Source organism: Plantibacter flavus (genome assembly GCF_051487245.1).
In the GTDB taxonomy this organism is placed as follows: domain Bacteria; phylum Actinomycetota; class Actinomycetes; order Actinomycetales; family Microbacteriaceae; genus Plantibacter; species Plantibacter flavus_B.
The window spans coordinates 340,429-398,099 of the sequence record NZ_JAHVDH010000004.1; the positions used below are offsets into that span (position 1 = coordinate 340,429).

The following is a 57,671-nucleotide window of genomic DNA, read 5'->3' on the forward strand; positions in this document are numbered from 1 at the left end:
CACGCCCTGGCCACGCGCGATCGGGAAGATCACCGCTGCGTCGTCCGGCACGCGTGAGAAGTCGGGTGCATCGCGCCCGCCGTAGCCGTGCCCGTGGACGATCCCGACGCGGGCCGGCCCTCCGATCGGGAGCGCCAACCAACCGCGCAGTCGCAGACCGTTCGCGACAGCGTGTTCGACCACGAAGACCTCGTGCGCGCCCTGGCGACCGACCGGGGTGAGCACCGGCTCAGGTGCCACGGTCATCGCCTCCGCGTACCAACTGCGCCACCGCTCGGCGAAACCGTCGGGCGGCGGCACCGGTGGGACCGCGTGCAACGCCTCGAGGTCGTAGCCGTAGGTCGCGTCGCGCACCTCGCTGCCGAACCAGTCCAGATATCGTGCGTCAGGCATGTGGGGTGAGTCCTCGTCTCATCGTCTCGGGGTGCTGCTGCATGGCCGGGCGACGCGGTCGTGCCAGACTGGCAGCCGGGTCGAAGGAGGACGCTGTGCTCGGTGCGGAACGCAGATCGCAGATCATGTCGGAGGTGCGACGTCGCGGAGCGGCGAGCGTCACCGAGCTCGCGCTCAGCCTGGGCGTCAGCGACATGACCGTGCGGCGCGACATCGAGCAGCTCGCCACCGAGGGTCTCGTCGACCGGGTGCGCGGAGGAGCGACGACCCCGCGGCTGCCCGACCAGGCGGACCTCGGCTTCCCGAACCAGGCCCGACGCCTGCTCGCCGAGAAGCGCGCCATCGCACGCCGCGCCGCCGAGCTGGTCGAACCCGGCATGTCCATCGGGCTGTCCGGCGGCACCACGACGTGGGCACTCGCCCAGGAGCTGCGCGCGATCCCGGAACTCACGATCGTCACGAACTCGCTTCCGGTCGCCGATGTGTTCGCACGTCCCGACCGCGCGGACGAGCCGTACACGCAGACCGTCGTGCTCACGGGCGGCGTCCGTACGCCGTCCGACGCACTTGTCGGCCCGGTGGCCGTCCGCGCGATCGAGCACCTGCACTGCGACATCGTCTTCCTCGGCGTCCGCGGCATCGACGTCCAGGCAGGCCTCACCACGTCGAACCTGCTCGAAGCGGAGACCAACCGTGCGCTCGTGGGCGCCGGCCGGCACTCGGTGGTGCTCGCCGACCACAGCAAGTGGGGTGCGGTCGGACTCACCACGATCGTCGACCTCCGCGAAGTCGACCAGCTCGTCATCGACGATGGCATCACGGCCGAGGTCGAGGAGTCTCTGCGCGCACAGTTCGGCGAGGTGTGGGTCGCGCGAGTCGAGGACGGATCATTCGCCGCGGCCGGTGCCGACGACTGATCGGGCGCACGGTCGAGGTCGCGCGCGCCGACGGGCGACCCGACGACCGGCAGGGAGGTGTGTGTCATGCGGGGTCAGCGGGTGGTGCTGTCCCGCACGACGATCGTGGCCTCCACGACGACGTGACGCACGGGCGTGTCCGCTCCGGGAGGGGCCGCGATCTGTCGTTCCAGCTCGGTGAACGCCGCCCGCACGATGGCGTCGTAGTCGGGCGCGACTGAGCTGAGCGAGGGCGCCGAGAACTGCGCCGCGTGGACGTCGTCGATGCCGATCACCGCGACGTCGTGCGGCACGCTGCGACCCGCTTCGTGCAGCGCCGCGAGCACACCGAACGCGACCGAGTCGTTGGAGCAGACGACACCGTCGACCGCCACACCCTCCGCGAGGAACCGCCGCATCACTCGGCGACCCTCCTCCGGCGTGAAGGCGTCGACGTGCCCGATGAGTTCCGGAGCCTGCGAGCGCCCGAGACGGGCCACCACGTCGCGGTACCCGGCGTAGCGCTGGTCGGCCGCGTCGGAGGGGCGCTCGTCGCGCGGGCCGATGAACGCGATGCGCGAGCAGCCGACCGCAGCCAGATGCTCCGTCGCCGTGACGGCCGCCGCCCGGTTGTCGATGGAGATGTGCGTGAACGGGCTGACCTGGATGTGCTCGCCGAGCAGCACGAGTGGCCCCGGCGAGGTGCGCCTGGTCAGGTCGCCGACCGTCAGCGACCGAGGGATGTGGATCAGGCCGTCGGTCGGCGGCAGGCCGACGCCGTTGGCGATGTCGACCTCGCGCTCGTGATCGCCCTCCGTGTGCTGGATGAGGATCGACAGCCCGCGCTCGTCCGCACCCCGGACGAGGAGGGTGGTGAGCTCCGCGAAGTAGGGCTCGTCCAGGTTCGGCACCGCGAGCGCGACGATCCCGGTGCGCTCGCGTCGGAGCACAGGGGCTGAACGCTGCGAGCCCGAGGCGGCGTCTGACACGGTGAAGCTCCTCACTGATGGCCGGGTCGTTCCGGACCGGTCGGGACCCATCCGGCCCCTGCCGAGCACAACGCTATCTCGGGTCATGATCGTTCCCCACTGCTTGCGTCCGTTCCGTCGCCGCGGGCGCGGGTTCTGCCGCGATCGCCTCGATCTCGAACACCCTCGCGACGTCGGTCGCCGATGCGGACGGGTCCGTGATGAGTAACCGCACCTGGTCGGCGACGAGCCCGTCGATCTCGGCGACCACGCTACCGAGGCGGTTGTCGTCAAAGCGTCCGACCTCGATCCACCCGGTCGCCGTGTGCACCTCGATCGTGAAGTCGCGCAGCACCGATGCGACGTTGTCGCCGCCGGCGTAGCCGCTGTGCACGCGGACGGCGGACAGCTCCGTCGGGGCCTGCCAGGCGGCGGTGATGTTCGGCGCCGTGTCGCCGACCGCCGAGATCCACCGGCTCGCGTCGGTGCAGTCACCGTCGACGGCGAGCTCCCCGCCGGTGTCGGTGCGCAGCGTGGACGAGACGGTCACCGTGGCGCCCAGGGCGACGTTCGTGCCGCCGAGATCGCCGCGGAGTGCCGAGACGATGTCCTGCAGCGACGAACCGCCGGTCTCCGCCACTGATCCCCGTGGGATCGACGCGTGCCGCAGCACGCCCTGCGTCCGCTCGTGGAGCGGTGCGCTCAGGTACAACACGTCAGTGCCATCGGTCGTCGTCTCGGCGCGCAGCCGCTGCTGGCCACTCATCGGCTCGCCGACGGTGCGCGCGTCCCAACCCGAGCCGCCTGCGGCCCGTTCGAGTCGGACGACCTGGCTCCGGTTCTCGCCACAGACCTGCACGGCAACGACGGCGTAGACGCGGTCGACACCTCCGGCGCTCGTCACGTCGATCCCCGCAACGGTGGAGACGCCGGAACCGAGGGACGATGAGTCGATAAGGGACTCGTCCGTCCAAGCGTTGTTGCTCCAGCTCGCGTAGCGGACGTCGTAGGCGGTCTCGTCGGCCTCCACGAAGCGGTAGACGATGCCCGTGAGCTCGGTGCCGTCGAGCGCGAGCTTCGCTGTCTGCAGGGCTGGCGTGTAGCTGCCGATCGCCTCACCGGTACCGAACGGGCGCCAGACGACCGAACCCGGCGTGGTGGGGGTGACTGGTCCGGTGAGACTCGTCCCCGCGACGTCAGTGAGCGAACCGTCGGCCGGGTCGTAGACCGCGTAGGAACCGAGGTGCCGCGCCGGGTCCGCCGGGAAGGGGCCCCACTCCCACAGCACGTGAACCCGACCGTCGACGTCGACCTCGAGGTCGTCCGGATAGAAGGAGTAGCCGGTAGCCGCGGCGATCGTCGACGCCCGTTCCCAGACGCCGGCTGCGAGGTCGAAGTGGTAGAGCACGCCCTCGCGGCGTCCCTGCGCATCCGTTCCGACCCGAACGAGCACCCAGACATCGCCCTCGGGGCCGCGAGCGGTCACCGGGTACGTCATGGCGGCGTCGAGGTCGGGCATGGCGGCCGTCACATCGACGAGGGAGGTGACGTCACCCGGCGTCGAGGAGCGGAACGCGTTCCACTGCTCGTTGTGCATCGAGACGAAGGCGTGGATCGTGCCCGCGCCGTCGACGACGATCGACGGCTGGTTGTGTCCGTTGTCGTCGGCGAACGTGACACAGGCGGCACCGGCGCTGGCCCGCAGGCAGTCCTCGGTCCACGTCCCGTCGATCGCCCGCGAAGCGAGGTGCACCTCGTGTCGCGCCGTCGCGGCGGCCGGCGCGTTGAAGGCGAAGTACGAGACCCCGTCGACCACGTCCAGCGGACGCCACCACCCTGCCTGGTTCGACGTGTCGACCGGGTACGGGAGCGTCTCGACCGAATCCGTCACGCTCGTGGTCGGCACGGCGCTGATGGACGGTCCGGTCGTCGCGGCGGAAGCCGGTGCCGCGCTTCCGAGTGCGAGCACCCCGATGGCGCAGACCGCGAGCATGCGGGCGATGGACGTGTGACTGAACTGCATGGTTCCCCCTTGAACCGTCAGGATGCTTTGGTACTCACGAGCGGACGTGCACGGCGCCGACTCAGCCGACCAGCTTCTGGGCAGCCTCGCCCGCGGACTTCATCGCGTCCGCCGGCTTCTCCTGGCCGACGAGCACCGCCTGCATCTTCTCGGCGATCTTCGTCTCGATCTGCGAGTACTGGACGAACTTCCAGAACGGGTTCGTCGAGCTCGTCGCGGTGATGCGGTCGCTGAAGTTCGCGGCGAAAGTGTCGTTCTTCACCGCATCCGAGTTCAGCGCGTCCTCCGTCGCCGGCGGCAGTCCGCGGGCCGCGAAGTCCTCGAGTACCGTCTCGGGGTCGGAGGTGACCCACTGCGCGAAGTCGGCGGCGGTCCCGGAGGCCGCACCGTCGACCACGGCGAGCGCACCGCCCCACACGAGCGCACGAGGCGTGTCGCCCTGCTTCAGGACCGGACGCGACACCGGCTGCAGCTTGCTCGCGAAGTCGGGGTCGGGGGATTCACCGGTGACGGCACTGCGGCCCACGATCGCGTCGTCGTAGACGGCGGTGCGTCCCTGCGCGAAGAGCGAACGGGCGTCGAAGCGGTCGACGTCGGCGGCGATCAGGCCCTGGTCGTACAAGCTCTTGTACCAGGTGACGGCCTCGATGCTCGCGTCGTCGCCGATGGTGACGGTGTCGCCGTCGACGAGCGGGCTGCCGAAGGTCTGCATCCAGATGAGGATGTCCTTGAGCTGTGCCGCCTTCGTCGAGGCAGCGTACGGGATCATGCCGTTGCCGAGACCCTTGAGCTTCTTCAGCGACCCCTCGAAGTCGTCGATGGTCGTCGGGAACTCACCGACCCCCGCCTGATCGAGGATGGCCTGGTTGGCGACGAGACCGATCGCGCCGATCGTCCACGGCAGGCCGTACTGCACGCCGTCGAACTGCGCGGCCGTGAGACCGGACTTCGTGTAGCCCCGGCCCTCGGTGAGCCCTGAGACGTCCTGCAGCTTGCCGAGGCTCGCCAGCGAACCGAGCCACGCGACGTCGACGTGGGCGACGCCGGAGAACTGTCCGCCACGCACCTGCAGCATGAGCTGGTTGATGTACTCGTTGTACGGGAACGACACCTCGCCGACGGTGACCTTCGACTGCTTCTCGTACTTCTGGAGCAGGCTCTGAATCGCAGGCGCGGACGCCTTCTCGGTGAGCGACCAGCTCGCGAAGTCGAAGTCCGTCGGGGTGCCGCCTGCGGTCGCCTTCGGGATCGACCCGGCGCCTGGTGCCGCACCGGTCGGGGCGCAGCCGGCCAGCGTGGCCGCGGCGACGCCGATGCCGAGGAACTGCAGGGCGCGGCGACGGGTGATGATGGTCTGGGACGTGTTGGACAGGAAGGTGTTGGGGTTGGACATGGCTCCTCCTCGAGCGGGTTCCGGGGGTTGCGGGAGAGTGGCGAAGGTACGTGGAAGGTCTCGGCTGATCAGCCCTTGACCGCGCCGGCGGTGAGGCCGCCGACAAGATGTCGCTGCAGCGCCATGAATGCGATCGCGACGGGCAGGGACACGACGAGCGACGCGGCCATGAGTTCCGGCCAAGCAGTCGCAGCCTCCCCCACGAAGGTGTTCACGAGGCCCGGCGGCAGGGTCTGCTTGTCTGGGCCGGCGAGCGTCAGGGCGAACACGAAGTCGTTCCACCCGCGGACGAAGGCGAATAGACCGGCCGCCACGAGACCGGGCGCCGACAACGGCAGCACGATCGAGTGGATGATGCGGAGTCGGGATGCACCGTCGACGCGGGCCGCCTCGATGAGCTCGTCCGGGATCGTGTCGAAGAAGCCCTTCAGCATCCACACGCACAGCGGCAGGGTGAAGGTCGTGAACGACAGGATCAGCGCCGCATAGGTGTTGAGCAAGCCGTACGCGCTGAACACCGAGTACAGCGTGATCAGCAGCAGTGCCTGCGGGAACATCTGCGAGGCGAGCACGAAGTACATCAGCGAACGACGACCGCGGTACCGGAACTTCGAGAACGAGTACCCCATGTATGCGGAGACGATCACGGACAGCAGCGCCGTGATGACCGAGACGATGATGCTGTTCCGCAGGTACATGAACAGGTCGGGGTTCGAGGCGAGTGACGCGTACGCCTCGAAGCTGATCTCGGTCGGGAAGATCTTCGGCGGGTAGGAGAACACCTGGTCACGCGGGGTGAGCGAGGTGGCGAGCAGCCAGTAGACGGGCAGGAGGCCGAACCCGCCGCAGACGATGACGGCGATCCACGCGCTGACCCGGACGGAGCGACGCTCGGAACGGAACAGGGACGGCTTGCGACGCAGCGCGCTCGTGTCGGCGGGGACGGGTGGAACGGCCTCAGGGGTCGTCTTGGGTGCTGCGGGAGGGGCGGTCGTGACGCTCATTTCTGCTCCCCTTTCTCCGAGAAGCGGACGTAGACGACGACGAGCGCCATCAGGAGGATGAGCCACAACAGGCCGAGTGCACCGGCGTGGCCGAGGTCGAAGCCGCGGAAGGCGGTCTCGTAGACGGCCGTGGCGAACGTCTGCGTGCTACCGGCCGGACCACCGCCGGTGAGGACGTAGATGATGTCGAAGTGCTGGAAGTTCCAAATGAACTCCAGCAGCAGGACGAGGCCGATGATGCCCTTCAGCTGCGGCACGGTGATCGAGAAGAAGCGACGGATCGTGCCGGCGCCGTCCATCTCGGCGGCCTCGTGCAGCTCCTGCGGAACCGTCTGGAGGCCCGCGAGCAGCATCACCATGATCCAGGGGAACGACTGCCAGGTCTTGGCGACGATCACGGCGAACATCGCGGTCTGCGGCTGGGCGAGCCAGGCCTGCGCTTCAATCCCGAAGATACCGAGGATGGCGTTCATCACGCCGTAGTTCGCGTTGAAGATCCACATCCAGAGGAACGAGACGACGACCCCGGGCACCAGCCACGGGATGAGCATGAGGCCGCGCATGATCTTCGCGCCGCGGATGCGGGTGTTGAGCGCGAGGGCCAATGCGAACCCGAGCACGAACGGCGCGATCGTGGTGCCGAGCGTGAAGACCATGGTCTGGCCCAGCAGCTTGAAGAAGTCGCCCTGCAGGACGTCGATGATGTTCTGGAACCCGACGAACTCACGGCCGGGCACGACGAGGCTCTGCTTGAAGAACGCCGTGACCAGCGCCGTGATCAGCGGATACGCCACCACCGCGACGAGGAGTGCGAGGCCCGGCACCACCAGGATGAAGGCGAACATCCCATCAGGGAGACGTTTCGGTTTGTTTGAAAATGTTGATACGTGTGAAGTCGTCATACTCACATCCTTGTGAGGAGCTCCCCGCGGGCCGAGGTCGTCCTGGTGTTCGAAGTTGACAGATAGCCGCCAAGTGATTCCCAGCTTGCCGGACAATCTCCAGGGCCGTCAACGCGTGACGGTTACATTTGCATAACTGCATGATTGTTTCTGTGTGTTGCTGTCATTTTGTGCTGTTCAGATCTCGCTCGGTGCGCCGTTTTGGGCCCGGAGCAATCGTTCGCCCATATGTGCACGACCGAGCTGGGATAGTGGAGGGGTGACCTACGACCTGAGCGTTCCCGCCCGACGAGACATCAAGCAGATTTCTGCAGCCATCGAAGCGGCCGAGGACGGTTCGTCCGTCCAGGCCCGGCTGAGCCTGTCGCGCTACGGCACGTTCGACCTGATCGGGGCAGCACGTCGCTCGCAGATCGTGACCGGTCTCTTCGTCGCTGGCACCGCGCTCGACCAGAACGGCAAGCCGACGAAGCCACTGCAGGTGCTCGAGTCGGTCGCCGACCTCGACGCGGTCGACCCCGACGCCTCGGCGGTCAGCGCACAGCTCGCCGACCTCACCCACGGCGACCTCGTCACGACGCGCTTCACAGATCCGTCCTATGGCGACTTCGGCGTCACCGGCATCGCCGTGTGGTCGGTCGTGGGCGGCGCATTCCTCGTCGGTGGCTGGCTCATCGGTGCGGAGGGGTCACCGGCGCCGCGCCTCACCGAGCTGGTGCGACTCTCCCCCGTCGGCGAACACCCGTGGCCAGTGCCCGCGCAGATCACGGTCGTCGGCGAGGACATCGGCACCGACTAGTCCGAGCTGCCATCCGTTCGCCCATCTGCAGGGCGAACGGGCACTCATCCGCCCGAACACGGGCGACCGAAGCGACACGCCGGGGGGCGAGGCACGGTGAAGACGATCCGGGAGACGTCGGCGGTCGCGCTCATGGGCGTCCCGCTCGTCACCACGATCGTGAGTGCAGCAGTCCTGCTGCCAGCGGCACCCGCGGAGCTCGCGATCCACTTCGATCGCAGCGGCGTGGTCGACGGGACGGCACCGACATGGCTCCTGGTGGCGATCTCACTCGTCCTGTCGCTGGGCGCACTCGGGCTCGCGATCGTCGGTCTACGCCCGTCATGGCAGGTGAACCGTCGCGTGCAGCGCGGCTTCGCCAGCGGAGCCGCCGCTGTCGCGACAGCGCTGTGGATCTCCACGGCGACGCTCGCACAACCCGGAGCCGCCAGCACTGGACCGACAGCGCCGCCCATCATCCTCGCGGTCCTGGGTGCCATCCTCTGGGGTGTCCTCTGCCTCGTCGTCACCCCGCCATACGTCGCCCCCGATGAAGACGACCGCGGGCCGGCGTCATGATCGTCGGATGCTCGACATGTTGAAGTGAGGGGCCGGTTCGGCCGGAGCACGACGGGGGAACATGCACCACACGACGACGAGCGACAGTGAGTTGCTTCGCGCGGCGGCCGGCGACGACCAGGCGGCGTTCGCGGCGATCTTCGACCGCCACGCACCGGCGGTGGGGCGCTACGCCTGGGCCTTCGTCTCCTCGCTCGACGAGGTCCAGGAACTCGTCCAGGAGACGTTCATCACCGCCTGGAACAAGCGCACCGGCATCCGGGTGGTCGACACCTCCGTGCTGCCCTGGCTGCTCGTCACGTGCCGCAACCATGCGCTGAACCATCGACGACGACGAGCCAGGCACGGTGCCGACGAACTCCCCGACATCGCGACGTTGAGGCCCGATCACGACATCGCTCGCGAGCGCCTTGCGGTGGTGCTCGCCGAGATCGAGGCGTTGCCCGATCTCGATCGCCTCGTCTGCGAACTGTGTCTCATCGAAGGTCGCTCCTATCGCGAGGCCGCCACGCTGGTCGGCGCGTCGGTCGGGAGCGTGGCGAAACACGATTGGAGCGTGCGCGAGCACGACTGCGGAAGGCGGTGGCAGCTCATGACGAATGACGAAACGACCCAAGACGCCGAGTTCTCGGCCATGCTCCTGCGCGCGCGCAGCACGGTGCTCGCGGCAACCCATCCGCGACCGAAACGCCGTCGAGGCGTGATCATCGGGGCCATGGCCGTGCTGCTCGTCGGAGGCGCCACTGCAGCCGGCGTCGCGGTGGCCGGTAACTCGGGGCCGCAGACGTATGTGGGACCGACCGTCATCGATGTGCCGGCGCCTGATGAAGCCGCAAGCGCGCTCGTCGTCACCTTCAGCTGCGTCGACCCGGGCGCCTACAGCGTGAGTGTCGATGGGGCACCGAACGGGACGATGGTGGGGACGTGCCGCGAGGGTGCGCCGGGCGGTGAGCGCTTCGGCTTCCAGATCGCCGATATCGGAGCACTGACCGACGCCGCGCAGCGCATCGAGGTCGTCGTCCCGGACGGCGCGCGGTTCACGCTCGAGCACTGGTATCAGGTGCCGAAGGGACCGAGCGTCGCCCCTGCCCCGGTGACGCCGGACGATCTCACGACGGACCCCGACTCGTACCCGTCACCTGATCCGATGACTGAGGACGAGCTCCTCCGGATCGCAGCGGCATCGGACACGCAACTCGTGGAGTCCATGCAGGAGCGCTACAGCGACTTCGTCGTTCCCCAGGTGGAGCGGGAGCGATTCCTGCTCCAGCCGGAGTGGGCGACGGTGCTGGCGGATTGCCTCACCGACGCCGGCCACCCGACGACGGCGTCCTCCGACGATGGTCTGCGGAACGATCGCCCGACCGGCGTCTCCGAGAACCAGCCGTGGGACACCGCATTCACCGCCTGCTCGCTCCGGTTCCCGATGGATCCGCGCTACAGCGTGCCGTTCAACGACGAACAGCTCACGTACCTGTACACGTACCTCGTGACGGTCGCGACGCCTCGGATCGAAGCCCTTGGTGGCTCCGTCTCGACCCCGCCCAACCTGACGACGTTCATCGCCGACTACCGGACGGGTGCCGCCTGGAACCCCTTCTGGGACGTGAGTGGCTCGTTCGACCGCGACGCGATGCTCGACATCCGCCAGATCCCGGTGGGGTTCTACGGCGCCGACATCGCCGAGGAGGAACGGGCGTACCGCGAGCGCTGAACCGTGCACCCGTTCGCCCGAAGCTGGGCGAACGGGACGGGTTAGAGCGCGTCCACCGTGAAGAGTTGCGCCTGCTCCGGGAGCAGGAGTGGCACGGCGACACCGATCTCGGCGAGGGCACGGCCCGTGAGCACGATGGAGCCTGCGGCGATCCAGGCGGGCGGTGCGTCCTGGATGGTGCGCGGTTCCGCCCCCAGCGACAACGGCCGCACGACATAACTGCGGTCAACGTCGAGGCCGGGGATACGGAGCGGGGCCGGGATCGCCGTGAGTGGTGCGGCGAGCGCCACCTGTGCGACGAGCGCCGACGAGCGGTCGGCGGACACGACGCCGTGCGCGAGGATCGCCGGGTCGGACGGGTCCATCCGCACGAGCGTGCCCGTGTGCAGCAGGGGCCGCAGGCGCTTGTCGTGAGCGATCCAGTCGGCGATGAGTTCGAGTTCGGTCTCGCTCGCCTCGTTGAGGTTCCACTCGATCCCCGCGCTGCCGAAGAGCGCGGTCGCGAGCCGGAACGCGAGGTCCGAGGTCCGGTAGGTGGTGTGCGACTGCGCGGCCCCGAGGTGTCCGCCCAGGTACTCGGGCGGCACGACGAGCGAGGTGTACCGATGGATCGACTGCCGCTCCAGTGGGTCGTTGGTGTCGCTCGGCCACACCCGGTCGACGCGTTCGAGGATGCCCAGGTCGACGCGGCCGCCGCCGGAAGCGCACGATTCGATGTCGACGCCCGGATGCGCGGCCCGCACGGCGTCGAGCAGTCGATACAGCGCCTGCGTCTGCCGGTGGGCGGAACCGCCGAGCAGGTCTCGGTTGTGGTCCCACTTGAGGAAGGCGATGTCGTACTCGGTGAGCAGTGCGTCGAGGCAGCCCAGAATGTAGGCGAAGGCGTCGGGGTTGGAGAGGTCGAGGACGCGCTGGAACCGCCAGGTCGGTGCATCCACGTGACCGAGGATCCACTCGGGGTGCGTTCGCGCCAGCTCGGAGTCGGGGTTCACCATCTCGGGTTCCACCCACAGGCCGAAGTCCATCCCGGCGGCGGTCACCGCGTCGACGAGCGGCGAGAGTCCGCCGGCCCAGCGTTCGGGGTCGACGAACCAATCGCCGAGCGCGCGTCGGTCGTCGGTGCGACCGGTGAACCAACCGTCGTCGAGGACGAAGCGTTCGACGCCCACGCGACTCGCCTGCTCGACGAGACGGAGCAGGGTCGGGAGGTCGTGGTCGAAGTAGACGGCCTCCCAGGTGTTGAGGACGACGGGGCGCGGCCGGGTGATGGTGCTCCAGGAGCGGATCCACGGGTGCAAGCGGGCGGACACCCCGTCGAGGCCGGCGGCGGAGTACACGGCGACGGTCAACGGTGAGGCGTACGACTCCCCCGGTGCGAGGACCATTTCGCCGGGCGCGAGCAGTTCGGCGGAACCGGTGACCGCGGACCCGAGCGCCGAACGCTCCACCCAGACAGCCTTGTCACCACTCCACGCCAGGTGGGTCGCCCAGACCTCGCCGGAGCGGAACCCGAACCCTGGCGCGCCGACGGCGAGGAGGAAGGCGTCGTCATGACCGGGGCGACCGTGGCGGTGCTCGCGGGTCCAGGCGCCCTGGCCGAGACGGTGTCGTTGCGGTGTGCGTTCGTGCGTCCACAGCCCGGTGAAGTCGAGCACCTCCGCCGCACGGTCGGGGACGGGCAGGACAGTGCCCAGGGCGTCGACTGCGAGCAGCCCGGCCGCAGGCTCTGCGGCGTCTGCATCTGCGTCGTTCCGGACGACATGTCCGATGCGCAGCACACCCTGCGGCGTGAGCTCGATCGTGGAGACCACCGTGAGCTCCGCGTCGGCGTCGGCGACGGTGAGGACGAGCGTGTCGCGGTCGCGCTGCTGTGACACCAGACGCAGGGCGAGGAGGGTGAGCGAACCGAACGAGGCCGGGCGGTGCACCCCGATCCCCGGGCGCCCGCTCCACCCGTCGAACAGGGTGGGGAGCAGGCTGAGGCGAGGCGGTTCGTCGATGGATGACGGCGGGATCGCCGGCGTCAGCGCCTCGGCGAGCGAGGTGAGGGCGGGGGCGTCGAGGTCCCCGACGTCAGCACCCCAGTGCAGGATGGTGGGCACCTTCGTGCCGCGGGCGTCGACGATCAGGCTGACGCCCGCGGCACGAAGGTGGTGGATCACTGGTGACTACTCCTTGACGGGGATGGACTGCGCCTTGAGGGCGTCGATCGTCGCCGACTGACCCTTCGTGAGGGCGTCGAGCAGCGTGCCGTTGCCGGAGACCGCCGCCTTGAAGCCATCGGACACGTCGTTGTACGTCTGCGTCATCGTCGGACCCCAGGCGAAGTCCTCGGACACCTCGGAGGACGCCTCTGCGAACACATCGTAGATCGGCTGGCCACCGTAGAAGTCGACACCCTCCTTGAGCACGGGCAGCTCGAGGCCGGCCTTCGTCGCGGGGTAGATGTTCGCGGACGTGTTCAGCATGGTGAGCGCCTCTTCGGAGGTGTTCAGCCACAGTGCGAACTTCGCAGCCTCGTACGGGTGCTCGGAACCGGTGAAGACCGCCGTGGAGGAGCCGCCCCAGTTGCCCGCTGCGGAGTCGCCGGACTCCCACTGCGGAGCCTTCGCGACCGCCCACTTGCCGGCCGTGTCAGGCGCGCCGGAAGCGATGGAGTTCGCGCCCCAGACCGCGGAGTTCCACGTCCATGCTGCGCTGGAGTTGTAGGCGTTGTCCCACTCGGTCGTCCACGCCGGAACGGTCGAGACGAGGTCCTCGTCGATGAGGTCCTGCCAGTAGTCGGCCACCTTCTTGGACGCGGCATCGGTCAGGTCGACGGTCCAGTCGCTGCCGTCGTTCTTGAACCAGCTGCCGCCGGCCTGCCAGACGAACCCGGCGAACTGGTTGATGTCGCCCTGCGAGAAGTTGGTGATGTAGGCGCCGGTGGCACGCACCTTCTTGGCGGCCTCCTTGTACTCTGCCCACGTCGTCGGGATCGCGATGCCGTTCTGCTCGAACAGGTCGGCCCGGTAGAACATGGCCATCGGGCCGGAGTCCTGCGGCACGGCGTACACCGAGTCCGATTCACCGAGGGAGACCTGGCCCCAGGTCCAGTCCACGAAGTCGTCCTTCGCGGCCATGACGTCTTCACAGGCGCCGAGGTCCATGAGGCCGTTCTGCACGCGGAAGTTCGGCAGGGCGTCGTACTCGATCTGGCCGAGGTCGGGTGCGTTGCCGGCCTTCAGCTGGTTGAAGAAGTTCTGGTACGTGCCACTGTTGCCGTTCGGGCCGGTCTGCACGGCGACCTGGATGTCGGGGTTCGCCTTGTTCCAGACGTCGACGACCTCCTCGATGCCGGGGATCCAGGAGGTGAAGCTGAGGTCGACCTTGCCCTCTGCCGGGGCGCAGGAGGCAGCAGCACTGCCGCCCTCCGACCCGGTGGAGGAGCAGCCGCTCAGGACGACGGCCGACAGCACCGCTGCGGCGACCGCTGTTCTCTTGAGGTTCATTGCTGATCCGTTTCTGTGGATGGTGCGGGATGGGTGTTCGGGTGGTGCTGGTGTTTCGGGAGGTGCAGGTCGTTGGGACGGTTACTTGACCGCTCCGGCACCGAGGCCGGATCGCCAGAACCGCTGGAGGAGGAGGAAGGTGATGACGAGCGGGATGATCGACAGGAAGGCGCCGACGAGGACGTACAGGCGCAGCTCGGGGATCTGGTTCACCTGCGAGTTCCAGGAGTAGAGCCCGAGGGTGACCGGGAACAGCGCTTCGTCGCGCAGCATGATGAGCGGCAGGAAGAAGTTGTTCCAGATCGCGACGAACTGGAACAGGAACACCGTCACGAGCGCCGGGAACATGAGGCGTACCGAGATCGTGAAGAAGGTTCGGATCTCACCGGCGCCGTCGAGACGCGACGCCTCGAGCAGCTCCTCCGGCACACTCGACGCCGCGAAGATCCGCGTCAGGTACACGCCGAACGGGCTGACGAGCGACGGCAGGAAGACGGCCCAGAAGGTGTTCGTCAGGCCGACCTGGCTGAAGATGAGGAAGAGCGGCAGGGCGAGCGCGGTCGCCGGCACGAGCACTCCGCCGAGGACGACGTTGAAGATCGCGTCGCGGCCCGGGAACCGGTACTTCGCGAGCGCATACCCGCACATCGCGGCGATGAGCGTGCCGATGAGCGCACCGAGCCCGGCGTACAGCACCGAGTTCAGCATCCACTTCAGGTACACGCCGTCGCGGTAGGCGATGAGCTGGCCGACGTTCTCGAACAGGTTGAAGTCCGCGAACCACAGGGGCGCGGAGTTCGTGAACTGCGTGGGCGACTTCGTCGACGCGATGAACAGCCACCAGATCGGGATGAGGAAGTAGAGCGTGAAGACGAGCATCACGATGAGCGCGCCGGCACGGGAGAGGCGACTCTCCTTCGGGCCACGGCCGGTGGACAGGATGGCGGTCATTTGCCTTCCTTTCGCTGCGTGAACTTCAAGAACCCGAAGGAGAGGACGAAGGTCGCCAGGGCGAGCACGACCGAGAAGGCGGCTGCGAGGTTCACGTTCGGGATGGACGAGGTGGTGTACACCGTGAGGTTCGGCGTGAAGGTGCTGCTCACTGCCGAGCTGAACGAGCGGAACACCTGGGGTTCGGCGAGCAGCTGGAGCGTGCCGATGATGGAGAAGATCGCCGTGAGGACGATCGCGGGCATGACGAGGGGGATCTTGATCGCCCACGCGATCCGGAACTGACCGGCGCCGTCGAGTCGGGCCGCCTCGTAGATCTCCGTCGGGATGGAGAGCAGCGACGAGTAGATGATGAGCATGTTGTAGCCGACGAACACCCAAGTGACGACGTTCGCGATGGCCCAGAGCACGAGGTCCGCGGACAGGAAGTTCACGTTCTGTGTGATCGCGGTGAACGGCGACAGGTTGGGCGAGTACAGGAAGCCCCACATGATCGCTGCGATGACACCGGGCACCGCGTACGGGACGAAGAACGCGAGGCGGAAGAACCGCTTCCCTCGGAGCAGGGGCGAGTCGAGCAGGAGCGCGAAGATCAGCGCCAGGCCGAGCATGATCGGCACCTGCACGGCGCCGAAGGCGAGCACACGCCCGACGGACTGCCAGAAGGGCCCGTTCTGGAACACCTGCACGTACTGGGCGAAGCCGCCGAAGACCTCGCGGGCCTCGCCGAACGTGCCGTCGCGTTCGATGACGAGCAGCGACTGGTAGACCGCGTACCCGATCGGCACGAGGTAGAACAGGGCGAACAGGACGGCGAACGGGGCGATGAAGATGAAGATGGCCCGTTTGTGCTGCACCACCGCCTTCGCCAGGCGTGGTGCCGTTCCGCGGCGCAGGGGCCGCGGGGACGCCACCTTCGCCGTCTCGGTGTTGACGCTCATCGCGTGAGGTCCTCTCTGATCACGCGCACGGCACCGGCAGGCACACGTGCAATGGAGTCGACGGGTTCACCGGTGACGAGTTCGTATCCGGTCGCCGGCAGCTCGACGTCGTGCGTCGAGTGGTTGATGAGGAAGCGGTAGCTCCGGTCGGCGTCCGCGCGGCGGATGACCTCGAGGCCGGGTTCGCGCTCATCGCCCTGCGGCTGGGCACCGGCGGCGTGGGCAGCGTCACGGAGGACATCGTCGAGCGCGTCGGCGTCGAGGCTCGTCGCCAGGTACCACGCTGTGCCGCCGTGCTCGCCGACCCGGTTGCGGGTGATCGCCGGGCGTCCGACGGCTGGTCCGTCGGCGAAGGTGTCGACGACGTCTGCGCCGCGTGCGCGGGTGCGCTCCGACCATGCCGTGGCCGTCTTCCCGGAGGCGAGGGTGAGCACCTGGCCGGGGAGCACGGGTGCGAACTCCTCGACGTTGACGCCGAGCAGGTCGCGGAAGGCGCCGGGGTATCCGCCGGGTCGCACGCGGTCCTCCTCGTCGGCGATGCCACTGAAGAAGGTGATGACCGCATGGCCGCCTGCCGCCACGTAGTCACTGATGACGGCGGCTTCACGGTCGCGGACGAGATACAGGTTCGGCACGACGACGAGACGGTAGGCGGACAGGTCGGCGCCCGGGCGCACGATGTCGACGGTGTGGCCGAGACGACGCAGTGAGGCGTGCGCCGCGTGCACCTGCGCCAGGTGTTCGACCGAGTGCGACGGGCGACTCTCGCCGTCAGCGGCCCACCAGTTCTCCCAGGAGAACAGCAGGGCGACGTCGGCCTGGACCCGTGTGCCGATGATCTCGTCGAGTCGATCGAGGGTGCCGCCGAGCTCGACCACCTCGCGCCAGAGGTCCGTGTCGGTTCCGGCGTGCGGGAGGAGGGCGGAGTGGAACTTCTCCGATCCCTGCAGCGACGCACGCCACTGGAAGAAGCACACGGCCTCGGCGCCCTTGGCGACGTGGGTGAGCGAGTTGCGCGTCATCTCCCCGGGAGCCTTCGCGAGGTTCTGCGGCTGCCAGTTCACGGCACCGGTCGACTGCTCCATGAGCAGCCAGGCCCCACCGCCTGCGAGTCCGCGGGTCACGTCGCTCGCGAACGACAGCTCAGCGGTCGGGTCCGCCAGGCGGTTGTCGAGGTAGTGGTCGTTGGCGACGATGTCCATCTCCGGCGCCCACTGCCAGTAGTCGAGGTTCCTGATGTGCGCGGTGACCATGAAGTTGGTGGTGACGGGGACGGTGCTGTGTCGACGGAGCACCTCGAGTTCGGCACGGTAGTAGCCGAGCAGTTCGTCGGAGGAGAAACGCTGGAAGTCGATGACCTGGCTCGGGTTGCGGCTGGAGAGCGTGAGTCGCGGCGGCAGGATCTCGTCGAAGTCGCTGTACTGCTGGCTCCAGAAGGAGGTGCCCCAGGCGGTGTTGAGGCGATCGATCGTCGCGTAGCGGGCACGCAGCCAGCCTCGGAACGCCTCTGCGCTCTCGTCGTCGTAGCAGAGCGCATTGTGGCAGCCGAGCTCGTTCGAGACGTGCCAGAGGGCGACGGCCGGGTGCGAGCCGTAGCGGGCACCGACGCGCTCGACGAGCTCGAGCGCTGCGCGACGGAACACCGCGGACGACGGGCACCACGCCTGTCGTCCACCGGGGTAACGGGTGGTGCCGTCCTCGGTCTCCGGCAGGATCTCGGGGTGCTGGTGGGTGAGCCACGGCGGGGCTGACGCGGTTCCGGTGCCGAGGTTCACCCGGATGCCGGCCTCGTGCAGGAGGTCGAGGATCTCGTCGAGACCGCTGAAGTCGTATTCGCCCGGGCGCGGCTCGAGGTGCGACCAGCCGAAGATGTTGAGGGCGACGAAGTCCACTCCGGCTTCGCGCATGAGGGCGACGTCCTCGCGCCAGACGGCACGATCCCACTGCTCGGGGTTGTAGTCGCAGCCGTAGGCGATGCCGTCGTGGCTGAACGTGGGAGCGCTGCTCATCGAATCTTCTGCAATCTGTGGACGAGGTTCTGTGAACGTGCACAGATTGCAGAGCGACAACTCCACGTTGAGAGTCTGTGAACGTACACAGAGTATGGGCGAAGATCGGAATCTGTCAATCCGGACCACCCGGAATCAGGTTGCAAGCGGCGCTAGGGTGGAGCCGTGACCCCTCCGCCGACTCGACGCAGACGCGCGACCGTCCACGACGTCGCCGTCGAAGCCGGCGTGTCCCGTGGCACCGTCAGCCGTGTCGTCAACGGTGAGCGGTACGTGTCCGCCGAGGCCCGCGAAGCGATCGAGGCGGCCATCGAGAAGGTCGGCTACGTGCCGAACACCGCGGCCAGGAACCTCGTGATGCAGCGCACTCAGGCGGTGGGCTTCGTGGTCCACGAACCGCACAGCCTGTTCGTCGACGACCCCAACATCGGCAACATCCTCCTCGGTGCGAACGAGGCCCTGTCGCAGGCCGACCATCAGCTCGTGTGTCTCGTCGTCGACTCCGAGCGCGACACCGACCGCATCACCCGCTACCTCTCCGGCGGTTTCGTCGACGGCGTCATCATGGTCTCAGCACGCCAGAACGACCCGATCACCCGGGTCATCGAGCGGCTCGCGCTTCCCGCGACGTTCGTCGGTCATCCCCCGGACCTCCATGAGCTGCCGTTCGTCGGCATCGACAACCGTGCAGCATCCGCGTCCATCACCGGCGAGCTGATCGGCGCCGGCCGTCGACGGATCGGGATGATCGCAGCAGCCCTCGACCGCGACTCCGGCTCCGACCGTCTCGCGGGCTTCCGCGACGCCCTCGGTGCGGGGTTCGACGAGCAACTCGTGGTCGACGTGCCGTTGTACTCGTACCAGGACGGCTTCGAGGGGATGAGCGTGCTCCTCGGGCGCGATCCCGCGATCGACGGGGTGTTCGCCGCGTCGGACGCCGTCGCCGCAGGTGCCATCGAAGCGCTGCGGGCCGCCGGCCGTCGGGTGCCCGAAGACGTCTCGATCGTCGGATTCGACGATTCAGCCTGGGCGCTGCGCTGCCACCCAGCGCTCACGACGGTGCACCAGCCGGCAGCCGCCGTCGGTCGGCGGGCCGCGGAGGTGCTCCTCGCCCAGCTCCGGGGCGAGACCATCTCCCCGCCCGGGTCGTTCGTCCCGACGTCGATCGTGCGGCGCGGGAGCGTCTGACGCCGTCAGCGGTAGCAGCCCTCGTCGGAGATGAGGACCACGTACTCCTTGCCGCCTTCGGTGTACGCCTGCACCCCGAGGGCATCGTCGTAACTCTGGACGTCGATGTCGTCGGCCGATTCCGAGAGATCGAAGCTGACCCAGGTCGGGTCGTCGGCGCCCCCGACGTACACCGGCCATTCTTCGTCTGCGAAGAAGTCCGCGATCGTCTGCTCAGACGACTCGCTGGTACCCGGTGCGACCTCGAACGTCTTGATGGAGCGGGCGAAGTAGAGCTCGCCGCCATCCCACGCATCGAATGAGCATCGAATCTCCTCCCACTCGCCCTCCTCGCTGATGATCGTGTTGAACGGGATGAGCGAGGAGCCCTGGGTGAGCGTCGCGTTCGCGAGGGCACGAGCCTCCGCAGGCGAGGGCATCGAGTCGTCGTCTGCCAGTCCGCCGTCGAACAGGTCTTCGCCGGTCAGGCCCTGAGCGTTCAGCTCCTCCTCGACGGCCGCGGCGAACGGGCCTGCGCCGGCGCCGATCGTCACCGCGACGGGGAGGACGTAGCCGACGATCTGGAGGACGAACGCCGCGATGAGCAGGACGACGGCCCCCGCGCCGAGCTGCTGTCGCTTGTGCGTGGGAGCTGCGGACGGCGCGTTCTCGATCACAGTGGCTCGCTTCATCCGGACCGGGGACACGCGGCTGCTCCCCCGGAGCCGGCAGCCGCGTCGCACTTCGGGACGCGGTACGAGGGATCGTGCGGCGCCGAGGCACAGTGCATGATCTCAGAGATCTCCGCCCCGGGTCGTCAGCCGGCCCATCCGTGTCACAACCGGCCCACACGATTCGTCCAGCGGCGCACGCCTAGCGTTGGGGGATGCTCGGTTCCGGTCTCTCCCGCAGGCTGCGCGCCTCGATCGCTGCGGTCGTCGTCGCAGCCGCAGCCATCGGTCTGTCCGGATGCTCGCCGGAGCAGATCGAGCAGCGCTCCGACAACGCGTCGATCCAGGCGCAGCTCGACTATGTGCACGCGCACTGGAAGTCCTACAACGACGCCGAGTACGGTGCGCTGCCCGACTCCGACTGCGTCAACTTCGCAAGCCAGTCCCTCATCGCCCGCGGATGGCAGATGGACGACGACTGGTGGTTCGCCACGGACGCGGACGGCGACCCCGAGTACTCGGACGCGTGGGTGAGTTCGACGCTGTTCGAGCGTTACCTCCGGGCCCACCCCGAGCGGGCGACCGAACTCGCCACCGCCGACCTGAGCGAGTTGCAGCTCGGCGACATCGTCCAGTTCGACTGGGACGACTCCGGCGACGAGGACCACACGGGAATCGTCACCCGCATCGTCGGCGAGGGGGCGGACCGCGAAGTGTACTTCGCGGGGCATACGCTCGACTCGCACTACCGGTCGGTGACGAACGCGACCACGGTGAAGTACCCGGGTGCGCGCGTCACCTACTGGCATCTGGCGACGCCCACCTCCTGACGCCCGACCGGTGACTACAGGTGCGACGGACGACGGATCGCGATGTTCTTCGCTTCCTCGAAGGTGTCGACGTGCACCCATTCGGGCGGGCTGGGCGCGACGATCAGGACGTCGAACCCGGGTTCGCGGCCTTCAACGTAGGCGAGGCAGCAATCCGGCGTACCGGGCTCGTTGCCGTTCGAGATCCTCCACTGACGGGCACCGATGGGTACCACGTACGGAAGGTGGGGCTGGTGTCGTTCCACTGGTGACGATGAGTCGAGCGACACTGCTTGACGAGCGTGCTTCGTGACCATGTCGTCAGCCTACGAGCCGGAGGTTTTTCCCTCGTTGGCTTGATTTCCCAGGCGTGTGGTGGGTGAGGCGGCCGTCTCGACCAGTCGCCTCGACGCAGTCGCCTCGGCTGTGGTGAGTGGCCAGTACCTGGACGCGTGGTCGTTTCGCGGCGGGTGTGTGCGCTCGTCGGCGATCGACTGGTTGACCCGCCGGAGGTCGCTGAGAAACTCGTTGAAGCCGTCGCGTTGCTTCACCCAGACGCTCCGCCCCGTCGCAAGCCGGATCGCGACCGTCCGAGGCGCACCGGGCTGCCCGAGCATCGGGCCGGCCGACCACTTCGGTTCGGAGACGGACACGATCTCGGCGATCGGGATGACACGCTTGCGGAACGCCCGATGCTCGATGATCGAAGTGTCGACGACGTCGATGCGATGAGCTGCGCGGAACAGTTCGAGCCAGGCGATGCCGAGCATCAGCGCCAACATCGCAGCGGCGAACAGCACGACCCAGGGCTGCGTGAGCGCCACCTCCCGGAGGAGGAAGCCTTGGGCCGCCCCGAAAGCGATGATGAAGAGGACGGGATACCAGACGCCGTTGCTCGCTGCGGACTTCATGGACATTCAGACCACCGCGCTCGCGGCGATGAGACGTCGTGCTGAGACGAGTTCGTCATCGGTCATCTCGGTGAACTTCGACGAGACGTACTGATCGGTTCTCGGCTTTCCCCGTGCGTATCCCGAACGGATCGACGGCCGCTCGGCGAGCAGATGGGCAACGAGGTCGCCGAAGCCGTTGCTGGACCTCCCGTGGATGCCACGCTGGCCGCGGATGCGGATTCGGAACATCCCCCACTCCATCAGAGCCGGCCCGACTGACAGGACCTCGTCAAAACGCACCACGCGATGCGTGAACGCGGTGAACGCGATCAGGTGTTCATCAACCACGAGAATCCGGTACGTCGTCCAGAAGAGCACCACCCAGACGACGGCGAGGTAGATGAAGCCGAAGGAGATGAGGAAGGCTACGTTCGCCGCGAGGCGTTCGCTCGGTATGACGAGGAACGCGAACACGGGTGCCGCGATCAGCCCGAACACCTGGGCCATGAGTCCGAACGTCGGCACGTACTTCAACAGATCCCCCCGTTTCCAGATGCTCCTGCTCCGAGCGGATGTCAGAGCGTCACGGCACCGCAGCGCCTGCTAACCCGAGTATGGCGTGAAGACCCACACGCCTGCGGCATCCAGACGCACGCTCCCGTCGACCCAGACCTCGCAGTCCTCTGCGGTCGCGATGCCCGTCTCCCCCGTGGTGAGTCGATACTCCGCCAGGAAGTCGGCGCTCCCGCGTTTCGTCGTGGTCACCATGAAGCCGGATTCCTCCGAGTAGGAGTCGAAGGTGAACTCCGGCGCCTGGGTCAGCGCCCAGCTGACGGACGTCAGTTCGTCACCGGCGGAGTTGTCGATCGCGAACGAACACCCCGACGGCTCGTACGAGGTCGAAGCGATGCACGCATCGACGTACGCCGTGACGGCCGCGGAAGCCTGCTCGACGCCCAGACTCGTCAGCGTGGGATAGAGGAAGAGATTGCGCTTCGCTCCCCACGCGGCGTCGACTTCGGGCGCGACGAACTCGAAGGACCCGGTCGGCGAGTCGACCTGCAGCTCGTACGTGCCGGGCGCGATGAGGAACGTCGTGTCCTCCTCGATCGTGCCGAGCGAGGTTCCCGCGTACGACAGCTCGAGAGCGCCGAACCGGTCCGTCGCGACGGAGACGGTGGGCATCCCGCTCGGCGTCAACCGCCACGCGTTGAACCAGAGGAACACGTTCTCCCGCCTCGCCAGCTCGAGTTCCATCGTCTGGCGCTCGTCACGCTGCTCGTAGTCGACCGTCACGACGGCGCCGGAGTCGCGCACCTCGGTTCCTCGGATCCGATACCCCGTCGCCTGCTCGGATGCCAACGCGTACGACGTGTTCGTCAGGAGGTCCAGACGATACCCCTGCTCCTCGGCCGCCGCAGCCGTGCCGTCGAGTCGGGCCGCCTGCTCCACGTCTCCGTCCGCCAGTGACGCGAGGTAGGCGCGGACAGGTACCTCAGGTGTGACGAGTTGCGTCAGCGACCAGCTGGCGCCCACGATCCAGGCTCCGACGACCACGGCAGTCGCCGCGATCACGGACGTGACGATCCGGCCCGAGAGGCCCGGTCGGGCCGCGGGCTCGAGCTGAACCGACGGTTCTGCGGTCGGTTCGGATCCCGAGCGAGCGACGGGCGATGGCGAGTTCTCGGGCAACGGGCATCCTTGATCGTCCGGGACCGGTTTCGCAGGGGCCGCTCCCCCGGAGTCGACAGCCACCTCGCGCGTCGAGAGGGTGCGGGCGGAATCGCGCGCGTTCGAAGCAGCACTGCATCCTCCCAGAACCGCGGGCAGCATGGCGGTACCCCAGGTTCTGCGCACGATCGTGTCGGATCGCCCGGGATGTGCGGTGCTCCCGTGGCCGCCGCCACACGTATTCTGGAAACGGCATAGAACGGATGGGTGGCACGGATGGCCTTCACACGCATCAACGGAATCGACCTGTACACAGAGGTCGACGGTGCGGGTGAACCCGTCCTGTTCCTCCACGGCGGGTTCTGCTCACTCGAATCGCTCCGTTTCCTGTCCGACGCGGTCGTCGCCGATCACACGGTGCACGCCTTCGAGCGCCCCGGCCACGGTCGGTCCGCCGACATCGACGAGGCGTACAGCTACAGGCGCAGCCTCGCCGACACGGTCGCCTACCTCGACGCCCACGAGCTGGAGTCGGTGCACGTCGTCGGCTACAGCGACGGCGGCATCCTCGCGCTCATGCTCGCGCTCGAACACCCCGAGCGCGTCCGGTCGGTCGTCGCGATCAGCGCCAACCTCGACCCGTCGGCGTTCAGCACCGCCGAGGAGCACGGGCGACTGCTGCTCACACCCGCGAAGGCCACGACAGACGTCGGTGCAGGAGCGGCGGAGCGCCCCGACCTCGAACGCCAGCACTACGAGCGACTGTCACCGGACGGGCCCGAGCACGGCGACGTCGTCCTCGACAAACTGCTCCGCCTCTGGACGACCGAGCCGAACATCGAGCCGGCAGAGCTCGCCGTCATCGACGCCCCAGTGCTCATCATCGCCGGCGACCGAGACTCCATCCGACCCGACCACAGCCTCCTGATCGCAGCGTCGATCCCGGGTGCACAGCTCTGCATCGTTCCGGGTGCCACGCACGGACTGCTCGCCGAGCGGCCCGCGCTCCTCACCCTGGTGATCCGCGGTTTCCTGACCTGAGGACACGCTCATCCTCCGGTGTCACGTGCCTGGAGGGCGACGTGCAGGACACGTACGATGAGAGGGACGCCTCGATCGGCGTCGGGGGCGAGTGGGGAAGCAGGTGGCGACATGAGCGACACGTTCGCCCTCGTCAGGAGCGCGCTGGAGCGTGTCGACGGCGACGACCAGCTGGTCGAGCCGATCCTCCAGCTCATCCCTCTGAGCGGTGTCTCGATCGCCACACTCGGCAATGCACTCAGCGCCGAGACGATCGCGGCGAGTGACCGACGGATCGCCGTGATCGACGAACTGCAGTTCGACCTGACGGAAGGCCCGTGCTGGGACGCGGTGGGAACCGGGCGACCGGTCCTCGAGTCGGCGATCCAGAACGCCCGCCACGACGCCTGGCCGGCCTTCGCGGACGCCATCAAGAACCAGCAGGTCGGTGCGCTCTTCGCCTTCCCACTGCGAGTCGGACCGTTGCAGGTCGGAGCCGTGGAGCTCTACGACGTCCAGGAGCGGACGCTGAGCGCCCAGCTGGTCGACGAGATGATGCGCCTGACGAGGCCCCTCACCCGCTACGTGCTGCGACGGACGATCGAGCTCGCCGCACTCCCGGACCCCTCCGAGTTCAAGCCGCACGCGCGGCGACGCATCCATCAGGCCGCCGGCTTCGTGATCGCCCAGCTCGAACTCTCACCAGACGACGCCCACCTGTTCATCCAAGCGCAGGCCTACGCGCAGAACCGCCCCATGGCCGATGTCGCCGAGGACATCCTCGAGCGTCGCACCGGCTACGTCCTGCACGAGACGACCATCGAAGACCGACCATGAGCACCGGTCGCAGGAACGCCGAACTCCTCGAGGTGTTCGCGACGCTCGCAGACACCCTGGTCGACGACTACGACGTGTTCGAGCTCCTGCAGACGCTGGTCGAGTCGAGCGTCGAACTCCTCGACGTCGATGCCGCTGGAATCCTGCTCGCCGACGCCGGTGGGGAGCTCGAACTCGTCGCATCGACCAGCGAGGCCGGCCGTCTGGTCGAGGTCATCCAGCTGAGCGCCGAGGAAGGGCCCTGCGTCGACAGCTATCGTCTCGGTGTGCCCGTCGTCGTGCCGGACATCTCCGCAGAACTCTCGCGCTGGTCACGTTTCGGGAGGCTCGCGTCCAGCGAGGGCTTCAACTCCGTCTTCGCCGTCCCGCTGCGGCTGCGGAAGGTCACGATCGGAACGCTCAATCTCTTCCGCTCGAAGCCGTCCAGGCTCGACGACTACGAGACCCGAGCCGCTCAGGCGATGGCGGACGTCGCGACGATCGGTATCCTCCACGAGCGCACCGTCCGCGCGGGCGATGCGACCCGAGAGCAGCTCGAGCTCGCCCTGCAGTCGCGGGTCACCATCGAACAGGCGAAAGGCGTCATCGCCTTCATGGCCTCCGTCTCCGTGGAGGAGGCGTTCGATCGCCTCCGGAAGCACGCCAGAAGCACACGACGCCCGCTCGCCGACGTTGCACGAGACGTGGTCGAGCGGCGCCTCAGCTTCTGAAGGCGGTGACTCACGCGCGCCCTCACAGGGGAGGCTCGACGCCCAGCGACACGAAGTAGGCCGGGATCCCTTCGGGGAGCACGCGACCGTAGAACGGACTCACGTGTACCTCGTCGATCGCCGGCGGGTTGTTCATCGCCGTGTCCCAGGCGCGCAGGTCGGCGCCCATGAACGTCCGCAGCGTCGGATCGTCGTCCGAGACGTCGCCCGTGGTCGGGTCCGCGAGCATCTCCAAGCGGTCGGGGTGCACGTAGACGACGAACTCGATCCCGCGCCAGTCAGATCGCGCCCGCTCCAACAGCTGGCGCACCACTTCACGCGGCTGGTCTTCCATGGTTGAGCCTCCTCCCAACGCCGAACATCGGTGAGCGGGGTCCGGGCTCGACCCCATTCTGAACCAGAAGGCTCGATTCCGGGCGAAATATCACTCCACCGCCGTCTGGTCCGCCCTGATCCGAGCGAACGGGAGCGTCACTCGCGCGAACGGCGGAGCAGCCAGACGAAGTACGGCGCGCCGATCAGCGCGATCATGAGTCCAGCGGGGATCTGAGCGGGAGCGATCAGCGTCCGGCCGAGGGTGTCCGCGACGCAGACGAGGAGCGCGCCGAGCAGCATGGACACCGGGATGATGCGGTTGTGGCGAGCGCCGACGAGACCGCGCGCCAGGTGCGGTGCGACGAGACCGACGAACCCGACCGCGCCGATCGCGACCACACTGAGTGCCGCGAGGACGGCGGCGATGGCGAGGACACCGAGTCGCGTGCGCTCGAGCCGCACCCCGAGGATCCTCGGCGTGTCCTCATCGATCGCGAGGAGGTCGAGCTGGCGACGCATGCCGAACAGCAGCGGCACGGCGATGACGAGGGCGATCGCCACCGGAGCGACGTCAGGCAGTGTGCGTCCGTACGTGGTGCCCGACAGCCAGGTCAGGATCCGAGGAGTGTTCCACGGATCCGACCGCAGCAGCAGGAACGTCGTCACCGCACTCAGGCCGTAGCCGCAGCCGATCCCGATGAGGACGAAGCGATCGGGCAGGAGGCCCCCGCGCCAGGCGAGGAGCGCGATCAGACCGAAGGTCGCGAGACCCGTCACGATCGCCATGACGATGAGGAGCGGGCGTGCTCCACCGAGCATCGTGACGACGAGCACGGCACCGAGTCCCGCGCCGGCGGTGATGCCGAGGATGCCCGGCTCGGCGAGCGGGTTCCGCACCGTGCTCTGCACGACGCAGCCGGCGAGCGCGAGCGCGGCGCCCGCGAGGAGTGCCGCGAGGACGCGTGGAGTGCGATCGTCCAGTGCACGGCCGATGAGGTCGGGTGCCGTTCCGTTGAGCCACAGCGCGACGTCGCCCGTCTTCAGCCAGAGGCTTCCCGCGAGCAGACCGATGACCGCCGCGACCACCAGCAGCGCGACCGCGACCGCCATCACGACGACGAACCGTCGTCGTGTCCGCAGCCCGCCACGCGCCTGCGGCGGCTGCCGGATCGGGCCGGAGTCACGCAATCGCAGCGCGAGGATCACGATGACGACCGCACCGAGCACAGCCGTCGGGATGCCGGTGGGGATCGACGAGGCACCCTCGGCTCCGAGGATGGCTCGCAGGGTCGCGTCTGCCAGCAGGATCAGGAGTGCACCGAGCAGGCCCGACACCGGGATGAGGAAGATGTGCCGGTGCAGTACCGGCAGACGGCTCGCGAGCAGACGGGCGAGCACTGGCGCACCGAGCCCGACGAAGGCGATCGGACCGGCGAGGGTCACCGAGATGCTCGTGAGAACTACCGCGACGACCACGGCGACGACGCGGGTCGAGCGGATCGGGACGCCCAGCGAGAACGCGGTGTCGTCGCCGAGCCCGAGCACGTCGAGGCGGCGGGCCAGCAGGAGCGCCGCGGCGAGCGCGACGATGATGACGGGTGCTGCTCGCACGGAGGCGTCGAGGTTCAGCTGCGCGAGCGAACCGCTCCCCCAGGCGAACAGTCCCGTGGTGTTCTGCTTGAAGAGGATGAGCAGCATGGCTGTCGCGGCGTCGAGCGCCATCGCCGTCGCGGAGCCGGCGAGGATGAGGCGGGTCGTCCCCGAGCCGGCGGAACGGCCGGCGAGGCCGAGGACCAGTGCGGCCGAGAGGAGTCCACCGACGAACGCGACGCCGCCGGAGGCCCAGAGCGGGACGGACAGTCCGAAGGCGGCGACGGCGGTGAGCGCGAAGTACGCACCGGCCGTCACCGCGAGGGTGTCGGGCGAGGCGAGTGCGTTCCGCGAGATCGATTGGAGGAGCGCACCGGCGACACCGAGCGCGAATCCGACGGCCACTCCGGCGAGGAGGCGCGGGAGGCGGGAGCCCGCCAGCACATCACCGACCGGGACACCGCCCACGTTCTCCTGCGCGCCACCGGCGAGACGGAGCAGGTCGAGCACACCGACACCGGAGGTGCCCTGGGTCAGATGCCACAAGCCCACCACCGTGACGGCGACGAGCAGCACGGCCAGCACGGCCACGCCGCTCGCCCCACCACGGAGACCGACGTCAGGGGCACCCTGACGATCGGTCCCCGCGCGGGGTGTCACGATGCGGGTCGGCGTGCTCAACCCTGCTGGGTGATGATGTCGACGTACGCGTCGATCGCCTGCTGGTTGGAGAGCGGGCCACCGGCACCCCAGACGCCGGCCGGGAACGCGTGCGCGCGGCCCTCCTGCACGGCGGGCAGTGCGGTCCAGATCGGGCTCTTCTCGAACTCGGCGACGTAGCCGTCGGCTGCTTCATCGCTCGAGTAGAAGAGGTTCGCGGAGCCGACCGCGGTGAGTCCCTCGATGTCGGTCTGGCCGAGCCCGTACGCGGGGTCGACGCCTCCGCTGCCGTACGAGGCGTCGATCTCGTCGGTCCAGGCACCGGTCAGACCGAGCTCCTCACCGAGCGCGGTGAAGAGCGCCCCCTGGCCATAGGGGCGGATGACGACGTTGCCTCCCTCGATCCATCCGTCGAAGAAGAGGAAGTCGGTGGTGGGCAGGTCCACGGCCTGCACCGTCTCCTTGGCGCTCGCGAGGTGTGCGTCGAACTCGTCGAGCACCGCTGCTGCGCGGTCGCCACGGCCGGTCGCCTCCGCGATCATGGAGAAGACGTCCTTCATGTTGCCGATCGGGTCCGCGCCGTCGGCACCCACGGTGGCGAGCACGGGGACGCCGCGCTCCTCGAGCTGTGCAATGAGTTCGTCGTCGGCGCTGTACGCCTCGATGATGATGAGGTCGGGGTCCGTCGCGTAGAGGGCGTCCATGTCGGGCTCGCCACGGGTGCCGATGTCGACGACACCGTCGGGGATCGTCTCGGCGCTCACATAGGTGGCGTAGCCCGCGGCGTCGGACACGGCCACGGGCGTGACGCACAGGGTGAGCGCGTCCTCGATCTGCTGCCACTCGAGCACGGCAATACGCTCGGCCGGTTTGACCAGCTCGACCGTGCGACCGACGCCGTCGGTCATCGAGATCGCACCGGTGGCGGTGGTCGTCGTGTCGGCGGCACAGCTCTCGGAGGTCGCAGTGGCGACGTCGGCGGCGTCATCGACCGTGGTCGTGCCGCAGGCGGTGAGGGTGAGCGCGGCGACGGCGAGCGTCGCCGCTGCGGTCGCGAAGGAACGGGCGCGGATCATTGGTGGTCCTCTCGGGTGGGGGTGTGGAGCGCAGGCTCGGCCTCGCCGGGGGTGTCGGCGGTGCGCGCCGTGCGGTTCGCGTGACGACCGACGGGGTCGATTCGCAGGTGGTTGGTGCGTGGGTCGAGGGCGACCTCGACGGCGATCTCGTAGACCGCGGTGATGTTCTCGGCGGTGAGGACGTCGACCGGCCGACCGGACGCGTGGATGCGGCCCGCCGACAGGAGGAGCAGATGGTCCGCGACTCGGGCGGCATGGTCGAGGTCGTGCAACACGATGCCGACCGCCACGCCGTGCTCGTCGACGAGGTCACGGACCAGGTCGAGCGTCTCCACCTGGTAGCGGAGGTCGAGGTGGTTCGTCGGCTCGTCGAGGAGGACGACGCCGGTCTCCTGGGCGACGCAAGCCGCGAGCCACACGCGCTGCACTTCGCCGCCCGACAGCTCGCCGACCGGGCGCTGCGCCATGTCGTGGACACCGGTGGCTCGCAGTGCGCGGTCGATCGCCGTGCGGTCGGCGGCGCTCAGTCCGGCGAAGCCGCGCCGGTAGGGGTGGCGTCCGAACGCGACGACTTCGCGCACGGTCAGGCCCTGCGGTGCGGGACGGGACTGCGCGAACAGCGTGACCTCTTGCGCGAACTGTCGAGCGCTGAGGAGGGAGGCCGAGCGGGCGGCATCGCCGTCGGCGAGGGTCACCGTCCCCTCGTCCACCCGGTGCAGTCGTGCGAGGGCGCGCAGCAGCGTCGACTTCCCGCTCCCGTTCGGGCCCACGAGCGCCGTGACACGGCCGGGTTCGAGTGCGAGGGAGACGTCGTCGACGACGAGCGTCTTGCCGTAGCGGAGCACCAGGTGCTCACCGCTCATCGCGGGCTTCATGCTCATCCGTGACACCGAGCACCGCTCATCGGCAGGCGCTGGGTCGTGCGCACGTCGGAGCGTGCTGCGTACGTCTGGGGCATGGTGGGACCTGGATCGGCGTCGGCCTGGGAGGCGAGGGTGGTGGGTTGCAGCCTTCGCGGGTGATCCGGCGTCGCACAGGCGTCGCCGACGCACACCGAGGTGTCGGGTACGAAGTTAGGGCTGCCTTGCCTATCCCAGCATATGCGGCATGTGTCGACTACTGCAATCTCCATCGAGGCCCGTCCGGGCGGATACTGGAGGCCGCGACCGGCGATGAACGGTCCGGGTTGGAGGTGCACGATGGGCGTGAATGGAATCGGTGGACTGTTCTTCCGCAGCGCGGACCCCGAGGCACGGGCCACCTGGTATCGCGAGCATCTCGGTATCGGTTCGGGCGACGCGGGCGTCTGGGAGCAGGAGGCCGGAGCGACGCTCTTCGCGCCCTTCCCAGCCGACAGCGACTATTTTGCAGCCGATCAGCAGTTCATGCTCAACCTGCGCGTCTCGGACCTCGACGAGCTCGTCGCATCGCTCGAAGCAGCAGGAATCGTGGTCGAACGTCGCGCAGAGTGGGACGCCGAGGACTACGGTCGCTTCGCACGCATCCATGACCCCGAGGGCCTGCCCGTCGAGCTCTGGGAACCTCCGACCGCCGGGTAGCTCACCCCATGCATCCGGCATCGCCGGGAGGCCGCGTCGAATGCATCCACCGACGATTCGCTGCACGCGGCAAGATGGACTCGTGTTGAACAGACTGGGCCTCATCCGCATGTCGGGGCGCGATCCCCGCGAAGGTCATCGCGTCGCGAGCCCCCTGGAGCTGCTCTTCGACCTCGTGTTCGTGGTCGCGGTGTCCCAGGCGTCGCAGAACCTCCACCACGGCATCGTCGAGGGGCACGCGGTGGAGACCGCGGTCACCTACGCGATGGTCTTCTTCGCGATCTGGTGGGCATGGCTGAACTTCACCTGGTTCGCATCGGCCTTCGACACAGACGACTGGTTGTACCGACTGACCACCATCGTGCAGATGGGCGGCGTGCTCGTGCTCGCCGCCGGCGTGCACGACGCGATGGCGGAGGGCGACTGGGCAGTCGTCACGTTCGGCTACGTCATCATGCGCCTCGCGATGGTGGCGCAATGGGTTCGGCTCGCGATCTCCGACCCGGAACAGCGGGCGGTGGCGATCCGGTTCGCCACCGGCATCAGCATCGTGCAGCTGCTGTGGGTCGCACGGCTCGCGCTTCCGGCGGAGGGGCAGTTCTGGACCTTCTGGCCGGCGCTCCTCCTCGAGATCCTCGTCCCCGTGTGGGCCGAACGCGCCCACCACACCCCCTGGCACCCACACCACGTTGCTGAGCGCTACGGCCTCTTCACCCTCATCCTCCTCGGTGAGAGCCTGCTCGGGTCGGCGAACGCGATCATCGACGCGAACAACTCCGGCGAGCACATCGACGGCCTCGTCGGGCTCGCCGTCGCCGGGGTCGTCCTCGCCGCGGGCATGTGGTGGATGTACTTCAGCCGCGAGCAGACCGATCGCTTGGACTCGCTCCGGCACGGCTTCGTCTTCGGCTACGCGCACTACTTCGTCTTCGCCGGAGCAGGTGCGGTCTCAGCAGGGATCGAGGTCGAGCTCGACCTCCTCACCGAAGCCGGCGAGCATCTCACCGCGACGGAGGCCTCATTCGCGCTCACCGTCCCCGTCACCGTGTTCATGGTCGCGCTGTGGCTGGTGCTGCTTCGCGGCAAGATCACGACGACCGCGTCGGCCCTCTTCCTCGCGGCTGCGGCACTCGTCCTCGCATCAGCCGCACTGCCGATCGTGACCGTGGTCGGCACGGCCTCCGCTGTCGTCCTCGCCGTCGCCGTCCTGGAGGTGCAGCGCGTCCGCGACCGTGCGGCATGAGACGTCACCTCCCGTCGTGGAAACGACGAAGGCCCCCGATGACTCGGGGGCCTTCTTCACAACTGATCTTCATCAGCACTGGTGCGCGAGGCGGGACTTGAACCCGCACGCCCTTTCGAGCACTGGCACCTGAAGCCAGCGCGTCTGCCAATTCCGCCACTCGCGCGAACACCAGACGTCACCGCTCTCGCGGCAACTTATCGAGGATAGCACGGCAATCCCCGCGTGGAGAACACCGGAGAACCGCTCGAGAGCAGCACGAATCCGGGCACGGTGCCCTGTTGCAGGGCCGATGTCCTGAAGTCGGGCACATGAACACCTCACCTCGGGACACGCGTCGATTGGCCTCGTGTCCAGGCAAACCGTCTAACATTGCCTGGACACCGACACGAATCGAGAGACCGTGGGCATTCTGGACAACTTCGAGAAGGGACTCGAACGCGCCGTCAATGGCGCCTTCGCGAAGACCTTCAAGTCCGGACTCCAGCCGGTCGAGATCACGAGCGCGCTCCGGCGCGAACTCGACACCAAGGCGGCCGTGGTCTCGCGCGACCGCATCCTCGTCCCCAACAAGTTCACCGTGCGGATGTCCCCGACCGATTTCGAGCGCATGAGCAACATCGGTCCCTCGCTCATCGACGAACTGATCTCGCTGGTGCAGAAGCACGCGAAGAGCCAGGGGTACTCCTTCCCCGGCGCCGTCTCCATCAAGCTGTCCGGTGACCGCTCTCTCCCCGACGGCCTCGTCCAGATCGACAGCGTCAATGTGAAGGGCACCGTCTCCTGGGCGCCGGTCCTCGACATCGGCGGCAAGCGGTACCCCATCACGCAGGCGCGCACGGTCATCGGCCGTGGCACCGAGGCGGACATCACGATCAACGACACCGGCACCTCACGGAAGCACGTCGAGATCCTCTGGGACGGCAACGCCGGCCAGGCTCGCGATCTCGGCTCCACGAACGGGTCCAAGCTCAACGGTCAGTCGTTCCGCCAAGCCGCCCTCTCCCCCGACTCCGTCATCGAGATCGGCCGCACGCGCATCGTCTTCCGCGTCGTCGCGCAGGCCGGCGCCGACGACCGCGGCATGAGCGACGCCACCCGTCGCCACGACGTCTCGTCCTTCGACTCGTGGGGGGACGGCGCGTGAGCGAACTGACCCTGCTGGTCCTCCGCATCGGCTTCCTGCTCCTGCTCTGGATGTTCGTCTTCGGCATCGTCTACGCCCTCCGCACCGACCTGTTCGGCCCTCGCGCCCGCAAGACGCAACCGCAGGCCGGTTCCGACGCGCCGCCGACGCCACCGCAGCCCATGCGCGCCGCGCCGGCGCCGACCCGACCCGCGCAGGCCCCCTCGGGCGGCACCCAGCAGGCGACCGTGCATAACACCACCCGCCTCGTCATCGTCTCCGGCCCGAAGCAGGGCACCGAACTGGCGCTCGGTCGAGAGCCCATCACCATCGGCCGCTCGGCCGACTCCGGCCTCATCATCCGCGACGACTACACCTCGACCCACCACGCCCGCCTGATGCTGTGGAACGACGAGTGGATGGTCCAAGACCTCGACTCCACCAACGGCACCTTCCTCGCCGGCAAGCGCGTGAGCGTGCCGACCCAGATCCCGCTCGACACCCCTGTCAAGGTCGGCCAGACCAGTTTCGAGCTGCGGCGGTAACCCCGGTGACGACCAGCGGCGCCGGCGCAGCGCTCTCCCACGTGGGTAAAGTGCGCTCCAACAACCAGGATTCCGGGTATGCCGGGCATCAGCTGTTCGTCGTCGCCGACGGCATGGGTGGTCATGCGGGGGGCGACGTCGCTTCCGCGATGGCCCTGAACCGCATCATCGAGGCCGACGAACCGTACCCGTCGTCGGAGGCCGCCGAGGCGACACTGCAGGCCGCGATCCTCGCCGCGAACTCGATCCTCGGCGACACGGTCTCGAAGCACCGCGAGCTGACCGGCATGGGTACGACGGTCTCCGCCCTCGCCGTCATCGGCAACGAGGTCGCGATCGCCCACATCGGCGACTCCCGCATCTACCTGTTCCGTGAGGGTGAACTCAGCCAGATCACCGTCGACCACACCTTCGTGCAGCGCCTCGTCGACTCCGGTCGCATCACGCTCGAGGAGGCGATGGTGCACCCGCGCCGTTCCGTCCTGATGCGCGTGCTCGGCGACGTCGACGCCTCCCCCGAGATCGACACGATGACCCTCGGCACTCAGCCGGGCGACCGCTGGATGCTCTGTTCCGACGGCCTGTCCGGCGTCGTCGACGAGAGCCACATCGCCGCGACGCTGAAAGAGGCGCTGCCAGCTCAGCGGACCGCTGAGAAGCTCGTGCGTCAGAGCCTCGACCGCGGCGCCCCCGACAACGTCACCGTCGTGGTCGTCGACATCGTCGACGCGCCGGTCTCCGAGGGTGAGGCCGTGGTGGTCGGATCGGCTTCCAAGCCGGTCGCGTTCGCGCTCACACCCTCGGTGAAGAAGCCTTCGCTCATCCCGAACAGCTGGCTGCACCCGGGCCGCCCGACGTCACTCGGCAACTCGCACTTCGAGTCCGCCTCAGAGGACTACCTCGACGAACTCATCGAGGAGGACGAGCGCCGGGCCAGGCGCCGCCGAATCACCTGGCTCGTCGGACTCATCGTCGTCATCGTCGCGATCGTCGGCGGTGTCGCGCTCGGCTACGCGTGGACCCAGACCCGGTACTTCGTCGGCGGTGACACCGACACGGTCGTCATCTATCAGGGCATCCAGCAGGACATCGGGCCGATTCAGCTCTCGAGCGTCAAGGAGGACACCGGGATCCCCCTCGGTTCGCTCTCCGACTTCGACCGCCAGGCCGTCGACCAGACGATCAGCGCCTCGTCCTTCGCCGAAGCCCTCGACATCGTGAAGCGATTGCGGGTGACCGATGACCAATGACGTCGCCGCACCCATCCAGGCCGACACGGGCGTCATCCGCACGATGCGGCGCCTCCGGCTCCCGAAGAAGCTCCGCAACCTCGAGCTCGCACTCCTGATCTTCGCCTTCGCGATCAATGCCGTCGCGGTCATGCTCGTGCAGCTCGGCGCACTGGGTCACCTCGATTTCGCGCTCATCACCTTCGGGTCCGGGCTCTCCCTCCTCGTGCTCGCACTGCACATCGTGCTGCGGTACACGGCAGCGGAGGCCGACCCGTTCCTGCTGCCGATCGCGACGGTCCTCGGCGGAATCGGCATCGCCGAGATCTATCGGATCGACATCGCGCTGGGCGATTCCGGCTGGGCGAGCGCCGCGGTCCGGCAGATGGTGTGGAGCGCGCTCGCGATCGGCTGCGCCATCGCCGTGCTGCTGATCATCCGCAACCACCGCGTGCTGTTCAAGTACACCTACATCGCCGGTCTCGTCGCGTTCGCCCTGCTCCTGCTGCCGCTCCTGCCGGGAATCGGCCGCGAGGTGAACGGTGCCCGCGTGTGGATCGGCATCGGCGACGCCGTCACGTTCCAGCCGGGCGAGATCGCGAAGATCGCCCTCGCGGTGTTCTTCGCCGGCTACCTGGTCCGCACGCGGGACAGCCTCTCGATGGTCGGCAAGAAGTTCCTCGGTCTCCAGTTCCCGCGCCTCCGCGACCTCGGGCCCATCCTCGTCGTCTGGGCCATGGCGATGGGCGTCATCGTCTTCCAGCGCGACCTCGGAACCGGCCTGCTGTACTTCGGCATGTTCCTCGTGATGCTGTACGTCGCGACGAGTCGGGCGAGTTGGGTCATCATCGGCCTGACGATGTTCTTCGCGGGCGCGTTCATCGCGGGACAGACGCTCTCGTACGTCGCCGGGCGCTTCCACAACTGGTGGGACGCGTTCAACCCGGAGGTGTTCGACCGCGACGGCGGGAGCTACCAGCTCGTCCAGGGCATTTTCGGGCTCGCGCACGGCGGGCTCATCGGCACCGGCCTCGGGCAGGGGATGCCGGAGATCACCCCGGTTCCGCAGAGCGACTACATCATCGCCAGCCTCGGTGAGGAGCTCGGTCTCGCCGGGCTGTTCGCCATCTTCGCGCTCTACCTGCTGTTCGTGTCACGCGGCTTCCGCATCGGCTATGCGGGCACCGACGACTTCGGCAAGCTGCTCGCCGTCGGACTGTCGTTCACGGTCGCTCTCCAGGTCTTCATCGTCGTGGGCGGTGTCACGCGGATCATCCCGCTCACCGGTCTCACGACCCCGTTCCTCGCCGCGGGCGGTTCGTCACTCGTCGCGAACTGGATCATCGTCGCCGTGCTCCTGCGCGTCTCCGACACGGTCCGGACCCAGCCGAAGCCGGTGGTGACATGAATCGTGAGTTGAAGCGCGTCAGCATCGTCGTCATCGCGATGTTCCTGGCGCTGTTCGGATCGACCACGGTCATCCAGATGATCCAGGCCGACTCGTTGAACGCCGACGGCCGCAACACGCGCACGCTCTACGACAGCTACCGCACCGAGCGAGGGCCGATCCTGCTGACGGACGGCACCGCGATCGCATCATCGGTCGCGAGCGACGACGAGTACAAGTACCAGCGGGTCTACGCGAACGGTCCGCTGTACGCGCCGATCACCGGGTTCTTCTCACCCACCCAGGGTTCCTCCGGCCTCGAGCTCGCGACGAACGAGTACCTGAGCGGCACGTCGAACTCGCAGTTCCTCGACTCGATCAACCGACTCATCTCGGGTCAGCAGCCGAAGGGCGCAGCGGTCGAGGTCACGATCGACCCCGTCGTGCAGCAGGCGGCGTTCGACGCACTCGGCGACCTCGAAGGGGCCATCGTCGCGATCGAACCGAAGACCGGCAAGATCCTGGCCTCCGTCTCGAGCCCCGGTTACGACCCGAACGTCCTCGCGAGCCACGACAACGCGACCGTGCTCGATGCGTACCGCACGCTCGACGACGACGATCGCCAGCCCCTGCTGAACAAGGGCGTCGACGGCGACCTCGACCCGCCGGGGTCGACCTTCAAGCTCATCACCGCTGCAGCGGCGTTCGCCTCCGGCGACTACACACCGGAATCGCAGTTCCCGAACCCGGCGACGTACACGCTGCCCGGCACCAGCACCGTCATCCGCAACTCCGAGGGCGGGAGCTGCGGCGGCGGTGCGACCGTGTCGATCGCGACCGCGGTCGAGCTCAGCTGCAACATCCCGCTCGCCGAGCTCGGGGTCGAGCTCGGCTACGAGAAGATCCGTGACATGGCGCAGAAGTTCGGCTTCAACATGGACATCAACATCACCGGCACCGGCCTGACCCCCCTGGCCATGCAGCAGAGCACCTTCCCGAACGCGTTGAGCGACGATCAGACGGCGATGGCCGCGTTCGGCCAGTACACCGTGCGCGCTTCCGCGCTGCAGATGGCGATGGTCTCGGCCGGGATCGCGAACGGTGGGATCGTCTGCAATCCGCAGATGGTGAACCGCGTCGTGAACCCGGATCTGAGTGTGCTCAAGGAGTTCGAGCCGGCAGAGTTGTCGCAGCCGATCTCGGGCGACGTGGCGCAGCAGATCACCGACATCATGGTCCAGGGCGTCCAGAGCGGTGCTGCGACTAATGCAAGAATAGACGGGGTCGAAGTGGCCGGAAAGACAGGCACGGCGCAGAACGGATCAGACGATCCCTACACGCTGTGGTTCACCGGATTTGCGCCTGCAGACGACCCGAAGGTCGCTGTGGCGGTCGTTGTTGAAGATGGCGGTGGACTCGGACAGGACGGTTACGGCAACCTCGTGGCCGCGCCGATCGCGAAGAAAGTACTAGAGGCGGTGCTGAATAAATGAGACCGACAGCCGGGCTGACCTTCGGGGGACGCTACGAACTGCAATCTCGTATTGCGATCGGTGGAATGGGCGAGGTGTGGCAGGCCACAGACCTCGTCATCGGCCGCACCATCGCCATCAAGATCCTCAAGGACGAGTACATGGGGGACCCCGGGTTCCTCGAGCGGTTCCGCGCTGAAGCGCGCCACGCCGCACTCGTGAACCACGAGGGCATCGCGAACGTCTTCGACTACGGCGAGGAGGACGGCAGCGCGTTCCTCGTCATGGAGCTCGTCCCCGGCGAAGCCCTGTCGACCGTCCTGGAGCGCGAACGCGTCCTCCCGACGGACAAGGTGCTCGACATCGTCGCGCAGACCTCGTCGGCGCTGCAGGCCGCCCACGCCGCCGGCCTCGTCCACCGCGACATCAAGCCGGGCAACCTGCTGATCACGCCGGACGGCCGCGTCAAGATCACCGACTTCGGCATCGCCCGCATCGCCGACCAGGTGCCGCTGACGGCCACCGGTCAGGTGATGGGCACCGTGCAGTACCTGTCGCCCGAGCAGGCGAGCGGTCACCCTGCTTCGCCGTCGACCGACATCTACTCGCTCGGTATCGTCGCCTACGAGTGCCTCGCGGGCCGTCGCCCGTTCACGGGCGAGTCGCAGGTGGCCATCGCGATGGCTCAGATCAACGAGGCACCGCCGGAGCTCCCCGTCACGATCGCGGAGCCGGTCCGCCGCTTCGTCATGTCGATGATCGCGAAGAACCCGGTCGACCGCCCCGCGTCCTCCGCCCACGTCGCCCGTGCCGCTCAGGCGCTGCGTCGTGGCGACCTCAACGCTGCCGCGGCCGCCGTCCCGATGATCCTCGGCGGTGCCGGTGAGGCGGCGACGACGGTCATGGATCAGACGCGCCGCATGCCGGCAGCCGACGACGCCACCACGCAGCTGCTGTCCGCCGCGGAGGCGGAGCAGCTCGGGGATGACGTCGAGGGCGAAGGCGAGAAGAAGAAGCGCAGCAAGTGGACCTGGCCGCTCATCGGTCTCGTCGCGCTGCTCGTGATCGTGCTCGTGGGCTCGCTCATCGCGGTCTTCGCGAACCAGGGGAACGACGCTGGCGGCAACACTCCGTCGCCGACGAAGTCCTCGACACCCACGAAGTCCTCGACACCCACGCCGACACCGACGCCCACGCCCACGGTGTTCCCCATCAACCTGAGCGACCTCCAGGGTCGTTCTTTCGAGGAACTGAACACGATCTTCAGTGCGGCGCCGTACAACTTCAGCGTCTCGAAGAACGTCGGCAACGCCGCGACGACGCCGGAACAGGTCGACACCGTCTACGACGTCAACCCGACCGGCAACGTCAAGACCGGCTCGGCCATCACCCTCACGGTCTACGGTGAGATCGCTGTGATCAACCCTCCGACCGAGGCTCCGAAGATCGACGGGAACTACAACGATTCCGGACAGATCGAGCTGCCGAAGGGCGGCGGAACGGTCGACCTGACGGTGAACTGGCTGGCTGTGAGCTGCCCCGCCGGTACCACCGTCACGGGCTACCAGGTGGCAGCCTCTGGAGCCGGGGTCACGTTCCCGAACGCGCCGGAGAACAACATCTTCCCCGCGAGCGCGACATCCGCGTCCATTCGGGTGTCGTCGGCGGGCCAGCTGAGCATCACCTACGCTGTCGTGTGCTCGAGCGGGACCTCGTCGTCGTCGCCGGCTGGGACCGCGGACATCGTCGATTCAACGGCACCATAGGCGTCACCGTTCGGGCGCTCTCAGGGTCATCCCTGAGAGCGCTCGAAGGGTGCCCGGGTAAGCTGTTAGTGTTTGTCCTCCAAGCGAATTCAGGGGTGGTACGTGGCTGACGATCAACGCCTGCTCGCAGGTCGGTACGTCGTCGGCGACCTCATCGGTCGCGGAGGCATGTCCAACGTCTTCCGGGGCGTCGACACGAAGCTCGGACGTACCGTCGCGATCAAGGTCTTGAAGTCGACGCTCGCCACCGACCCCGCCTTCCGCTCGCGGTTCCGCCAGGAGGCGCAGGCCGCATCGCGCATGGCGCACCCGACGATCGTCCGCGTCTACGACGCCGGTGAGGAGCGGGTGAAGGACGGTTCCGGACACGACCTCATCGAGCCCTTCATCGTCATGGAATACGTCGAGGGTCGCATGCTCAAGGACCTCATCGCCGAGGGTCCTGTCGAGTCGGCCGAGGCGGTCCGCATCGCGAACAGCATCCTCACCGCGCTCGAGTACTCGCACCGCGCAGGCGTCGTGCACCGCGACATCAAGCCCGGCAACGTCATGATCACGAAGGACGGCGACGTCAAGGTCACCGACTTCGGCATCGCCCGTGCGGTCTCCGACTCCTCCACCACGGTCGCCCAGACGACGGCGATCCTCGGTACCGCCGCGTACTTCTCGCCGGAACAGGCGAAGGGTGAGACGGTCGACGCCCGCACCGACCTCTACTCCACCGGCGTCGTCCTCTTCGAGATGCTGACCGGCAAGGCACCGTTCCGCGGCGACACCGCCGTCGCCGTCGCCTACCAGCACGTCAGCGAGCGACCGGTGAAGCCGAGTTCGATCAATCCGAAGGTCTCGCCCGCGCTCGACCAGGTCGTCCTCCGCGCTCTCGCGAAGGATCGCTTCGAGCGGTACCAGAGCGCGGTCGAGTTCCGGGAAGACCTCGACGAAGCCGGCGCCGGTCACGTCCCGGTACGCCGCGACGACCACGACTCGCTGTTCGGCCCGTCGCCGACCGCGGCGTCCAGCACCGAGCAGGCGATCCGCCAGCTCACCTCCGACGACACCGTCGTCCGGACGCAGCGCCGTCCTCCGGTCGTCTGGATCTGGGCCGCGATCGCCGGCATCGCCGTCATCCTCTTCTCGCTGGTGTTCTGGGTCGTGCAGCTACCGCCCGCCACGAGCATCTCCACCGACTCGCGCGAGGTGCCCGACCTCGTCGACGCCACCTGGGAGAGCGCCAACAGCACGATCGAGCAGCTCGATCTCATCCCCACGAAGTTCGATGAGGCCAGTAGCGACTACGCAGCTGGGCACGTCATCCGCACTGAACCACCCGGTGGCACCACGGTGACGAAGAGCACGCAGATCAAGGTGTACGTGTCGACCGGCCGTGAGCAGATCGCCGTCCCCGACGTGACGAACCAGTCGTCGGAGGCTGCGTGGGCGGCGATCACCGCGGCAGGCTTCGCCCAGGGTTCGGTCACCCGTGAGAACTCACCGACGGTCCCCGCCGGTGTCGTCCTGCGCACCGACCCGGCCGCGGGCACCTCGTCCGACAAGGGCACGACGATCAACATCGTCGTCTCGAGCGGCAACGTCACGCTGACCGACGTCGAGGGACAACCGCTCCTTGATGCGACGAACTACCTGCAGGACGCCACACGGCAGTTCGTGGTGCAGCCGCAGGCGGATGCGACGTGTAAGGCCGCTGCCGGCGACCCCGTCACGTCCATGTCGCCCGGCCCCGGAGACGTGCCGCAGAAGTCGGTCATCACGCTGACCTACTGCACCGGCTCCTGAGCGAACTCCGTCACCGGTCCCTGAGCTCGTCGAAGGGCTACAGGGTGACGAGTGGGCTGAGCCCGACGGCACGTATCTTGGCCTCCGGGAGCCCGGCGATCGCCAGCCAGTTGCCCAGCAGGCGGTATCCACCCTCGGTGAGCACCGATTCCGGGTGGAACTGTACGCCGTAGACCGAAGCTTCTCGGTGCCGCAGCCCCATGATGACGCCGTCCTGCGTGCGGCTCGTGATCTCGAGTACAGGCGGCACCGTGGCCTCGATGACAGCGAGCGAGTGGTATCTGGTCGCCGTGAACGGCGTCGGGATCCCGTCGTAGAGGTCGCTTGCGTCGTGTTCGATCAGGGAGGTCTTGCCGTGCATGAGCTCCCGCGCTGTCGTGACGGTCGCACCGAACGCCTCGGCGATCGCCTGATGCCCGAGGCACACACCCAGGAGAGGCGTGCCGGTGGCGAGTGCGACGTGAACGGCTTGCACGGACACGCCAGCGGCGGCCGGTGTCCCTGGGCCGGGCGAGACGAGGACGCCGTCGAACTCGGCGAGCGTGGTCTGGAGCTCCTCGGGCGCGATCGCGTCATTGTGGACCACGACCGTCTCGGCGCCCAACTGTTCGAGGTACCCGTTCAGTGTGTAGACGAAGCTGTCGTAGTTGTCGATGACCAGGATGCGGGTCACGCGTCGCCGACGGTCACGTTCTGGTCGACGATGAAGGAGTCGACCCAGGGGAACACCCAGGTGAACAGCGCTGCGACGGCGGCGACGAACAGGATGACGAGGAGCAGGATCCTCAACCAGACGGGCCCGGGCAGGACCCTCCACAGTGCGGCGTACATGTCAGCCTCCAGCGGCCGCGACGGAGGCGGCGATCTCAGCGGGTGGTCCGGCGGACAGCGGCTGCCAGGACTCGTACACCGCGTAGGCGATGCTGCGCTCGGCTGTGGAGTACAGCGGGTTGCAGGTGGTCAGGGTGAGGATGCGCTGCGTCGGTGCGACACCCTCCATCTGTGGAACCGGGTTCAGGACCTCGACCTGCGTCGGTTGCACGTAGGTGATGTTCCGGAACACGTAGGTGTAGTAGCCGTCGGCCGTCTGGACGTAGACCCTGTCGCCGATCTGCAGGTCGCTGATGAGCGTCATCGCGCCACCGTAGGCCTTGCGGTGGCCGGCGACGACGAAGTTGCCGACTTCACCGGGCATCTGCGTGCTGGGGTAGTGGCCGACGCCGAGCTCGAAACTGTTGAGCACGGTGGCCGTGTCGACACCCTCGGCGATGACGCGCCGGTAGTCGGCGCCGTAGCGCGGCACGTACAGCACGGCGAAAGGATCGCCGGGCGCCGGGCGCGCCGTCACCGGCGGTTCACCGTAGTTCGGGGTGCCGTTGGCATCGGTCGTGGGTTCGGGAGAGGGTGCCTGTTGAGCATCCTTGATCCACTGCTCCGACTGCGCGGACGCCGCGCTGGCCTGACTGCCGGCCATGATCATGTCGTTCCACCAGAGTTGCCAGGCGAGGAAGAGCAGCACGACCATGCCCGCGGTGATGAGCAGCTCGCCGGCGACGCCGAAGACGCTGACGCGCTGACGTCTCGGAGCACGTCGCTCTGCGGCGCGAGCCCCGGCTCGCGAGGGAAGGTCGTCTGTCACGCCTGGATTCTACCCAGAAGACACTGGGATCAGCTGATCGACCGGGCGGGCTGTGGACTGAACCGTTAGAATGTCGGCATGGCACGCACGAAGTCGAAGAGCAAACCGTCCCGCGAACCGGAGCAGTCGAGTGGCGAGCCGGCGCCGAACGCCGTCTGGTTCAAGCCGGTCATGTTCGGTTTCATGCTCCTCGGCCTCGCGTGGATCATCGTCTACTACCTGAGCGGTACGGTTCTGCCCGTGCAGTCGCTCGGCCCGTGGAACATCCTCGTCGGCTTCGGCATCGCGTTCATCGGCTTCTTGATGACCACCAGGTGGCGCTGACGCTCACCCCCAACTTCGTGCACAGCGGGTCGCCCATCGGGCGGCCCGCTGTTTTCGTTCTGCGGTCGACGTCACCGCGGCATTCTCCACAGGAGTGTGGAGAACTTCCGAGTTGTCCACAGCTTCCTGTGGAGAACGACCAGGAGGCCCGGAAACACGGGAAACCACACCCGTGTAATTATCCCCAATGTTCATAACCCTGTGGATAACTCCCGAAACCCTCAATGTCTGGTCGAGGTGTGGCCCTTCGACGAGCTCAGGGGCCGGAAGACGCCAGAGGTCCGCGGGCGGGCACAGCAGCGGGTGCCACCGGCGGGCGGAGACCGCCAAGGGTGGCCGGAGTCCGCCACCGGTCACCGGAGACCGCCAACGGTCACCGAGCCTGTCGAGGTGCGGACCGTCAGAGGATCGCGGGGAGCAGGCTGATGCCGATGAGCGCAGCACTCAGCACGGCGAGGAGGCCCTTCTGGGCTGCCTGCTGCTGACGCTTCCGTGTGTTCACGAGGATGAGGCCGACGAGCGCTCCACCGACGAGACCGCCGAGGTGGGCCTGCCAGGCGATGTTCACGCCCGGGATGAATCCGATGACGAGGTTGATGCCGAGGAGGACCAGCAGGCCGCGGGTGTCCGCGCCCATCCGTCGCTGGATGACGAGGAACGCACCGAGGAGGCCGAAGATCGCGCCGGACGCGCCGACGACGGCCGTGCGCGGGTCGGCGAGGAAGAGGACGCCCACCGAACCGGCGAATCCGCTGATCAGGTAGAGGGCGAGGAACCGCCAGTGCCCGAGCATCGTCTCGAGCATGCGGCCGAAGATCCACAGCGTGTACATGTTCAACAGGATGTGGAAGATGAACCCGGTGGAGTGGAGGAAGACCGACGTGAGCATGCGCCACGGCTCGAACGCGCCGTAGGCGGGATCGGAGTAGACGCCTGCGTACAGGAAGGCGCTCGTGACCCCGAGACCGGGAATCCACTGCAGGAGGAACATGAACGCCGTGACGCCGATCAGGGCGTACGTGATGAACGGCGAGGAATCGCTGATGCGCGCACCGATGCGGTTCCGGGGGGCACTCTGGCGCTGGGCCTTCATGTCCTCCGGGCAGATGAAGCCCACTGCCCCGGGCGTCTGGCACTCACCGCAGATCGTTCGTCCGCACCGCTGGCAGAGCACGAAGCTCTGGCGGTTCGGGTGTCGATAGCAGAAGTTCGCCGACGGATCCCGGGGCAGGGTCACAGTCTGTGCTCTCGCTGACTCTGTGCGCTCGTGAGGCCTAGGCCTCGGAGATGGTGATGCTCTGCAGCACGACCGGCTCGATCGGCTTGTCGCCAGCACCGGTCGGGACGGCCTGGATGGCGTCGACGACCGCGCGGGACTCGGCGTCTGCGACCTCACCGAAGATGGTGTGCTTGCCCTGGAGCCACTGCGTGGGGACGGTGGTGATGAAGAACTGCGAGCCGTTGGTGCCCTCGACCGCGCCGGTGATGGCGTTGCGACGCTTGCCTGCGTTCGCCATGGCGAGGATGTAGGGCTCGTCGAAGTTGAGCTCCGGGTGGATCTCGTCGTCGAAGTTGTAGCCGGGGCCACCGGTTCCGGTGCCGAGCGGGTCGCCGCCCTGGATCATGAAGGCGGGGATGATGCGGTGGAAGATGAGGTCGCTGTAGAGCGCGTCGTTCCGGGTCTGACCCGTCTTCGAGTCGGTCCACTCGCGGGCACCGGTCGCCAGCTCGGTGAAGTTCTTGACCGTCTTGGGAGCGTGGTCACCGAAGAGGTTGACCTTGATCTCACCGTGGTTGGTGTGCAACGTGGCGACTGCGGTGTGCTTTGACATACCCACAATTCTTGCACAAGGGTTCGAGACTCTCGGATGGTATCCAGGGGTCTAAGTGGCAAGATGGAGGTTACGTTGATGCCGCGATCATTGGAGATGACCACATGAGCCTGTCACGCAAGCGCCAGAAAGAGCTCAAGAAGCTCAAAGGATCAGCAGCCGACCTCTGGGACTCCCAGCAGGACGTCCTGAACCACGCCAACGAGGTCGCCCGCGAGGTGAGCCGTCAGCTCGGGAACTTCTCGAAGGAGCAGGTCGTCCCCGCCGTCCGCGACACCTACGAGCACCGCGTCGTCCCCACGGTCGACCGCGGTCTCAAGTACTCCCGAGACGCCGTCGACGGCGTCAAGCGCGGCATCACGGACGGCGTCGTCCCTGCCGTCGGTGGCGTCGTCGGCACGGTGCTGAGCATCGGCGACATCGCCAAGGACACCCGCGTCCAGGCCGCGCTGCGTCGTCTGCACGTGCCGGAGGCGGTTCTGCCCGCCAAGAAGGGCACGAGCGCCGGCACGGTCATCGCGATCGGCCTCGGCGTCCTCGCCGCCGCCGGCGTCGCATACGCCGTCTGGCAGACCTTCCGCGCCGACGACGAGCTGTGGGTCTCCGACGAGGAGCCCACCGCTTCCTGAGCGGAGAACACGCGAAAGCCCCTCATCGGTTCCGGCCGGGGAGGGGCTTTCGCGTTGCAGGCGAGTGGCTGGGTGCAGGTGGTCAGATGAGGCCAGCGAAGCGTCGTCCGACGTCGACGAGACTCACGCGGTCGAGAGAACCGACGTCCTCGAGCGGGAACCAGGCCGCGTAGTCGGTGCTGCCGTCGGCCTCGTAGGTCAGTGTTCCCCCGGTGAGGTGCGCGCGGTAGACGATCCTGAGGGTGTGCAGCGGGCCGGTGGCCGTCGTGCTCAGGCGTCGTTCCGCCGGGACGACCTGGGAGTCGACGCCGATCAGCTCGTCGAGCTCAGCGTGGTACCCGGTCTCCTCGAAGACCTCGCGCACCGCGGCCAGCGCCGGGTCCTCACCGGGATCGATACCGCCACCGGGCAGGGTCCACCCGCTGTGACCGCTCTCGTTCCAGTGGGAGAGCAGCATGCCCCGCTCGTCGACGATCACGGCGTATGCAGCCACCCGGATATCCATGCGGCCAGCCTAACCGCGCCACCTCGGCGTCTCCTCAGGACGACTCCTCGGGCGGACCTCTGGGAGCGAGATCATGTGAATCAGGCGAGGGGCCGGGGCCGGGGCGAGCCTAGGGTCTTCGCCACGGCGGCACACCCCGTACCGCCCTGTGAGAGGCGGGCATCATGGCCAAGGAGTTAACCGGCAAGATCACACTGAGGGATCCGGTGTCCGCCTGGGATGCGTTCCTCCCTGAACAGGCGCCAGCCGGATCTCCCAACGTCTTGGTCGTGCTCTAGCGGCAAATCGACGGTCATGGGCGGAGTGAAGGCTTTCGTCTCGTCGTTCGAACCATCTGCCTCTTCAGGCATGAACCTCAGTTCCTGTTGTGACCCAACGACCTGGAGACCAGGACACCTTTCCAATACGTCTCGCGATCGAGGACGTGCTGATCGTCGGTGCGCATCGACCAGAATTCGAGCAAGGCGAACCGCATATTGCTCCGGAAGTACTCCTCGCCGTTCGCAGTCAGGTGAGCCTTCAAACCGATGTTGTCACCATGGAGCGTGAGGGCGTAGGCGGACCACCGTTGCCAGATTCCGGTATCGCCGTATGCGGAGCCGACGTAAGGCTCTCCCGTCACAGTGTCGTGGATGACGTAGACCCCCTTCATGTGCTCCAACGCAATGCGCCAGTCGGGTCGACACTGCTTCACGATCGTCTGGATCTCAGCGAGCGAGTGATTGATTCGGTCATGCCCCGGGAACGGATCACCGTTGAAAGGCTCCTCGGCGATCATCGCGACCGTCATCTCGTCGAGACACGCCTCCATGTTCCGGCGCCGGTTGCGACCAGCAAGTGCCACGCGCACGTAGAGCCGCTTGATGAACGGCCCCAAGAGGTCCTCTCGAAGGACGACATCGTAAGAGTGTTGTCGAGGCTCGGGGCGGCGAGCTACGACTTCCCAGATCCCGCCGAACAACCACAGGGTCGGGTCATCTCGGTCTTGCGCGAGGGAGAAGATGAACTCTCGGTTGAAGTCGTCGTTGACGTTCCGCCACGAGTTCCAGCTCTGCCATTTATCGGGATCGTTGCTGAGAGCGTCGATCGGATACGACTCACCATTGAACACCGCGAAGTGAAGCTTGCATCGGGTCGGATCGAAGTCCGGCGGCAGCAGCGTCGCGAGCAAGATCGGATTCATGGTCACAGGGTAGTGCGGCTTGGCTCACGATCATGGTGAGGCACTTGGGATCGGACGCCTCGACACCGACCAACGTCTGAGCATGCGCCACTACTCGACCGCCACGGCAGCCACTCCATAGCCGTCTCGATCAGGCTTGTGGGTCTTCGAGAGCAGTTGAACGTCAAACTAGCGGCAAATCGCCGGTCGTAAGTGAAATGAAGCGCAGTAGCTGCAGGGACGTCATCGCTCCGCAGCAGCCCGCTCCGCCTCGTCACGGGTCTTCTCATACAGCCCCATCGCGACGAGCACGCTCACGATGGAAGCGAAGTCACTCTTTTGCAGCAGCGCTTTCATCGCGTTGCTGTGGCCGGCTGCAGAGGCATACATGACATCTTCGAGTTCGGCGACGATGGTCGGCGAGGTCACGAAGTCGATGGGCGTGTTCGCCATCGCCTCCGCCTGGATCTTCGGGTTGTCCACCACGTGACGCATGATCGTCTCGGCCGCGCTGACGCCATTGACCTCGTCGACGTCGGTGCCGGCGAACAGGGTGTTGATCTTGTCGATCACGTCCTGCAGCAGGCCGTATTTCGACTTGCGCGGCTCTGCGGAACCCGCCGCGGTGATGCCCGACAGTTCCCCCGACGAACCCGACGTGAGTCCAAGGTTCTGAGCGTCGAGTTTCCGCAGCCGGTAGTGGGTAAGGACGATGTCGTCGGTGTTGACGGCGGACGGGTCAGCATCCTCACGTTCGATGGCTCGGCGGTAGACGCGGAGGAAAATCGCCCACTTCTCGATGTCGGTGTCGCCGTAGTCCATGATCTGCGAGAGGAAATCGTAGGCGCGGACGAACGCGAAGACCGTCCCGCGGAACTCCTCGAGCCGCCCCTTCTCGAGATCATCAGAAGAGGCGACGGCCGCCTTCCATCGGTCCCGGAAGATGTCGCGCGATGCCTTGATGTGGGAGTACAACGCGTTGTGGCTCGTCTTCGTGAGCCAGGCGTTCACAACCGCGTCGACGTCCTGCACGTCGATGATGTTCATGCTGCGGAGCTTGCCGAGCATGTCGTGGATGACGTTCGGATCCGACGGCTCGGTCAGTTCGGCGTCTTCGTAGTAGTCCTGGAACGCGGCGAGGATCTCGGCGGGGTCGTTGACGAAGTCGATGACGTACGTGTTCTCTTTGCCCGGGATGACGCGGTTCAGCCGAGACAGTGTTTGCACGGCGGTGATACCGGACAGCTTCTTGTCCACGTACATGCCGACGAGCAGCGGCTGATCGAACCCGGTCTGGAACTTGTTAGCGACGATCATCACCTGGAATTCGTCGCCACCGAACGCCGCCTCCAACGACCGCCCTTTCATCCCAGGGTTGAGCGACGTTTCGGTGAACTCGTCAGGGCCGGACGACGGATCGACCACGGAGCCGGAGAACGCGACGAGCGCTCCAAGCTTCCCGTCGAGCTTGTGTTCCTTCAGATACGCGTCAATGGCGAGCTTGTACCGCACGGCCTCTTTCCGCGATCCGGTGACGACCATCGCTTTCGCCCGGCCTCCGAGCCCGCTCCGCACATTCGCGCGGAAGTGCTCGACGATGACCGCGACCTTCTGCGCGATGTTCGTCGGATGCAGCCGCACCCACCGCATCACCTCACTGCCAGCTTTCGCCGTGTCGATCTCCACATCGAGGCCGGTCGCTGCGTCCGAGTGCGCGAGGCTGAACGCAAGATCGTAGGGCAGGTAGTTCTTCAGCACATCGAGGATGAAGCCCTCCTCGATGGCCTGCTTCATCGAGTACAGGTCGAACGCCTGCTTCGTACCCGTCGCGTCCTCTCGCCCGAACAGCTCGACCGTCTTCCCCTTGGGTGTCGCGGTGAACGCCAGGAACGAGATCGTCCCTACCCCGACCTTTCGAGCCATGACGTCGGCAAGTACATCCTCGGCGTCGATGGTGTCGCTCTCGGCATCCGTCGCCCCGGCAGTGAGGACCTGCTTGAGGGACGCCGCGGCCTCGCCGCTCTGAGACGAGTGCGCCTCGTCCGCGATCACCGCGTAGCGCCGCCCCGCGAGCCCGGTGTTCTTCTCGATGGTCTCAAGCGCGTGCGGGAAGGTTTGCAGCGTCACGCCGATGATCTGTTTGCCTGCCAACAATGCCTCGGCGAGCTGCGCCGATTTCGACGCGTCGCCGCCACGAGTGATGGGTTGGAACACGCCCGACGTCGTTTCGAGTTGTTCAACAGCACGCTGTAGCTGCCCGTCGAGCACCTGGCGGTCGGATACGACGATGACCCCGTCGAACACCTTCTGACCGTCGGGGTTGTGGAGTTGCGCCATGCGGTGCGCCGCCCATGCGATGGAGTCGGTCTTCCCCGACCCCGCCGAATGCTGAATCAGATAGTTGTGACCCGGGCCCTCGTCGAGCACCACCCGCTCGAGCTTCGATACCGCGCGCCACTGGTGGTATCGGGGGAAGCGGAGCGCCTTGTCGTAGATCTTCTTTCCGTCGATGGGGTCGGTCTTCTCGGTGAACCGGTAGTGCAGGAAGCGCCCGATGAGGTCGAGCCATGTCCCGCGCTCGAGGATCTCCTGCCAGAAGTACGCTGTGGGACTCGTCCCAGGCACTGCCGCGTTGCCGGCGCCGTTGTTCTTCCCGCGATTGAACGGCAAGAACCTCGTGTTCGGACCGTCGAGCTTCGTCGTCATGTGGACCTCTTCGTTCGTCACGACGAAGTGCACGAGCGCCCCGCGACCGAAGGTGAGCAGCGGTTCGCCCTCTGGCTTCCGGTCCTGCGCGTACTGCTTGAGACCAGCCGCCAGGCTCTGCGTCAGATCGGTCTTCAGCTCGATGGTCGACACCGGGATGCCGTTGACGAAGAGCACCAAGTCGATCCGGTTCGTGTGCTTCGACGAATACGTGACCTGCCGCATCACCCGCAGTCGGTTTGTCGCGAACCGCTCTACCGTGGTCGCGTTCAACGACGTAGCCGGACGTGCCTGGAACAACGAGAACTTCGCGTTCAGCACACCTACCGACGACTTCAACACGTTGAGCGTTCCGCCGCCGTTCATAGTGTCGTTGGCTTGCGCCGCCGCGATCCGGTCAAGGATCTGCTTGCGACCGAGATCATGGGAGGTCTCGGAAGCGCCGGGCTTCACCAGCTTGTCAAGCTGGTCCGGCTGCGTCGCTGCAAGCCACGCGAACACATCGGCTGGGAACAGTGCGCGGTCTCGGTCATATCCTTCGGCTGTCGGTGAATACTCCCACCCGTGCGCCGCCAAGTACTCACACAGTTCGACTTCGAACGCGTCTTCGTGCTGAATCGCCACAGGGTCACTCTCTCACTCAGCGGTCACGATTGTCGAAACCAGCGGTGTCGTGTCACGCCACCCCACGCACATCGATCTTGCCCGTGACGGCCGCGGAGATCAGCGCCGCGCGCCGCTCCTTCGACAGCGCGATGGCCTCGCGCGCATCGGCGATGGCGGCGTCAAGCTCGGCCGTCTCATGGTCGAGGTAGTCAGCGATGGCCCGTTGACTATCAATTTCGGGAACAACGATCGACAAAGCAGCCGCGTCGGCTTGATAGATCGTCTTGTGAGTAGAGCCCTGAGCGAGGAAAGAGAAATGTGACCGCATGGACAGGAACTGATACCAGAGGTACTTCGGCAGCAGCTTCTCACCACAGACCCAATTCCAAAAGTCCTGACTTGTCGCCATAGGCCGCGACATTATCCCGGCGAACCCCACCGACGCAGTCCTCGACAACACAACGGTGCCTTCTGGCAGCAGCTCTGCCGCCGAGTTTGCGAGTCCGAGCTCGCTGATTAGGCTCTTCGTTTCACCCAAGAAAGTGTTCCCCTGCCGCAACTGCCACACATCGGCAAGAGTGAACCAGGGAATGAAACACTCAGTCCAGTACTCGTCTCGAGCCCGGCTGGGTGTGTGTCCGGTTCTCATCTGGGCAAACCGTCGAATGTTGCCCGTGTCCCACCCGCTCGGCACATCTCCAACCCAGTCGACGCCGCTGTCTTTCATCGGTGCGGTGGGGTCGAGGCCCTTGGTGACGGCGTGGGTGATGGTCGCGGCGCGGCGCTCGGTGAGCAGGGCGATGAGTTCTTCCTGATCCGCGATGAACGCGTCGATCTCCGCCGTCTCCCGATCCAGGTATTTTGCGATCTGTGCTGCAAGTTCGGGCGGAGGGGTCGGAACACGAAGGTAGCGAATGGTGTTCTGACTTAATCCCACGCGGGTCACGCCGAGTGTTCGGACCTGGAAGCTCGACTTGGCGTATCCCGAGTCGAGAAACCACTTCAGAAACTTTCCATATCGACTATCGTGAGGGCGGTACGTCGCGAGGTGGTAACCGTAGACAAGTCCAGGAAGTGAGATCGGGACGAACGCTGAGATACCGATATCATCGGCGGTTTCCGAATCCTTGGTGAACACTACATCGCCTGCTGTCACGGCGAACGCCGCGATCTGTGCCCGACTGGCAGTCGACTCCATATAAGAAGCCTTCGCGCTGATCACGTCATTGTAATAGACGTCCGTGTAGTTGCAGAGCCGCACCGGAAACTCCCCTTCGACCATGTGCTTGTCGACCGTGCTCGTCAACACTCTCGCGAGGGTCACCGCTGGCTGAACGGTCCAGTCCGCTGGGACGGCACCTAACAGATGCACGCCGCTGTCGCGATACGCGGGGTACGGCGCCAGCGCCGTCACGCTTTCACCGCTTCGAGCCGTGCCCGGATGCGTCCGAGGACGGCGTCGAGGTCCGCGTCGATTTCAGCCAGGGAGCGTGGGGGCACGTACTGGTAGAAGTGGCGGGTGAAGGGGATCTCGCATCCGTCCTTCGTCTTCGCCTCGTCGATCCAGGCGTCGGGAGCGAAGGGCAGCACCTCACGCTCGAAGTAGGCATGGATGTCTTCGCTCCACGGCACGTTCTCGGTGTCACGGAGGGTTGCGTCGGGTTCGGGGCGCTTCTTCGCGTCGAGCACGACGGGCGCGTTCTCGTCGCGCTCCGACAGCGCGGACAGAAGTGCTTTGAGTTGCGGCGCGGTGAGGGTCACGCCGGCATCCGCGAGGCGTGTGGCGAGGTGCTTGCGGAACGCAGGCAAGTCGTGGGTGGGGGACTCGCCCTCGTGCGTGCGCTCGACGAGCAAAGCGAGGGCGTTGAGATCGATCTTCGCCAGTGGCTTCGTCTCCTTCGCGGCGGCGAGGCGCTCCGGGGTTAGCGCCCAGTTGAGGCGCAGGGGCCGCTCGACGGTGATGGTGCGGTAGAAGAAGTCCTCATTCGCGAAGGTCTTCGAGCGGAGCTCATCCGCTTCCCACTCGTAGAGCTTCACCAGCGCGGCGATGTCGTCCGGACCGAGTTCGTTGCGCTTCGAGCCGAGGCCCTTGCGCATCTTGCGGAACAGCTTTGTGCCATCGATGAGCTGCACTCTGCCGACCCGGTCGGCGCGCTTCTTCGTGGAGAGCACCCAGATGTAGGTGGCGATGCCGGTGTTGTAGAACATGTCCGTCGGGAGGGCGACGATCGCTTCAAGCAGGTCTCGCTCGAGCACCCACTTACGGATGTTCGACTCCCCGGACCCCGCTCCGCCGGTGAACAGTGGACTGCCGTTGAGCACGATGGCCGCGCGGCCACCGCCATCCGCAGCGGTGCGCATCTTCGAGATGAGGTGCATCAAGAAGAGCATCGAGCCGTCGGACACGCGTGGCAGGCCCGGTCCGAAGCGCCCTGCATACCCGCGCTCGGTGTGCTCGTCCGTGACGGTCTTCTGCTGCTTCTTCCAATCGACACCGAAGGGCGGGTTGGAAAGTCCGTAGCTGAACGTCGCGCCGGCGTGACCGTCGTTGATGAGGGTGTCGCCGAAGAAGATGGCATCGACCGACTGGCCCTTGACCGTCATGTCGGCTTTGCAAATCGCGTAGGACTGCGGGTTGATCTCCTGGCCTGCAAGCGTGAGCGTCGCGGTCGGGTTCGCGCTGCGGATGTGATCCTCAGCGACCGACAGCATGCCGCCCGTGCCTGCCGTCGGATCGTAGACCGAGCGGACGACGTTCTTCTTTGCGAGGGTGTCGGATTCGGGCGCGAGGAGGATGTCTACCATCAGCTCGATGACGTCGCGGGGGGTGAAGTGCTCACCTGCGGTCTCATTCGAGGCCTCCGCGAATTTGCGGATGAGCTCCTCGAAGATGTGCCCCATCTCCTCGTTCGGGACCGCGATCGGCGACAGATCGACGCCCGCGAAGCGCTGTGTGACGTGGAAGAGCAGGTCATGTTCGTCGAGCTCGGCGATGCGCTCGGAGATCTTGTACTTGTCGAAAATGTCCTTCACATTGTCCGAGAAGCCGCTGACGTAGTCCGCGAGGTTCGCCGCGAGGTTCTCGGAGTCGCCGAGCGCGGTCTTCAGATCGAAACGCGACTCGTTCCAGAACGAGTAGGCGTGGCCGGCCGTGTTCCGCAGCAACGACGCACGCACCGGGATGCCGCCAGCCGTCGCCTGCTCAACCGCTTCGAACACGGCCTGCTTCGTCGGCGCAAGCACTGCATCCAAACGCCGGAGCACCGTGAACGGAAGGATGATGTCGCCGTACTGATGACCTTTGAAGCTGCCGCGAAGCAGGTCCGCGATCCCCCAGATGAAGGTGGCGTGGTTGTTACTCAAGACTCGTGGTACCCCTCAGATGGCCGTGGGGGAATCCTACTCGACCGCGGATGTGCGTCGAGAAGGAAAAAACCCCGGAGATTCAGCGTTTGCACTGAGTCCGGGGTTCTGTAACGTGTGGAGCCTGGGAGAATCGAACTCCCGACATCCTGCTTGCAAAGCAGGCGCTCTACCAACTGAGCTAAGGCCCCGAACAGATCGGGATGCGTGATCCTGATCCATCGAGTGTGTTGCTGGTCCTACGGTGTTTCTGACATGCAGTGTGGGGCTACCAGGACTTGAACCTGGGACCTCTTCGTTATCAGCGAAGCGCTCTAACCGCCTGAGCTATAGCCCCGTTTTGAACCTTGTTGAGACTACCCGATTCCCGGCGCATCTCATAATCGAGACGCACCGGGCGGGAGCGACAGGGTCAGTTGTTGGTGAACCCGACGAGCAGACCACCCGTGATCTTCACGCTGAGGTTGTAGAGCCCCGCGAGGAGGGCGCCCATCAGAGTGATGACGATGAGGTTCAGGAGAGCGACGATACCCGCGAACGCCATGACCTGCGGCAGGTTCACGTACTGCAGGATGTTGTTGCCCGGGCCGGCGATGTCGGTGAAGAGTCCGCCCACCTTCGTGAAGACGCCGGTGGTGTTGAGCACCGTGTACACGAGGAAGAAGAACACGACGATGACCACGGCGACGGCGATCGCCGCGAGGAACGACAGCTTCACGGCCGACCAGAAGTCGATGTAGACCAGCTTCAGGCGAACCTGCTTGGTGCTGGTGCGTTTGGTCGACTTCTTGGCCAGCTTCTCGGCGACGCTACTACTCATCTACTTCTTCCTTCACAGCCGGAGTCTCTTCCGGCACGGATGCTGCGGGTGTCGAACCCTCCGGAGCTGCCTCACTGGCGGCTTCCGGGACATCCTGGGTCTCGAGGTTTCGGTCACTGTTCTTGGCCAGCGCGATGATGCGATCGCTCTCCGCGAAGCGTGCGAAGACGACGCCCATGGTGTCGCGCCCCTTCGCTGGAACTTCGGCCACGGCAGACCTTACCACCTTGCCACTGGCAAGAACCACAAGGACCTCGTCGCCCTCATCGACGATCAACGCACCCGCGAGGTCGCCGCGATCGTCGCTCAGCTTGGCCACCTTGATGCCCAGGCCACCGCGGTTCTGGCCGCGATACTGGTCGACACTCGTCCGCTTCGCGTAGCCACCCTCGGTGACGACGAACACGAACGCGTCGCTCTCCTCGCCAGACTCGTCGTCGCTCGACGGGAGCACGGAAGCCGACAGGAGCTTGTCGTCGCCACGGAACTGCATGCCGCGGACACCGCTCGTGGATCGCCCCATCGGACGCAGTGCCTCGTCGGTCGCGGTGAAGCGGATCGACATGCCCTTGCGCGAGACGAGGAGCACGTCGCTGTCGTTCTCCACCAGGAGGGCGGAAGCCAGCTCGTCGCCGTCGCGCAGGTTGATCGCGATGATGCCGCCGGAACGGTTGGTGTCGTACTCCGACAGTGCGGTCTTCTTCACGAGGCCGTCGTGCGTCGCGAGGACGAGGTAGGTGGCCGCCTGGTAGTCGCGGATGTCGAGGATCTCGGCGATCTCCTCATCGGGCTGCATGGCGAGCAGGTTCGCGACGTGCTGACCCTTCGCGTCGCGGCCGGCCTCCTGCAGCTCGTACGCCTTCGACCGGTAGACCCGCCCCTTGTTGGTGAAGAACAGGAGCCAGTGGTGGGTGGTGGTGACGAAGAAGTGGTCGACGACGTCGTCGGCGCGCAGCTGCGCACCCTTGACACCCTTGCCACCGCGGTGCTGCTGACGGTAGTTGTCGCTGCGGGTGCGCTTGACGTATCCGCCACGCGTGACGGTGATGACCATCTCCTCTTCGGGGATGAGGTCTTCCATGTTCATGTCGCCGTCGAACCCGAACATGATCTCGGTACGACGGTCGTCGCCGAACTTGTCGACGATCGCCGTGAGTTCTTCGCTGACGATGGTGCGCTGGCGCGTCGGGGTCGCGAGGATGTCCTTGAGGTCGGCGATCTGCGCTTCGATCTCGGCGGCTTCGTCGATGATCTTCTGGCGCTCGAGGGCGGCGAGACGACGCAGCTGCATGTCGAGGATCGCGCTCGCCTGGAGCTCGTCGATCTCGAGCAGTTCCATGAGGCCCTGGCGCGCTTCGTCTGCCGACGGCGAACGACGGATGAGCGCGATGACCTCGTCGAGGGCGTCGAGGGCCTTGAGGTACCCGCGCAGGATGTGGGCGCGCTCCTCCTTCTTCCGCAGGCGGAAGACCGTGCGCCGCACGATGACCTCGATCTGGTGCGTGACCCAGTGCGTGATGAAGCCGTCGAGCGGAAGCGTGCGCGGCACGCCGTCGACGATCGCGAGCATGTTGGCGCCGAAGTTGTCCTGCAGCTGCGTGTGCTTGTAGAGGTTGTTGAGCACGACCTTCGCGACGGCGTCACGCTTCAGCACGATGACGAGACGCTGCCCGGTACGACCGGACGTCTCGTCGCGGATGTCGGCGACACCGCCGAGGCGACCCTCCTTGACGAGGTCCGCGATCTTCAACGCGAGGTTGTCGGGGTTCACCTGGTACGGCAGTTCAGTGACGACGAGGCAGGTGCGACCCTGGATCTCCTCGACGTTGACGACGGCACGCATCGTGATGGAACCACGACCGGTGCGGTAGGCGTCCTGGATGCCCTTGACACCGAGGATCTGCGCGCCGGTGGGGAAGTCTGGTCCCTTGATGCGCTGCAGGAGGGCTTCGAACAGCTCTTCGCGCGTGGCATCGGGGTTCGCGAGGTGCCACAGGGCGCCGTCCGCGACCTCACGGAGGTTGTGCGGCGGGATGTTCGTCGCCATACCGACGGCGATACCGACGGAACCGTTGACGAGCAGGTTGGGGAAGCGCGCCGGCAGGACGACCGGTTCCTGCGACTCACCGTCGTAGTTCGGCTGGAAGTCGACGGTCTCCTCGTCGATGTCGCGCACCATCTCCATGGCGAGCGGGGCCATCTTCGTCTCGGTGTACCGAGGAGCCGCGGCGCCGTCGTTGCCGGGTGAGCCGAAGTTGCCCTGGCCGAGCGCGAGCGGGTAGCGCAGGCTCCACGGCTGAACGAGGCGCACCAGTGCGTCGTAGATGGCCGAGTCGCCGTGCGGGTGGAACTGGCCCATGACGTCGCCGACGACGCGCGCGCACTTCGAGAACGAGCGGTCGGGACGGTACCCGCCGTCGTACATCGCGTAGATGACACGGCGGTGCACCGGCTTGAGGCCGTCACGCACGTCGGGCAGTGCACGCCCGACGATGACGCTCAT

Annotated in this window: 52 protein-coding genes and 3 tRNA genes (2 of these 55 only partly in view); 20 read left to right on the forward strand and 35 right to left on the reverse strand. The window is 66.8% G+C overall.

Annotation, left to right across the window (positions count from 1 at the left end):
• On the reverse strand, positions 1-393 hold the 5' end (the start) of the coding sequence (locus KXS11_RS11885; protein ID WP_437385799.1) for an acetylxylan esterase. 603 nt of this gene lie to the left of the window's left edge; only the first 393 of its 996 coding nucleotides appear in the window; the start codon lies at positions 391-393; its stop codon lies off the left edge, out of view.
• A gap of 41 nt (positions 394-434) precedes the next feature.
• On the opposite strand from KXS11_RS11885, the gene KXS11_RS11890 reads away from it, so the two are divergent.
• Positions 435-1,310, forward strand: a complete 876-nt coding sequence (locus KXS11_RS11890) for a DeoR/GlpR family DNA-binding transcription regulator (protein WP_437385800.1) — start codon at positions 435-437, stop codon at positions 1,308-1,310.
• Between the two features lie 74 nt (positions 1,311-1,384).
• Here KXS11_RS11890 and KXS11_RS11895 read toward each other — a convergent pair whose 3' ends face one another.
• The 5 genes from KXS11_RS11895 to KXS11_RS11915 all read right to left on the reverse strand — a co-directional run bounded on the left by KXS11_RS11895 (position 1,385) and on the right by KXS11_RS11915 (position 7,522).
• On the reverse strand, positions 1,385-2,278 hold the full coding sequence (locus tag KXS11_RS11895; protein WP_437385801.1) for a LacI family DNA-binding transcriptional regulator: 894 nt from the start codon (positions 2,276-2,278) through the stop codon (positions 1,385-1,387).
• A gap of 73 nt (positions 2,279-2,351) precedes the next feature.
• Positions 2,352-4,280 carry a BNR-4 repeat-containing protein gene (locus KXS11_RS11900; protein WP_437385802.1) on the reverse strand — a complete coding sequence of 643 codons (1,929 nt, stop codon included), beginning with the start codon at positions 4,278-4,280 and terminating at the stop codon, positions 2,352-2,354.
• A 61-nt stretch (positions 4,281-4,341) separates the two neighbouring features.
• Complete coding sequence (locus KXS11_RS11905; protein ID WP_437385803.1) at positions 4,342-5,673, reverse strand: extracellular solute-binding protein; 1,332 nt, start codon at positions 5,671-5,673, stop codon at positions 4,342-4,344.
• A 68-nt stretch (positions 5,674-5,741) separates the two neighbouring features.
• Positions 5,742-6,677 (reverse strand): carbohydrate ABC transporter permease, encoded by a 936-nt coding sequence (locus KXS11_RS11910; RefSeq protein ID WP_437385804.1) that lies wholly within the window; start codon positions 6,675-6,677, stop codon positions 5,742-5,744.
• The gene (locus KXS11_RS11915) at positions 6,674-7,522 is read right to left on the reverse strand and encodes a carbohydrate ABC transporter permease (RefSeq protein WP_437385805.1); all 849 of its coding nucleotides are present in this window, start codon (positions 7,520-7,522) and stop codon (positions 6,674-6,676) included. Before KXS11_RS11915 ends, KXS11_RS11910 begins: the two co-directional genes overlap by 4 nt.
• Positions 7,523-7,838: 316 nt before the next feature.
• Here KXS11_RS11915 and KXS11_RS11920 point away from each other — a divergent pair, with 316 nt between their 5' ends.
• From KXS11_RS11920 to KXS11_RS11930, 3 genes are all read left to right on the forward strand, one after another.
• Positions 7,839-8,378 (forward strand): hypothetical protein, encoded by a 540-nt coding sequence (locus KXS11_RS11920; protein WP_437385806.1) that lies wholly within the window; start codon positions 7,839-7,841, stop codon positions 8,376-8,378.
• A gap of 96 nt (positions 8,379-8,474) precedes the next feature.
• Complete coding sequence (locus KXS11_RS11925; RefSeq protein ID WP_437385807.1) at positions 8,475-8,936, forward strand: DUF1648 domain-containing protein; 462 nt, start codon at positions 8,475-8,477, stop codon at positions 8,934-8,936.
• A 61-nt stretch (positions 8,937-8,997) separates the two neighbouring features.
• On the forward strand, positions 8,998-10,650 hold the full coding sequence (locus tag KXS11_RS11930) for an RNA polymerase sigma factor (RefSeq protein WP_437385808.1): 1,653 nt from the start codon (positions 8,998-9,000) through the stop codon (positions 10,648-10,650).
• A gap of 41 nt (positions 10,651-10,691) precedes the next feature.
• On the opposite strand, the gene KXS11_RS11935 is transcribed toward KXS11_RS11930, so the two are convergent.
• From KXS11_RS11935 to KXS11_RS11955, 5 genes are all read right to left on the reverse strand, one after another.
• Positions 10,692-12,812, reverse strand: coding sequence for an alpha-galactosidase (locus KXS11_RS11935; protein ID WP_437385809.1), 2,121 nt, complete (start codon positions 12,810-12,812; stop codon positions 10,692-10,694).
• A gap of 6 nt (positions 12,813-12,818) precedes the next feature.
• Positions 12,819-14,141, reverse strand: coding sequence for an ABC transporter substrate-binding protein (locus KXS11_RS11940; protein ID WP_437385810.1), 1,323 nt, complete (start codon positions 14,139-14,141; stop codon positions 12,819-12,821).
• 81 nt (positions 14,142-14,222) lie between these two features.
• Positions 14,223-15,092 carry a carbohydrate ABC transporter permease gene (locus KXS11_RS11945; protein WP_437385811.1) on the reverse strand — a complete coding sequence of 290 codons (870 nt, stop codon included), beginning with the start codon at positions 15,090-15,092 and terminating at the stop codon, positions 14,223-14,225.
• On the reverse strand, positions 15,089-16,033 hold the full coding sequence (locus tag KXS11_RS11950) for a carbohydrate ABC transporter permease (RefSeq protein WP_437385812.1): 945 nt from the start codon (positions 16,031-16,033) through the stop codon (positions 15,089-15,091). Before KXS11_RS11950 ends, KXS11_RS11945 begins: the two co-directional genes overlap by 4 nt.
• The gene (locus KXS11_RS11955; RefSeq protein WP_437385813.1) at positions 16,030-18,042 is read right to left on the reverse strand and encodes a beta-galactosidase; all 2,013 of its coding nucleotides are present in this window, start codon (positions 18,040-18,042) and stop codon (positions 16,030-16,032) included. The genes KXS11_RS11950 and KXS11_RS11955 overlap by 4 nt, the downstream gene beginning before the upstream one ends.
• A gap of 165 nt (positions 18,043-18,207) precedes the next feature.
• On the opposite strand from KXS11_RS11955, the gene KXS11_RS11960 reads away from it, so the two are divergent.
• Positions 18,208-19,230, forward strand: coding sequence for a LacI family DNA-binding transcriptional regulator (locus KXS11_RS11960; RefSeq protein ID WP_437385814.1), 1,023 nt, complete (start codon positions 18,208-18,210; stop codon positions 19,228-19,230).
• 5 nt (positions 19,231-19,235) lie between these two features.
• Here KXS11_RS11960 and KXS11_RS11965 read toward each other — a convergent pair whose 3' ends face one another.
• Complete coding sequence (locus KXS11_RS11965) at positions 19,236-19,886, reverse strand: hypothetical protein (protein ID WP_437385815.1); 651 nt, start codon at positions 19,884-19,886, stop codon at positions 19,236-19,238.
• A gap of 209 nt (positions 19,887-20,095) precedes the next feature.
• Between KXS11_RS11965 and KXS11_RS11970 the strand changes: the two genes are divergently transcribed.
• Positions 20,096-20,710 carry an amidase domain-containing protein gene (locus KXS11_RS11970; protein ID WP_437385816.1) on the forward strand — a complete coding sequence of 205 codons (615 nt, stop codon included), beginning with the start codon at positions 20,096-20,098 and terminating at the stop codon, positions 20,708-20,710.
• A gap of 14 nt (positions 20,711-20,724) precedes the next feature.
• Here KXS11_RS11970 and KXS11_RS11975 read toward each other — a convergent pair whose 3' ends face one another.
• The 4 genes from KXS11_RS11975 to KXS11_RS11990 form a co-directional block, all read right to left on the reverse strand.
• On the reverse strand, positions 20,725-21,006 hold the full coding sequence (locus tag KXS11_RS11975) for a hypothetical protein (protein WP_437385817.1): 282 nt from the start codon (positions 21,004-21,006) through the stop codon (positions 20,725-20,727).
• Positions 21,007-21,015: 9 nt separating this feature from the next.
• Entirely contained in the window at positions 21,016-21,606 is a 591-nt protein-coding gene (locus KXS11_RS11980; RefSeq protein ID WP_437385818.1) for a hypothetical protein, read from the reverse strand.
• Positions 21,607-22,116 (reverse strand): hypothetical protein, encoded by a 510-nt coding sequence (locus KXS11_RS11985; RefSeq protein WP_437385819.1) that lies wholly within the window; start codon positions 22,114-22,116, stop codon positions 21,607-21,609. It abuts the gene before it with no gap.
• Positions 22,117-22,185: 69 nt separating this feature from the next.
• The gene (locus KXS11_RS11990) at positions 22,186-23,157 is read right to left on the reverse strand and encodes a hypothetical protein (RefSeq protein ID WP_437385820.1); all 972 of its coding nucleotides are present in this window, start codon (positions 23,155-23,157) and stop codon (positions 22,186-22,188) included.
• A 372-nt stretch (positions 23,158-23,529) separates the two neighbouring features.
• Between KXS11_RS11990 and KXS11_RS11995 the strand changes: the two genes are divergently transcribed.
• The 3 genes from KXS11_RS11995 (at position 23,530) to KXS11_RS12005 (ending at position 25,820) form a co-directional block, all read left to right on the forward strand.
• A complete protein-coding gene (locus tag KXS11_RS11995) occupies positions 23,530-24,294 on the forward strand; it encodes an alpha/beta fold hydrolase (RefSeq protein WP_437385821.1) in 765 nt (254 codons plus the stop codon).
• Between the two features lie 111 nt (positions 24,295-24,405).
• Positions 24,406-25,110 carry a GAF and ANTAR domain-containing protein gene (locus KXS11_RS12000; RefSeq protein ID WP_437385822.1) on the forward strand — a complete coding sequence of 235 codons (705 nt, stop codon included), beginning with the start codon at positions 24,406-24,408 and terminating at the stop codon, positions 25,108-25,110.
• Positions 25,107-25,820, forward strand: coding sequence for a GAF domain-containing protein (locus KXS11_RS12005; protein WP_437385823.1), 714 nt, complete (start codon positions 25,107-25,109; stop codon positions 25,818-25,820). Before KXS11_RS12000 ends, KXS11_RS12005 begins: the two co-directional genes overlap by 4 nt.
• 22 nt (positions 25,821-25,842) lie before the next feature.
• Here the strand turns inward: KXS11_RS12005 and KXS11_RS12010 are convergent, their stop codons facing one another.
• The 4 genes from KXS11_RS12010 to KXS11_RS12025 form a co-directional block, all read right to left on the reverse strand.
• A complete protein-coding gene (locus tag KXS11_RS12010; RefSeq protein ID WP_437385824.1) occupies positions 25,843-26,154 on the reverse strand; it encodes a hypothetical protein in 312 nt (103 codons plus the stop codon).
• A gap of 137 nt (positions 26,155-26,291) precedes the next feature.
• Positions 26,292-28,406, reverse strand: a complete 2,115-nt coding sequence (locus tag KXS11_RS12015) for an iron ABC transporter permease (RefSeq protein WP_437385825.1) — start codon at positions 28,404-28,406, stop codon at positions 26,292-26,294.
• Positions 28,403-29,461: an iron-siderophore ABC transporter substrate-binding protein gene (locus KXS11_RS12020; RefSeq protein ID WP_437385826.1), complete on the reverse strand. Its 1,059-nt coding sequence runs from the start codon at positions 29,459-29,461 to the stop codon at positions 28,403-28,405. The genes KXS11_RS12015 and KXS11_RS12020 overlap by 4 nt, the downstream gene beginning before the upstream one ends.
• On the reverse strand, positions 29,458-30,342 hold the full coding sequence (locus tag KXS11_RS12025) for an ABC transporter ATP-binding protein (RefSeq protein ID WP_437385827.1): 885 nt from the start codon (positions 30,340-30,342) through the stop codon (positions 29,458-29,460). The genes KXS11_RS12020 and KXS11_RS12025 overlap by 4 nt, the downstream gene beginning before the upstream one ends.
• Before the next feature lie 318 nt (positions 30,343-30,660).
• On the opposite strand from KXS11_RS12025, the gene KXS11_RS12030 reads away from it, so the two are divergent.
• Both KXS11_RS12030 and KXS11_RS12035 read left to right on the forward strand, forming a co-directional pair.
• Entirely contained in the window at positions 30,661-31,020 is a 360-nt protein-coding gene (locus KXS11_RS12030) for a VOC family protein (RefSeq protein ID WP_437385828.1), read from the forward strand.
• 82 nt (positions 31,021-31,102) lie between these two features.
• Positions 31,103-32,263 (forward strand): low temperature requirement protein A, encoded by a 1,161-nt coding sequence (locus tag KXS11_RS12035; protein ID WP_437385829.1) that lies wholly within the window; start codon positions 31,103-31,105, stop codon positions 32,261-32,263.
• A gap of 79 nt (positions 32,264-32,342) precedes the next feature.
• On the opposite strand, the gene KXS11_RS12040 is transcribed toward KXS11_RS12035, so the two are convergent.
• Positions 32,343-32,429: transfer RNA gene (locus tag KXS11_RS12040), tRNA-Leu, on the reverse strand.
• A gap of 237 nt (positions 32,430-32,666) precedes the next feature.
• Here KXS11_RS12040 and KXS11_RS12045 point away from each other — a divergent pair.
• The 7 genes from KXS11_RS12045 to pknB all read left to right on the forward strand — a co-directional run bounded on the left by KXS11_RS12045 (position 32,667) and on the right by pknB (position 41,582).
• Positions 32,667-33,410, forward strand: a complete 744-nt coding sequence (locus KXS11_RS12045) for an FhaA domain-containing protein (protein ID WP_437385830.1) — start codon at positions 32,667-32,669, stop codon at positions 33,408-33,410.
• The gene (locus KXS11_RS12050) at positions 33,407-33,934 is read left to right on the forward strand and encodes an FHA domain-containing protein FhaB/FipA (protein ID WP_437385831.1); all 528 of its coding nucleotides are present in this window, start codon (positions 33,407-33,409) and stop codon (positions 33,932-33,934) included. The genes KXS11_RS12045 and KXS11_RS12050 overlap by 4 nt, the downstream gene beginning before the upstream one ends.
• 5 nt (positions 33,935-33,939) lie before the next feature.
• Positions 33,940-35,184 (forward strand): Stp1/IreP family PP2C-type Ser/Thr phosphatase, encoded by a 1,245-nt coding sequence (locus tag KXS11_RS12055; RefSeq protein ID WP_437385832.1) that lies wholly within the window; start codon positions 33,940-33,942, stop codon positions 35,182-35,184.
• Positions 35,174-36,571 (forward strand): FtsW/RodA/SpoVE family cell cycle protein, encoded by a 1,398-nt coding sequence (locus KXS11_RS12060; protein WP_437385833.1) that lies wholly within the window; start codon positions 35,174-35,176, stop codon positions 36,569-36,571. The genes KXS11_RS12055 and KXS11_RS12060 overlap by 11 nt, the downstream gene beginning before the upstream one ends.
• Positions 36,568-38,043, forward strand: coding sequence for a peptidoglycan D,D-transpeptidase FtsI family protein (locus KXS11_RS12065; protein ID WP_437385834.1), 1,476 nt, complete (start codon positions 36,568-36,570; stop codon positions 38,041-38,043). Before KXS11_RS12060 ends, KXS11_RS12065 begins: the two co-directional genes overlap by 4 nt.
• Positions 38,040-39,788 carry a protein kinase domain-containing protein gene (locus KXS11_RS12070; RefSeq protein WP_437385835.1) on the forward strand — a complete coding sequence of 583 codons (1,749 nt, stop codon included), beginning with the start codon at positions 38,040-38,042 and terminating at the stop codon, positions 39,786-39,788. Before KXS11_RS12065 ends, KXS11_RS12070 begins: the two co-directional genes overlap by 4 nt.
• A 102-nt stretch (positions 39,789-39,890) precedes the next feature.
• The gene (gene pknB / locus KXS11_RS12075) at positions 39,891-41,582 is read left to right on the forward strand and encodes a Stk1 family PASTA domain-containing Ser/Thr kinase (protein ID WP_437385836.1); all 1,692 of its coding nucleotides are present in this window, start codon (positions 39,891-39,893) and stop codon (positions 41,580-41,582) included.
• 37 nt (positions 41,583-41,619) lie between these two features.
• Here the strand turns inward: pknB and KXS11_RS12080 are convergent, their stop codons facing one another.
• The 3 genes from KXS11_RS12080 to KXS11_RS12090 are packed head-to-tail and all read right to left on the reverse strand — an operon-like array spanning position 41,620 to position 43,221.
• Positions 41,620-42,255, reverse strand: coding sequence for an anthranilate synthase component II (locus KXS11_RS12080; RefSeq protein ID WP_437385837.1), 636 nt, complete (start codon positions 42,253-42,255; stop codon positions 41,620-41,622).
• Positions 42,252-42,413 carry a hypothetical protein gene (locus KXS11_RS12085; protein WP_437385838.1) on the reverse strand — a complete coding sequence of 54 codons (162 nt, stop codon included), beginning with the start codon at positions 42,411-42,413 and terminating at the stop codon, positions 42,252-42,254. The genes KXS11_RS12080 and KXS11_RS12085 overlap by 4 nt, the downstream gene beginning before the upstream one ends.
• A gap of 1 nt (position 42,414) precedes the next feature.
• Complete coding sequence (locus KXS11_RS12090; protein WP_437385839.1) at positions 42,415-43,221, reverse strand: class E sortase; 807 nt, start codon at positions 43,219-43,221, stop codon at positions 42,415-42,417.
• Between the two features lie 78 nt (positions 43,222-43,299).
• Between KXS11_RS12090 and KXS11_RS12095 the strand changes: the two genes are divergently transcribed.
• A complete protein-coding gene (locus KXS11_RS12095) occupies positions 43,300-43,545 on the forward strand; it encodes a cell division protein CrgA (protein WP_437385840.1) in 246 nt (81 codons plus the stop codon).
• Positions 43,546-43,945: 400 nt separating this feature from the next.
• Here the strand turns inward: KXS11_RS12095 and KXS11_RS12100 are convergent, their stop codons facing one another.
• Together KXS11_RS12100 and KXS11_RS12105 are read right to left on the reverse strand one after the other, a co-directional pair.
• Positions 43,946-44,638, reverse strand: coding sequence for a rhomboid family intramembrane serine protease (locus KXS11_RS12100; RefSeq protein WP_437385841.1), 693 nt, complete (start codon positions 44,636-44,638; stop codon positions 43,946-43,948).
• Positions 44,639-44,819: 181 nt separating this feature from the next.
• A complete protein-coding gene (locus KXS11_RS12105; RefSeq protein WP_437385842.1) occupies positions 44,820-45,377 on the reverse strand; it encodes a peptidylprolyl isomerase in 558 nt (185 codons plus the stop codon).
• Positions 45,378-45,481: 104 nt separating this feature from the next.
• Here KXS11_RS12105 and KXS11_RS12110 point away from each other — a divergent pair, with 104 nt between their 5' ends.
• On the forward strand, positions 45,482-46,006 hold the full coding sequence (locus tag KXS11_RS12110) for a DNA helicase (RefSeq protein ID WP_437385843.1): 525 nt from the start codon (positions 45,482-45,484) through the stop codon (positions 46,004-46,006).
• 82 nt (positions 46,007-46,088) lie between these two features.
• Here the strand turns inward: KXS11_RS12110 and KXS11_RS12115 are convergent, their stop codons facing one another.
• The 9 genes from KXS11_RS12115 to gyrA form a co-directional block, all read right to left on the reverse strand.
• On the reverse strand, positions 46,089-46,511 hold the full coding sequence (locus tag KXS11_RS12115) for an NUDIX hydrolase (protein WP_437385844.1): 423 nt from the start codon (positions 46,509-46,511) through the stop codon (positions 46,089-46,091).
• Positions 46,512-46,866: 355 nt separating this feature from the next.
• Entirely contained in the window at positions 46,867-47,694 is an 828-nt protein-coding gene (locus KXS11_RS12120) for a GIY-YIG nuclease family protein (protein WP_437385845.1), read from the reverse strand.
• A 222-nt stretch (positions 47,695-47,916) separates the two neighbouring features.
• A complete protein-coding gene (locus KXS11_RS12125; RefSeq protein ID WP_437385846.1) occupies positions 47,917-51,003 on the reverse strand; it encodes a type I restriction endonuclease subunit R in 3,087 nt (1,028 codons plus the stop codon).
• Between the two features lie 52 nt (positions 51,004-51,055).
• Positions 51,056-52,399 (reverse strand): restriction endonuclease subunit S, encoded by a 1,344-nt coding sequence (locus KXS11_RS12130; RefSeq protein ID WP_437385847.1) that lies wholly within the window; start codon positions 52,397-52,399, stop codon positions 51,056-51,058.
• Entirely contained in the window at positions 52,396-54,348 is a 1,953-nt protein-coding gene (locus KXS11_RS12135; protein WP_437385848.1) for a type I restriction-modification system subunit M, read from the reverse strand. Before KXS11_RS12135 ends, KXS11_RS12130 begins: the two co-directional genes overlap by 4 nt.
• A 118-nt stretch (positions 54,349-54,466) precedes the next feature.
• Positions 54,467-54,539: transfer RNA gene (locus KXS11_RS12140), tRNA-Ala, on the reverse strand.
• Between the two features lie 72 nt (positions 54,540-54,611).
• Positions 54,612-54,685, reverse strand: a tRNA-Ile gene (locus KXS11_RS12145).
• A 75-nt stretch (positions 54,686-54,760) separates the two neighbouring features.
• Complete coding sequence (locus tag KXS11_RS12150) at positions 54,761-55,168, reverse strand: DUF3566 domain-containing protein (RefSeq protein ID WP_056010202.1); 408 nt, start codon at positions 55,166-55,168, stop codon at positions 54,761-54,763.
• A protein-coding gene (gyrA, locus tag KXS11_RS12155) for a DNA gyrase subunit A (RefSeq protein WP_437385849.1) crosses the window boundary here: on the reverse strand, positions 55,161-57,671 show its 3' portion. Its footprint extends 114 nt past the window's final position; only the last 2,511 of its 2,625 coding nucleotides appear in the window; its start codon lies off the right edge, out of view; the stop codon is at positions 55,161-55,163. Before gyrA ends, KXS11_RS12150 begins: the two co-directional genes overlap by 8 nt.

Bases quoted from the DNA above. Each gene is read 5' to 3' on its own strand.
- KXS11_RS12030 (WP_437385828.1), top strand. From the start codon at position 30,661: ATGGGCGTGAATGGAATCGGTGGACTGTTCTTCCGCAGCGCGGACCCC.
- KXS11_RS12095 (WP_437385840.1), top strand. From the start codon at position 43,300: ATGGCACGCACGAAGTCGAAGAGCAAACCGTCCCGCGAACCGGAGCAG.
- KXS11_RS11975 (WP_437385817.1), bottom strand. From the start codon at position 21,006: ATGGTCACGAAGCACGCTCGTCAAGCAGTGTCGCTCGACTCATCGTCA.
- KXS11_RS12110 (WP_437385843.1), top strand. From the start codon at position 45,482: ATGAGCCTGTCACGCAAGCGCCAGAAAGAGCTCAAGAAGCTCAAAGGA.
- KXS11_RS12065 (WP_437385834.1), top strand. From the start codon at position 36,568: ATGAATCGTGAGTTGAAGCGCGTCAGCATCGTCGTCATCGCGATGTTC.
- KXS11_RS11905 (WP_437385803.1), bottom strand. From the start codon at position 5,673: ATGTCCAACCCCAACACCTTCCTGTCCAACACGTCCCAGACCATCATC.
- KXS11_RS12020 (WP_437385826.1), bottom strand. From the start codon at position 29,461: ATGATCCGCGCCCGTTCCTTCGCGACCGCAGCGGCGACGCTCGCCGTC.
- KXS11_RS12085 (WP_437385838.1), bottom strand. From the start codon at position 42,413: ATGTACGCCGCACTGTGGAGGGTCCTGCCCGGGCCCGTCTGGTTGAGG.
- KXS11_RS12005 (WP_437385823.1), top strand. From the start codon at position 25,107: ATGAGCACCGGTCGCAGGAACGCCGAACTCCTCGAGGTGTTCGCGACG.
- KXS11_RS11940 (WP_437385810.1), bottom strand. From the start codon at position 14,141: ATGAACCTCAAGAGAACAGCGGTCGCCGCAGCGGTGCTGTCGGCCGTC.
- KXS11_RS12010 (WP_437385824.1), bottom strand. From the start codon at position 26,154: ATGGAAGACCAGCCGCGTGAAGTGGTGCGCCAGCTGTTGGAGCGGGCG.
- KXS11_RS11930 (WP_437385808.1), top strand. From the start codon at position 8,998: ATGCACCACACGACGACGAGCGACAGTGAGTTGCTTCGCGCGGCGGCC.
- KXS11_RS12115 (WP_437385844.1), bottom strand. From the start codon at position 46,511: ATGGATATCCGGGTGGCTGCATACGCCGTGATCGTCGACGAGCGGGGC.
- KXS11_RS12105 (WP_437385842.1), bottom strand. From the start codon at position 45,377: ATGTCAAAGCACACCGCAGTCGCCACGTTGCACACCAACCACGGTGAG.
- KXS11_RS12150 (WP_056010202.1), bottom strand. From the start codon at position 55,168: ATGAGTAGTAGCGTCGCCGAGAAGCTGGCCAAGAAGTCGACCAAACGC.
- KXS11_RS11950 (WP_437385812.1), bottom strand. From the start codon at position 16,033: ATGAGCGTCAACACCGAGACGGCGAAGGTGGCGTCCCCGCGGCCCCTG.
- KXS11_RS12120 (WP_437385845.1), bottom strand. From the start codon at position 47,694: ATGAATCCGATCTTGCTCGCGACGCTGCTGCCGCCGGACTTCGATCCG.
- KXS11_RS11995 (WP_437385821.1), top strand. From the start codon at position 23,530: ATGGCCTTCACACGCATCAACGGAATCGACCTGTACACAGAGGTCGAC.
- KXS11_RS11910 (WP_437385804.1), bottom strand. From the start codon at position 6,677: ATGAGCGTCACGACCGCCCCTCCCGCAGCACCCAAGACGACCCCTGAG.
- KXS11_RS11915 (WP_437385805.1), bottom strand. From the start codon at position 7,522: ATGTTCGCCTTCATCCTGGTGGTGCCGGGCCTCGCACTCCTCGTCGCG.
- KXS11_RS12070 (WP_437385835.1), top strand. From the start codon at position 38,040: ATGAGACCGACAGCCGGGCTGACCTTCGGGGGACGCTACGAACTGCAA.
- KXS11_RS12060 (WP_437385833.1), top strand. From the start codon at position 35,174: ATGACCAATGACGTCGCCGCACCCATCCAGGCCGACACGGGCGTCATC.
- KXS11_RS11890 (WP_437385800.1), top strand. From the start codon at position 435: ATGGCCGGGCGACGCGGTCGTGCCAGACTGGCAGCCGGGTCGAAGGAG.
- KXS11_RS12025 (WP_437385827.1), bottom strand. From the start codon at position 30,342: ATGAGCATGAAGCCCGCGATGAGCGGTGAGCACCTGGTGCTCCGCTAC.
- KXS11_RS12100 (WP_437385841.1), bottom strand. From the start codon at position 44,638: ATGAAGGCCCAGCGCCAGAGTGCCCCCCGGAACCGCATCGGTGCGCGC.
- KXS11_RS11955 (WP_437385813.1), bottom strand. From the start codon at position 18,042: ATGAGCAGCGCTCCCACGTTCAGCCACGACGGCATCGCCTACGGCTGC.
- KXS11_RS11970 (WP_437385816.1), top strand. From the start codon at position 20,096: ATGCTCGGTTCCGGTCTCTCCCGCAGGCTGCGCGCCTCGATCGCTGCG.
- KXS11_RS11980 (WP_437385818.1), bottom strand. From the start codon at position 21,606: ATGTCCATGAAGTCCGCAGCGAGCAACGGCGTCTGGTATCCCGTCCTC.
- KXS11_RS11945 (WP_437385811.1), bottom strand. From the start codon at position 15,092: ATGACCGCCATCCTGTCCACCGGCCGTGGCCCGAAGGAGAGTCGCCTC.
- KXS11_RS11900 (WP_437385802.1), bottom strand. From the start codon at position 4,280: ATGCAGTTCAGTCACACGTCCATCGCCCGCATGCTCGCGGTCTGCGCC.
- KXS11_RS12000 (WP_437385822.1), top strand. From the start codon at position 24,406: ATGAGCGACACGTTCGCCCTCGTCAGGAGCGCGCTGGAGCGTGTCGAC.